The 48373-nt window shown below is 64.8% G+C and carries 48 protein-coding genes and 1 pseudogene (1 of these 49 running past the window's edge); 25 read left to right on the forward strand and 24 right to left on the reverse strand.

Annotation, left to right across the window (positions count from 1 at the left end; translation table 11 throughout):
* The 4 genes in view from topA to BM190_RS19020 are tightly spaced (at most 30 nt apart) and all read left to right on the forward strand, a layout consistent with a single transcriptional unit that may run on beyond the window.
* On the forward strand, positions 1-470 hold the end of the coding sequence (gene topA / locus BM190_RS19005) for a type I DNA topoisomerase (protein ID WP_092257632.1). The gene continues 2275 nt to the left of window position 1, outside the view; only the last 470 of its 2745 coding nucleotides appear in the window; the start codon falls outside the window, past its left edge; the stop codon is at positions 468-470.
* Between the two features lie 20 nt (positions 471-490).
* On the forward strand, positions 491-2860 hold the full coding sequence (rnr, locus tag BM190_RS19010) for a ribonuclease R (protein WP_092257635.1): 2370 nt from the start codon (positions 491-493) through the stop codon (positions 2858-2860).
* Positions 2854-3294: a DUF983 domain-containing protein gene (locus tag BM190_RS19015; RefSeq protein WP_092257638.1), complete on the forward strand. Its 441-nt coding sequence runs from the start codon at positions 2854-2856 to the stop codon at positions 3292-3294. The genes rnr and BM190_RS19015 overlap by 7 nt, the downstream gene beginning before the upstream one ends.
* A gap of 30 nt (positions 3295-3324) precedes the next feature.
* Complete coding sequence (locus BM190_RS19020; protein WP_018321117.1) at positions 3325-4077, forward strand: NUDIX hydrolase; 753 nt, start codon at positions 3325-3327, stop codon at positions 4075-4077.
* A gap of 102 nt (positions 4078-4179) precedes the next feature.
* Here BM190_RS19020 and BM190_RS19025 read toward each other — a convergent pair whose 3' ends face one another.
* Positions 4180-5481 (reverse strand): metallophosphoesterase family protein, encoded by a 1302-nt coding sequence (locus tag BM190_RS19025; RefSeq protein ID WP_092257641.1) that lies wholly within the window; start codon positions 5479-5481, stop codon positions 4180-4182.
* Positions 5482-5544: 63 nt separating this feature from the next.
* Positions 5545-6087 (reverse strand): hypothetical protein, encoded by a 543-nt coding sequence (locus BM190_RS19030; protein WP_092257644.1) that lies wholly within the window; start codon positions 6085-6087, stop codon positions 5545-5547.
* Between the two features lie 212 nt (positions 6088-6299).
* On the opposite strand from BM190_RS19030, the gene BM190_RS19035 reads away from it, so the two are divergent.
* The 3 genes from BM190_RS19035 (at position 6300) to BM190_RS19045 (ending at position 9023) form a co-directional block, all read left to right on the forward strand.
* Entirely contained in the window at positions 6300-7625 is a 1326-nt protein-coding gene (locus tag BM190_RS19035; protein ID WP_092257796.1) for an LLM class flavin-dependent oxidoreductase, read from the forward strand.
* Positions 7626-7833: 208 nt separating this feature from the next.
* Complete coding sequence (gene rpmG / locus BM190_RS19040; RefSeq protein ID WP_007603295.1) at positions 7834-8001, forward strand: 50S ribosomal protein L33; 168 nt, start codon at positions 7834-7836, stop codon at positions 7999-8001.
* A 470-nt stretch (positions 8002-8471) separates the two neighbouring features.
* Positions 8472-9023 (forward strand): hypothetical protein, encoded by a 552-nt coding sequence (locus tag BM190_RS19045; RefSeq protein WP_177237156.1) that lies wholly within the window; start codon positions 8472-8474, stop codon positions 9021-9023.
* Positions 9024-9216: 193 nt separating this feature from the next.
* On the opposite strand, the gene BM190_RS19050 is transcribed toward BM190_RS19045, so the two are convergent.
* Positions 9217-10455 carry an MFS transporter gene (locus tag BM190_RS19050; RefSeq protein ID WP_092257647.1) on the reverse strand — a complete coding sequence of 413 codons (1239 nt, stop codon included), beginning with the start codon at positions 10453-10455 and terminating at the stop codon, positions 9217-9219.
* Positions 10456-10584: 129 nt separating this feature from the next.
* Here BM190_RS19050 and BM190_RS19055 point away from each other — a divergent pair, with 129 nt between their 5' ends.
* Positions 10585-11193, forward strand: a complete 609-nt coding sequence (locus BM190_RS19055; protein ID WP_092257799.1) for a TetR/AcrR family transcriptional regulator — start codon at positions 10585-10587, stop codon at positions 11191-11193.
* A gap of 326 nt (positions 11194-11519) precedes the next feature.
* On the opposite strand, the gene BM190_RS19060 is transcribed toward BM190_RS19055, so the two are convergent.
* Together BM190_RS19060 and BM190_RS19065 are read right to left on the reverse strand one after the other, a co-directional pair.
* Positions 11520-12893: a PleD family two-component system response regulator gene (locus BM190_RS19060; protein WP_018321124.1), complete on the reverse strand. Its 1374-nt coding sequence runs from the start codon at positions 12891-12893 to the stop codon at positions 11520-11522.
* A gap of 14 nt (positions 12894-12907) precedes the next feature.
* Complete coding sequence (locus tag BM190_RS19065; RefSeq protein ID WP_008566616.1) at positions 12908-13273, reverse strand: response regulator; 366 nt, start codon at positions 13271-13273, stop codon at positions 12908-12910.
* Positions 13274-13514: 241 nt separating this feature from the next.
* Here BM190_RS19065 and BM190_RS19070 point away from each other — a divergent pair, with 241 nt between their 5' ends.
* The 3 genes and pseudogenes from BM190_RS19070 to BM190_RS19085 form a co-directional block, all read left to right on the forward strand.
* Positions 13515-13814: a DUF3572 domain-containing protein gene (locus BM190_RS19070; RefSeq protein WP_092257650.1), complete on the forward strand. Its 300-nt coding sequence runs from the start codon at positions 13515-13517 to the stop codon at positions 13812-13814.
* Entirely contained in the window at positions 13811-15100 is a 1290-nt protein-coding gene (locus BM190_RS19075) for a DNA polymerase IV (protein WP_092257653.1), read from the forward strand. Before BM190_RS19070 ends, BM190_RS19075 begins: the two co-directional genes overlap by 4 nt.
* 364 nt (positions 15101-15464) lie before the next feature.
* Positions 15465-15842: pseudogene (locus BM190_RS19085) on the forward strand (ACT domain-containing protein); the annotation flags it as partial.
* Between the two features lie 57 nt (positions 15843-15899).
* Here BM190_RS19085 and BM190_RS19090 read toward each other — a convergent pair.
* Complete coding sequence (locus tag BM190_RS19090; RefSeq protein ID WP_092257659.1) at positions 15900-16301, reverse strand: RidA family protein; 402 nt, start codon at positions 16299-16301, stop codon at positions 15900-15902.
* 258 nt (positions 16302-16559) lie between these two features.
* Complete coding sequence (locus BM190_RS19095) at positions 16560-17420, reverse strand: cell envelope integrity EipB family protein (RefSeq protein ID WP_177237157.1); 861 nt, start codon at positions 17418-17420, stop codon at positions 16560-16562.
* A gap of 246 nt (positions 17421-17666) precedes the next feature.
* Here BM190_RS19095 and BM190_RS19100 point away from each other — a divergent pair, with 246 nt between their 5' ends.
* The 4 genes from BM190_RS19100 (at position 17667) to BM190_RS19115 (ending at position 20788) form a co-directional block, all read left to right on the forward strand.
* Complete coding sequence (locus BM190_RS19100) at positions 17667-18134, forward strand: RidA family protein (RefSeq protein WP_014494672.1); 468 nt, start codon at positions 17667-17669, stop codon at positions 18132-18134.
* Between the two features lie 5 nt (positions 18135-18139).
* Entirely contained in the window at positions 18140-18886 is a 747-nt protein-coding gene (locus BM190_RS19105; RefSeq protein ID WP_092257665.1) for a glycerophosphodiester phosphodiesterase, read from the forward strand.
* A 173-nt stretch (positions 18887-19059) separates the two neighbouring features.
* Positions 19060-20298: a GNAT family N-acetyltransferase gene (locus BM190_RS19110; RefSeq protein ID WP_092257670.1), complete on the forward strand. Its 1239-nt coding sequence runs from the start codon at positions 19060-19062 to the stop codon at positions 20296-20298.
* 64 nt (positions 20299-20362) lie between these two features.
* A complete protein-coding gene (locus BM190_RS19115) occupies positions 20363-20788 on the forward strand; it encodes an HIT domain-containing protein (protein WP_092257674.1) in 426 nt (141 codons plus the stop codon).
* Positions 20789-20986: 198 nt separating this feature from the next.
* Here BM190_RS19115 and tsaA read toward each other — a convergent pair whose 3' ends face one another.
* The 4 genes from tsaA to BM190_RS19135 all read right to left on the reverse strand — a co-directional run bounded on the left by tsaA (position 20987) and on the right by BM190_RS19135 (position 23723).
* A complete protein-coding gene (gene tsaA / locus BM190_RS19120; RefSeq protein ID WP_028143963.1) occupies positions 20987-21478 on the reverse strand; it encodes a tRNA (N6-threonylcarbamoyladenosine(37)-N6)-methyltransferase TrmO in 492 nt (163 codons plus the stop codon).
* A gap of 32 nt (positions 21479-21510) precedes the next feature.
* Positions 21511-21861, reverse strand: a complete 351-nt coding sequence (locus BM190_RS19125) for an AzlD domain-containing protein (RefSeq protein WP_018321135.1) — start codon at positions 21859-21861, stop codon at positions 21511-21513.
* Positions 21858-22598 (reverse strand): AzlC family ABC transporter permease, encoded by a 741-nt coding sequence (locus tag BM190_RS19130; RefSeq protein ID WP_018321136.1) that lies wholly within the window; start codon positions 22596-22598, stop codon positions 21858-21860. Before BM190_RS19130 ends, BM190_RS19125 begins: the two co-directional genes overlap by 4 nt.
* Before the next feature lie 159 nt (positions 22599-22757).
* Positions 22758-23723, reverse strand: a complete 966-nt coding sequence (locus BM190_RS19135; protein ID WP_092257679.1) for a lytic transglycosylase domain-containing protein — start codon at positions 23721-23723, stop codon at positions 22758-22760.
* 76 nt (positions 23724-23799) lie between these two features.
* On the opposite strand from BM190_RS19135, the gene BM190_RS19140 reads away from it, so the two are divergent.
* Positions 23800-24438, forward strand: a complete 639-nt coding sequence (locus tag BM190_RS19140) for an HAD family hydrolase (protein ID WP_092257682.1) — start codon at positions 23800-23802, stop codon at positions 24436-24438.
* On the opposite strand, the gene BM190_RS19145 is transcribed toward BM190_RS19140, so the two are convergent.
* Both BM190_RS19145 and BM190_RS19150 read right to left on the reverse strand, forming a co-directional pair.
* On the reverse strand, positions 24435-25475 hold the full coding sequence (locus BM190_RS19145) for a phenylacetaldoxime dehydratase family protein (protein WP_092257685.1): 1041 nt from the start codon (positions 25473-25475) through the stop codon (positions 24435-24437). The two genes, BM190_RS19140 and BM190_RS19145, sit on opposite strands and share 4 nt — an antisense overlap.
* 28 nt (positions 25476-25503) lie before the next feature.
* Positions 25504-26520 (reverse strand): carbon-nitrogen hydrolase family protein, encoded by a 1017-nt coding sequence (locus BM190_RS19150; RefSeq protein ID WP_092257802.1) that lies wholly within the window; start codon positions 26518-26520, stop codon positions 25504-25506.
* A 196-nt stretch (positions 26521-26716) separates the two neighbouring features.
* On the opposite strand from BM190_RS19150, the gene BM190_RS19155 reads away from it, so the two are divergent.
* The 5 genes from BM190_RS19155 to BM190_RS19175 all read left to right on the forward strand — a co-directional run bounded on the left by BM190_RS19155 (position 26717) and on the right by BM190_RS19175 (position 31279).
* A complete protein-coding gene (locus BM190_RS19155) occupies positions 26717-27673 on the forward strand; it encodes an AraC-like ligand-binding domain-containing protein (protein ID WP_092257688.1) in 957 nt (318 codons plus the stop codon).
* A 92-nt stretch (positions 27674-27765) separates the two neighbouring features.
* Entirely contained in the window at positions 27766-28002 is a 237-nt protein-coding gene (locus tag BM190_RS19160) for a hypothetical protein (protein ID WP_092257691.1), read from the forward strand.
* Positions 28003-28115: 113 nt separating this feature from the next.
* Complete coding sequence (locus BM190_RS19165; RefSeq protein ID WP_177237158.1) at positions 28116-29141, forward strand: aldo/keto reductase; 1026 nt, start codon at positions 28116-28118, stop codon at positions 29139-29141.
* Between the two features lie 137 nt (positions 29142-29278).
* Positions 29279-30700 (forward strand): MFS transporter, encoded by a 1422-nt coding sequence (locus tag BM190_RS19170; protein ID WP_092257696.1) that lies wholly within the window; start codon positions 29279-29281, stop codon positions 30698-30700.
* A gap of 129 nt (positions 30701-30829) precedes the next feature.
* Positions 30830-31279 (forward strand): PEGA domain-containing protein, encoded by a 450-nt coding sequence (locus tag BM190_RS19175; RefSeq protein WP_092257699.1) that lies wholly within the window; start codon positions 30830-30832, stop codon positions 31277-31279.
* A 75-nt stretch (positions 31280-31354) separates the two neighbouring features.
* On the opposite strand, the gene clpA is transcribed toward BM190_RS19175, so the two are convergent.
* Positions 31355-33763, reverse strand: coding sequence for an ATP-dependent Clp protease ATP-binding subunit ClpA (clpA, locus tag BM190_RS19180; protein WP_092257702.1), 2409 nt, complete (start codon positions 33761-33763; stop codon positions 31355-31357).
* A 282-nt stretch (positions 33764-34045) separates the two neighbouring features.
* The gene (clpS, locus tag BM190_RS19185; RefSeq protein ID WP_026202494.1) at positions 34046-34378 is read right to left on the reverse strand and encodes an ATP-dependent Clp protease adapter ClpS; all 333 of its coding nucleotides are present in this window, start codon (positions 34376-34378) and stop codon (positions 34046-34048) included.
* Positions 34379-34861: 483 nt separating this feature from the next.
* On the opposite strand from clpS, the gene BM190_RS19190 reads away from it, so the two are divergent.
* Complete coding sequence (locus BM190_RS19190) at positions 34862-36223, forward strand: TadE/TadG family type IV pilus assembly protein (protein ID WP_092257705.1); 1362 nt, start codon at positions 34862-34864, stop codon at positions 36221-36223.
* A gap of 74 nt (positions 36224-36297) precedes the next feature.
* Here BM190_RS19190 and BM190_RS19195 read toward each other — a convergent pair whose 3' ends face one another.
* On the reverse strand, positions 36298-36636 hold the full coding sequence (locus BM190_RS19195) for a phasin family protein (protein ID WP_028143975.1): 339 nt from the start codon (positions 36634-36636) through the stop codon (positions 36298-36300).
* Positions 36637-37025: 389 nt separating this feature from the next.
* On the opposite strand from BM190_RS19195, the gene BM190_RS19200 reads away from it, so the two are divergent.
* The gene (locus tag BM190_RS19200; RefSeq protein ID WP_092257708.1) at positions 37026-38864 is read left to right on the forward strand and encodes a D-alanyl-D-alanine carboxypeptidase; all 1839 of its coding nucleotides are present in this window, start codon (positions 37026-37028) and stop codon (positions 38862-38864) included.
* A 219-nt stretch (positions 38865-39083) separates the two neighbouring features.
* Here the strand turns inward: BM190_RS19200 and BM190_RS19205 are convergent, their stop codons facing one another.
* The 4 genes from BM190_RS19205 to BM190_RS19220 form a co-directional block, all read right to left on the reverse strand.
* Positions 39084-39812 (reverse strand): DnaJ domain-containing protein, encoded by a 729-nt coding sequence (locus BM190_RS19205; protein WP_018321151.1) that lies wholly within the window; start codon positions 39810-39812, stop codon positions 39084-39086.
* A 64-nt stretch (positions 39813-39876) separates the two neighbouring features.
* Positions 39877-40626 carry a vWA domain-containing protein gene (locus BM190_RS19210; protein WP_092257711.1) on the reverse strand — a complete coding sequence of 250 codons (750 nt, stop codon included), beginning with the start codon at positions 40624-40626 and terminating at the stop codon, positions 39877-39879.
* 133 nt (positions 40627-40759) lie between these two features.
* Complete coding sequence (locus BM190_RS19215) at positions 40760-41620, reverse strand: alpha/beta fold hydrolase (RefSeq protein WP_018321153.1); 861 nt, start codon at positions 41618-41620, stop codon at positions 40760-40762.
* A gap of 353 nt (positions 41621-41973) precedes the next feature.
* A complete protein-coding gene (locus BM190_RS19220) occupies positions 41974-42897 on the reverse strand; it encodes a division plane positioning ATPase MipZ (RefSeq protein WP_018321154.1) in 924 nt (307 codons plus the stop codon).
* Positions 42898-43176: 279 nt separating this feature from the next.
* On the opposite strand from BM190_RS19220, the gene panC reads away from it, so the two are divergent.
* Positions 43177-44028, forward strand: a complete 852-nt coding sequence (gene panC / locus BM190_RS19225) for a pantoate--beta-alanine ligase (RefSeq protein WP_092257714.1) — start codon at positions 43177-43179, stop codon at positions 44026-44028.
* Here the strand turns inward: panC and BM190_RS19230 are convergent.
* The 4 genes from BM190_RS19230 to BM190_RS19245 form a co-directional block, all read right to left on the reverse strand.
* Entirely contained in the window at positions 44025-44465 is a 441-nt protein-coding gene (locus BM190_RS19230) for a DUF1489 family protein (protein ID WP_092257717.1), read from the reverse strand. The two genes, panC and BM190_RS19230, sit on opposite strands and share 4 nt — an antisense overlap.
* 42 nt (positions 44466-44507) lie before the next feature.
* Complete coding sequence (locus BM190_RS19235) at positions 44508-45497, reverse strand: hypothetical protein (protein WP_092257720.1); 990 nt, start codon at positions 45495-45497, stop codon at positions 44508-44510.
* 159 nt (positions 45498-45656) lie between these two features.
* Complete coding sequence (locus BM190_RS19240) at positions 45657-45860, reverse strand: hypothetical protein (RefSeq protein WP_018321158.1); 204 nt, start codon at positions 45858-45860, stop codon at positions 45657-45659.
* 306 nt (positions 45861-46166) lie between these two features.
* A complete protein-coding gene (locus BM190_RS19245) occupies positions 46167-46829 on the reverse strand; it encodes a glutathione S-transferase family protein (protein ID WP_092257723.1) in 663 nt (220 codons plus the stop codon).
* 122 nt (positions 46830-46951) lie between these two features.
* Here BM190_RS19245 and BM190_RS19250 point away from each other — a divergent pair, with 122 nt between their 5' ends.
* Entirely contained in the window at positions 46952-47668 is a 717-nt protein-coding gene (locus BM190_RS19250) for a DUF599 domain-containing protein (protein ID WP_018321160.1), read from the forward strand.
* Positions 47669-48373 lie beyond the last annotated feature (705 nt).

Below are 48373 nucleotides of genomic sequence, written 5' to 3' on the forward strand. Positions count from 1 at the left end.
CGCTGATCGCGGAAAAGGTCGCCAAGGGCCCGAGCCGCCGGTTCGGCGCCGATCCCGGCAAGGCGATCGGCGATCATCCCTCGCTCGGCACCGTCACCGTGAAGAGCGGCCGCTACGGCGCCTATGTCACCGCGGGCGGCGTCAACGCGACGATCCCCGCCGAGTTCGAAAAGGACACCGTCACGCTGGCCCAGGCGATTGCGCTGATCGACGAGCGCGCAGCCAAAGGCGGCGGCAAGAAGCCGAAGAAGGCGGCGAAGCCGGCCAAGGCCAAGAAGACTACGGCGAAGGCTGCGGACGGCGATGACGCCGCACCGAAACCGAAAAAGGCCGCCGCGAAGAAGGCGGCCAAAACCAAATCCGAATCCACCAGCAAGGCGCGCGCAGCCGTGTCGTCGACCGCAAAAACGTCGCCGACCAAGGCCGCCGCCCCCAAGGCTCCGGCCAAGAAGAGCGCCGGCAAGACTTGAGATCAAGAATTAGAGGTTAAGTGAAACGCAAGAATGACCGTGGCTTTCCCGACAGGCAAGCCATCGTCGCCTTCATCAAGGCAAATCCCGGAAAGGTCGGGACCCGCGAAATTGCGCGCGAGTTCGGCCTGAAGAACGCCGATCGCGTCGAGCTCAAGCGCATATTGCGCGAGCTCGCCGACGACGGAACCATCAAGAAGAAGCGCCACAAGGTGTCCGAGCCGGACGCGCTGCCGCCGACGCTGGTCGCCGACATTACCGGCCGCGACGCCGACGGCGAATTGATCGCCTCCCCCACCGAATGGGACGAGGTCGAGAGTGGCGAGCCCCCCAAAATCCGCATCCAGATGCCGCGCCGGCCGAAGCCAGGCACCGTCGCCGGCGTCCGCGATCGCGTGCTGCTGCGCGTCGAGCGCACGGACGACACCGAAGGCCCGGCCTATCGCGGCCACATCATCAAGGTCTTCGACAAGGCCAAGAGCCGCATCCTCGGCGTGTTCCGCGCGCTTCCCGAAGGCGGCGGGCGGCTCGTCCCCGTCGACAAGAAGTCCGCCGACCGCGAGCTGAACATCGCCGCGGCCGACACGCATGGCGCGCAGGACGGCGATCTCGTCAGTGTCGACATTGTCCGCACGCGCAGCTTTGGGCTGGCGTCCGGCCGCGTGAAGGAGAAGCTCGGCTCGGTCAAGTCGGAGAAGGCGATCAGCCTGATCGCGATCTACGCCCACGACATCCCGCTGCAATTCTCCTCCGCCGCGATGCGCGATGCGGAAGCGGCGGAGCCCGCGAACCTGAAGGGCCGCGAGGATTGGCGCGACGTGCCGCTTCTCACCATCGATCCGCCCGACGCCAAGGATCACGACGACGCGGTGCATGCTGAGGCCGATCCCGATCCCAACAACAAGGGCGGCTTCATCGTCAACGTCGCCATTGCCGATGTCAGCTTCTACGTACAGCCGGGCAGCGCGCTCGACCGCGACGCGCTCGATCGCGGCAATTCGGTCTATTTCCCCGACCGCGTCGTACCGATGCTGCCCGAGCGGATCTCGAACGATCTCTGCTCGCTGGTGCCGGGCGAGCCGCGTGGCGCGCTCGCGGTGCGCATGGTGCTCGGCCCCGACGGCCGCAAGCGCTCGCACAGCTTCCACCGCATCCTCATGCGCTCGGCGGCAAAGCTGAGCTACGCGCAGGCGCAGGCCGCGATCGACGGACGGCCCGACGACACCACCGGCCCCCTGCTCGATCCGATCTTGCGGCCGCTCTACGCCGCCTATGCCTGCGCCAAGCGCGCGCGAGACGAGCGCGATCCGCTCAATCTCGATCTGCCCGAGCGCAAGATCCTCTTGAAGAGCGACGGCACGGTCGACCGCGTCGTCGTCCCTGAGCGACTCGATGCGCACAAGCTGATCGAGGAGTTCATGATCCTCGCCAATGTCGCGGCGGCCGAGATGCTGGAGAAGAAATCGCTGCCGCTAATCTACCGCGTGCACGACGAGCCGACCTTGGAGAAGGTCCACGCACTCGCCGAATTTCTGGAAACGCTCGACGTTCCCTTCGCCAAATCAGGCGCGCTGCGTCCCACCACATTCAACCGCGTGCTGGCCCAGCTCGAAGGCCATGATTACTATCCGCTGGTCAGCGAGGTCGTGCTGCGTGCCCAGGCGCAGGCCGAATACTCGTCCGAGAACTATGGGCACTTCGGCCTGAATTTGCGCCGCTACGCGCATTTCACTTCGCCGATCCGCCGCTATGCCGACCTCGTCGTGCACCGCGCGCTGGTCCGCGCGCTCGGCCTCGGCGAAGGCGCCCTGCCCGACAGCGAGACGCCGGAAACCTTAAGCGAGGTCGCAGCCCACATCTCGGTGACCGAGCGACGCGCGATGAAGGCGGAACGCGAGACCGTCGACCGGCTCATTGCCCATCACCTGGCTGATCGCATCGGCGCGAGTTTCCAGGGCCGGGTCTCCGGCGTCACCCGCGCCGGCCTGTTCGTCAAGCTCGCTGAGACTGGTGCGGACGGCCTGATCCCGATCCGATCCCTCGGCACGGAATATTTCAACTATGACGAGGGCCGACACGCCCTCGTCGGCACGCGCAGCCGCACCATGTATCAGCTCGGCGACGTGGTCGACGTCCGCCTGATCGAGGCAGCGCCGATCGCGGGCGCGCTGCGCTTCGAGCTGCTGTCGTCCTCCAGTGAGACCGCGCCGCGCGAACGCAGGTCATCCGGTCCGCAGCGCCGCCCCTCATTCAAGGCGCATCCCGGACGCAGCCCGGATAGAAAACGCAAGCCGCCGAAGCCAAAATCCGGCAAACCGAAGAAGGGCCAGGGAAAGAATAAAGGAAAGAACAAGGGAAAAGGCGGCGGTAAAAAGGGCAAAGCATGGTGACGATGAGCACGGCCCCAAAAATCTGGACGCGCGAGACGGGTCTCGTCGAGAAGCGCGATCTCTGGACGGCGATGAAGCGCGGCTTTCGCGGCCGCTGCCCGCGCTGTGGCGAGGGCAAGCTGTTCCGCGCCTTCCTGAAGACCGCAGACGATTGCGCCAGCTGCGGCCTCGATTTCACGCCGCACCGCGCCGACGATCTGCCCGCCTATCTCGTCATCGTCATCGTCGGTCACATCGTGGTGCCCACGATCCTCTGGATCGAGACCAATTACACGACGCCGGTCTGGCTCAGCTTCGCGGCCTATCTGCCCTTCACCTTCGTCGCCTCGCTTGCGCTGCTGCAGCCGGTGAAGGGAGCTGTGGTCGGCCTGCAATGGGCTCTGCGCATGCACGGGTTTGACGAGAACCCTCCGGATGGTATTCCGCCTGTGTAAGCAAGAAGCAAAAAGCGTTTGGGTGAGGACATGACGGATATTGCGCAGGTCGCGGAGAAGGCCAAGGTCCACGAGGAGAAGGAAGCCGATCATCATCCCTATTTCCGTCCGAGGGATGCGGCAACCCTGATCCTGGTCGACCGCAGCGGCGCCATTCCGAAGGTGCTGGTCGGCAAGCGCCACGACAAGGTGGTGTTCATGCCCGGCAAGTTCGTCTTCCCGGGCGGACGCGTCGACAAGGCCGACTATCGCGTGCCCTGCGCTGCGCCCATCACCGCCGAGCTGGAGGCCAATCTCGCCAAGGGCAGCCCGAAGACGCCGGCCTCGCGCGCGAAGTCGCTCGCCATTGCCGCGATCCGCGAGGCCTGCGAAGAAACCGGTCTCTGCCTCGGGCGCACGGCCGAGGGCAAAGTGTCAAAGCTCGACGGGCCCTGGAAGCCGTTCGCCGATGCAGGCCTCCTGCCCGATCCCTCCAGCCTGTTCCTGATCGCGCGCGCGATCACTCCGCCCGGCCGCGTCAAACGGTTCGACACGCGCTTCTTCACGGCAGACGCCTCCGCGATCACCCACCGCGTCGACGGCGTGATCCATGCAGATGCCGAACTGGTCGAGCTGGTCTGGGTCGAGCTCGGCTCGAAGCCGCTGGCCGATTTGCATCCGATGACGCGCAATGTACTCAACGAGCTCCATACCCGCCTTGCCACCGGCCCGCTGCGCCACGACGCGCCGGTGCCGTTCTTCCATTTCTACGGCGGCAAGATGCAGAAGGATATTTTGGGCTGATCTCAACGGACATCGCGGCAGTCGCCACAAGCGGACTTCCGCGCGTCACGCGATGAGCAAACTCAGGGCATCCCCCCTGAAGGCACGGTCTTCGCTGCCGCTCTATCCGTGGCCGATCGCCCAATGCCGGGGCCACACAAGCTGCTCCAGCCCTCGCGCCGTCGCAGAGGTGAACGACGACCAGCGCGTGGAGTCCTGACGACGGTACAATAGACCGCCGGGGCCCATATTCGGGTAGATCGCGACGTGAATATCGAAACCCTCGCCCGCCGGAACATCAGGTCCAAACCAATAGGTTGGGCTTCGCCCCGGCTCACGACCAACGATGGCTGTCAGAGTTTGCCTTGGTCCCCGAAGCCCAAGCCAGAACGGCGCGATCGAACCAGGCGCGAAGGCCGTGAAAATCGTCTGGGCCGTTGCAACATCGGCCGCAGCGCTTTGCCCCACAAGCCTCAGCTCGATCCGACGCCCGCTCTCCAAACGTCCGCTAAACGGTGCCTCGACATCTCCGTGCCGCAGCACTTTCCACCCGGCGGGATCAGGATCCGGTAGCGGCCATTCCATCCTCTCCCTGACGACGCCGTCGGTATCCAGCACCTGATAACGCAAGCCTTCCTCGTCAAGCGCGGCTTGAATGCAATGCAGATACTCGACGCCTTCCGGCATCCTGTGAGCCGTTCCTGCGCCCGCAGTGCAAATCTGCAGGACACCACGATGTGCCTGGACGTCGAAGGCGAGGATGTGGCTGCACAGATAGGCAAGCACGTTTTCCTTCACCAGAAGGTCCCAGAACGGACGCGCATATTCGTGGCCGATCTCGCGCTGATACGTCCCGGTAAAGCCGTTGACAGGAAACACCGGGTGATGGCCAAGGACGAGCTTGTGTCGGGCATCACCATGTTCTCTGAGCGTGGCTTCCAGCCACGCGAGCTCAACATGGCCCTCACCTCCAAGGCCACTCCAGAGCGTGTTGACGAACACCATCAGGAGGTCGCCGCGCCGCACGAAGTAAGAGAGACCGGCTTGCCCCGGCGGCCCATTGTCCGGCAGGTCCAACACTGCGCGAAACACCGCCTCGCTCATCACGTCATAGGTAGTATGGTTGCCGGTGGTGTGCCAGATCGGAGTGGCCGCACGGTCGAGCCACGCCATTTCCGTTTCCAGCCAGTATCGCCACTGCGCACGCAGAGCGTCCGGGTCCGGCGTGAGTCCGATGATCTCATCGCCCGGAAAGAGAATGAAGTCAGGCTGCGGTATCAGGCGTTGAACGACTGCGTTGACCGAGGCGAAGGTCTTTTCGTGCAAGGCACCGGGCACGCCCGAACACGAGTCACCATACAACAGAAACTGGTGGCCCTTGCCGCGCGGCAGAAGCGCGGGAATGGAATTATTCGCAGAGGTCATGGCCTTCCATCGCGTTGTTCGGCCGCGAGGATGGCAATTTCCGGAACGGGTCGCAACTAGGCCTTAGCTCTCGTCAGGCTCGGTGCCGACATAGTCGCGCGCCGGCAGTTTCAGGAGGCGGCCGATCTCGCTCGCCAACTTGTCCGCCTCCTCGCGCCTAGTGAAGCTCACCAGCGTGATCGGCTCGGTGCCCTTGTTGCCGCAGAGATTGACGTCATAGGTCGTCAGCTCGGGATCGTAGTCGTCGGTGATGCTGATGAAGTGATAATCGGCGAGATCGCGCGATGAGCGGATATTCAGCAGGCCGAACTGCCTTGTGATGACGATCTGGCGCAGCGTCTCGTTGAGCACGACGAAATAGCGGAACGTGAGCAGGATGAGGCCAGGAATGCCGACCAGCAATCCGAGCCCCGTAAACACCAGCACCGGCATGAGGTCATCGGCGAGCCTTCCGAAGCCGAAAAAATCCTGCCGCAGCCCGAGCGCGACATTCCACAGCAGATAGCCGCTCGCCGCCAGCAGCGGCAGCGACAGCAGCCGGCCGACCCATGGCATGGGCCGGTCGATGCGAACGATGCCACCGTCCACGGTCATTGCGCGGGCCATTGAAGCGTCTCCTCACGAGGTCACGGCTTAGGTCGGAGCCAGCGGTGGATTGGTTCGATGGCTCCTGCGGGCTTGCCGCGTGCCCCCCGAAATGACGCGATTGTGCTAACCGCGTCGCGAAAAACAAAAGATTCTTCCCGCCTCCCCCGATGGCGGAGTTCCGTCGCATGCCTATGTCTTTCCCCAACGTCACCAAGAACGGACACCGGGCGATGGCACAACGGCAACTCAAGCTTGGCGCGTTCATGCGCCCGATCAGCATCCACACCGGCGCCTGGCGCTATCCCGGGGCCTGGCCGGACGCCAATTTCAACTTCTCGCACATCAAGACGCTGATCCAGAAGCTCGAGGCCGGCAAGTTCGACGCCTTCTTCATGGCCGATCACCTCGCCGTGCTGAACATGCCGGTCAATGCGCTCAAGCGCAGCCACACGGTGACCTCGTTCGAGCCGTTCACGCTGCTGTCGGCGCTCTCGGCGGTCACCGAGCGGATCGGCCTGATCGCGACGGGCTCGACCACGTTTGACGAGCCCTACCACGTCGCGCGCCGCTTCGCCTCGCTCGATCATCTCAGCGGCGGCCGCGCCGGCTGGAATATCGTCACGACATCGAACCCGGACGCGGCCCTGAATTTCGGCCTCGATGATCACATGGAGCATGCCGAGCGCTACAAACGCGCCCGCGAGTTCTACGATGTCGTCACGGGCCTGTGGGATTCCTTCGCCGACGACGCCTTCGTGCGCGATGTCGAGAGCGGGCTATTTTTCGATCCCGCGAAGATGCACACGCTCGACCACAACGGCAAATATCTGAAGGTGCGCGGCCCCCTCAACATTGGCCGTCCCGTGCAGGGCTGGCCGGTGATCGTGCAGGCCGGCGCCTCCGAAGATGGCAAGCACCTCGCGGCAGAAACGGCGGAAGCCGTGTTCACCGGCGGCGGCAGCCTCGCCGACGGACAAAAGCTCTATGCCGACATCAAGGGCCGCATGGAGAGGATCGGCCGCGATCCCGAGCATCTGAAGATCCTGCCCGGCGCATTCGTGGTGGTCGGCGACAGCGTCGATGAGGCCAAAGAGAAGCGCACGCTGCTCGACAGCCGCGTGCATTACGACAGCGCCATCGCCTCGCTCTCGGTCATCCTCGGCACCGATGCCTCGGGCTTCGACCCCGACGGCCAACTGCCTGACATCCCCGAGACCAACGCCAGCAAGAGCGGCCGGCAGCGCATGGTCGACCTTGCCAAGCGCGACAAGCTCACCGTGCGCCAGCTCGCCCAGCGCGTCGGGGGCTATGGCGGGCTGTCCTTCGTCGGCACGGCCAAAACCATCGCCGACCAGATGGAGGAATGGCTGGTCGGGCGCGGCTCCGACGGCTTCAACATCATGTTCCCGTTCCTACCCGCAGGCCTCGACGATTTCGTCGACAAGGTCGTCCCCGAGCTGCAGCAGCGCGGGATTTTCCGGAAAGAGTATGAAGGGCCCACTTTGAGGGAGAATCTGGGCCTGCCGCGGCCGAAAAACCGGTTCTTCGAGGGGTAATCGGGCCGTTTTGGGGGGCTTTTGCCGCTAGAGCCCCGTACGGGGGCTCTAGGTTGTTGTTTTTGACGCGTTTTCTTGACGCGAACCGGTGCCCACTTCGCTTGAAAACGCTTCGAAACCTTGACATCAGGCGGTTTCTGGCTAGGTTGCCGGCCAACGCGGGCCGTTTGGCCGGCTCCAGATTCCCTTCATTCCTGAGGTTCTGAACATGGCCAAAGCGGTCACCATCAAGGTCAAGCTCGTGTCCTCGGCCGACACCGGCTTCTACTACGTCGCCAAGAAGAATTCGCGCACCATGACCGACAAGCTGGTCAAGAAGAAGTACGATCCCGTGGCGCGCAAGCACGTCGAATTCCGCGAAGCCAAGATCAAGTAAGATCGCGGACAAGCTGCTGAGTTTTGCGGGGCCTTCACGGGCCCCGTTTTTCTTTACCTATCCTTCTCCGTTATCCTGAGGCGCGAGCCGTGCGATGCAGAGCATCGCGCGGAGAGCCTCGAAGGATGAACGGCCGAGATGCGGCCGGGCTGTCGCCCTTCGAGGCTCGCCCTGCGGGAAACCGCAGGACGAGCACCTCAGGGTGACGGTGAGAGAGCGCGAGCCACAGCCATATCGGCGCGCTGCGCTGCAGAGTCGTTCCCAACCGCTTCGCTTCCGCCTTCGTTCTTCGAGCTTCAGTGGACAAGCCGCCCGCATGGCGGAGCAAGCGCATTCTCTTGTTGGTTGCCATGGCGATGGCGAATTTATCGCTAAGCGATCCCTCAACCCCCGGTTGCTCAATCCTAAATGTCTGTTACCGTGCACTTACCGGCACGGAATTTCCGTCCGGATTTGGGAAGGACATGGTCATGAGATTGTCATCGAGCCTTGTCGTGCCTTCAACCATCGCTGCCTTGTCGACTGCCCTGCTGTGCGCCCCGGCCGCGTCGCAAATTCCGACCGGCTCCGCCGCTACGCTTCCCCCTGTTACGGTCGATGCGCCGAAACAGGTGGCAAAGCCGCACGTGTCGGAGCGGGGAGCAAACACAACGGCGCCGCGTCGAACTGCGTCAACCACTCGAACGGCAACCGCGCGCACGCCTTCCTATGCACCGGGTTCTGTGATGGGGAGGATAGCCAGCCTGGAGAAAGTCGCCAGCAGCTGCAACGGTGGCTGTGCATCAAGCTTCCGGCACGGCAAGGAGCCGTGGATCGGATGCAGCGAGTCGGGCGGCAATGTGAACTATGGACCCTTCTCGCCAACGTGCCGAGACACCATCACCCATTCATCCTACGAGAATTGCGTCGAGACGAAGGTGTTCCTGGGCGAGTTTCGAAACAGAGCCCACTGGTTTTGCAGCAGCCTGCAGGCCGGCAACAGGTTCAAGGTCGCCGATCTCAAGCGCTCAGGACATCGCTAGTCCATACCGCTCGCCGATTGCTGCAAGCGCTTATCCCGATCCGTCATCCTGAGGTGCGAGTGGCGCGATGCAAGAGCATCGCGCCGGGAACCTCGAAGGATGAACGGTCGAGATGCAGCCGCGCCGTCGCCCTTCGAGGCTCGCCGAAGGCGAGCACCTCAGGGTGACGGTGAGAGATACTAATCCCAGAAGCCTACGCCGCCTTCAACACTGGCGTCGGCGGCTGCGACGGCCTGACAAGCGCGAACGCCACCTGCACGATGCCCCCGGCAAGGCCGAGCGCCACGCCGATGCGCCAGGCCATGGTGTAGGAGCCGAGCGCGTCGTAGAGTACCCCGCCTCCGTAGGCGCCGAGGAAGCTGCCGATCTGGTGGCTCATGAAGGCGAGGCCCTGGATCATCGCCTGCCAGCGCAGGCCGAACATCTCGGCGACCGCGCCCGCGACCAGCGGCCCGACGCCCATCCACAGGAAGCCCATGATGGCGCCGAACAGCAGCGTCGAGAACGGCGTTGCCGGCAGCATGAAGTACCAGGCGAGCGCCAGCGAGCGCAGGATGTAGATCGCCCCCAGCAGCGCCAGCTTGTTCCAGCGCTGGCCGGCCCAGCCGAAGAACAGCGAGCCGAGGACGTTGAAGCCGCCGATCATGCCGAGCGTCTGCGCGCTCAGCATCGGATCGAGGCCGCAGATCGCGAGGTATGACGGCAGATGCGTGGTGAGGAAGACCAGTTGCATGCCGCAGACGAGATAGGCGCAGGTCATCACCACGAAGGAGGCATTGCCGAACGCGGTCCTCGCCGCGGTCGCAGCCGTGGCATCGTCGATCTCGTCGGCAGCCGGCTTCGGCAGCGGGACCTGGTCGACGCGCCCCGCGTACCACGCGGCCGGAATCATCAGCACCGACATGACGACGAAGCCGGCAAGTCCGACGCGCCAGCCAAACCCCTCATTGAGCATCTGTCCGATCGGCGCCGACAGCAGCGCGCCGAGCGAACCCGCGCCGGAGACAATGCCGAGCACAGTCGAGCGCACCGTTTCGGGCACCGCGCGCGCCGCCACCGACATCGCGATAGCGGCCGCAGTGCAGGCCAGCGACGTCCCGATCAGCACGCCCGCGCCGATCATGATGCTGACGAGGCCGTTCGCGGTCGCCATCAGAATGAGGCCCACGATGTACATCAGCGCGCCGACGATCATGATCGGGCGGAAGCCGTAGCGCACCGTCATCGCGCCGGCGAGCGGCTGGAGAAAGCCCCAGGCGAGGTTCTGCACCGCCAGCGCCAGCGTGAAATCCGAGATCGAAATGTGGATGTCGTGCGTCAGCGGCTGCATGAAGATGCCGAGGCTCTGCCGCAGCCCCATGCTCAGCGTCAGCATGATCGAGGCGCCCATCAGGATGGGCAATGTCGGACGCAGGACCTGCAGCAGGGGCATTTTCGTCTCCCTCGGGGGCACGGCGCAAATGCCGTCGTCTGAAATATCGGTTGATTTTGGTTACACAGACCTGTGTACCTAGGCTATGTTGCGCCCCAGCTGTCAAGCCAAGAGGATGCGCGTCGCTGCATGGCTCCCCCGCCCGCCCCACAGACGATGAAAGAGCGGATCCTTCAGACCGCCGACAAGCTGTTCTATCTGCAGGGCATTCGCGCCATCGGCGTTGACACCATCGCGGCCGAGATCGGCATCTCCAAGCGCACGCTCTACAACCACTTCCCGTCCAAGGACGCGCTGATCGCGGCATATCTCGAGCGCCGCTTCGTGCACGCATCCCCCTCGGACAAGCCGCCAGCCGAGCAGATTCTCGCAACCTTCGATTCGCTGGAGCGGCGGTTTGCGGCCAAGGACTTTCGCGGCTGCCCGTTCGTGAACGCGGTCGCCGAGCTCGGCCCGGCCGACCGCGCCGTGAAGAAGATCGCGGTCGCCTTCAAGGAAAGCCGCCGCCTCTGGTTTCGCGACCGCCTGGACGAGCTTGGTGTGACCGAGGCGGATGCGCTCGCAACGCAGCTGGTGCTGCTGGTCGACGGCTCGATCGCGCAGGACCTCGTGCGGGACGATCCGGCGATGGCGCGCGCGGCGAAGGAAGCGGCGAAGGTGCTGTTGCGGAATGCAGGGGTGGATGTGGGGGATGCGGGGAAGCCGGCGGAGAAGCGACGCAAGCCGACGCCACAATAACCCTCGCCGCATCGTTCGGTGTCATCACCCGCGAAAGCGGGTGATCCAGTATTCCAGAGGCAGCTGTGATTGAACCGAGAGGCCGCGGCGTACTGGATTCCCCGCTTTCGCGGGGAATGACAGCGGAGTTTGTGGAGGAAGCGTGGACGCCTGACTCCACGTCAGGCCATTTCGCGACGCTACCAACATCCTCCCTGTTTTGCCCGACGGGTCAAAGGGCGCGACGGTCCGCGCAAGCTATCTTTGCCGCGCACGTAACCCGTTGATCCGGCTAGCGCCGGCTACTGCGCATGGGGTTGTTTTCGCGAATTTTGCGCGGGCGGCCCTCACGCCGCCTGCGATACCACGCGGTTGCGCCCGTCGTGCTTGGCCCGATACAGCGCGGTATCGGCGCGCTTGAGGACGTCGGCGACCGCCTCGCCCTTCTGCTCCAGCGTGGTCAGGCCGATCGAGATCGTGACCTCGATGCGCTTGGCGCCTTTGTGGATCGCGAACGGCTCGCCCGCGATCGAGCGGCGCAGGCGCTCGGCGACCATGCCGGCGACGTGGAGATCGGTCTCCGGCATCACGATGACGAACTCCTCGCCGCCGTAGCGGCAGGCCAGGTCAATGCCGCGGATCGACTTGCGCACCCGCACCGCGAATTCACGCAGCACGTCGTCGCCGGCGTCGTGGCCGTAATTGTCGTTGATGGACTTGAAGAAGTCGATGTCCAGGATCATCAGCGCCAGCGGCTTGCCGCGGGTCGAAGCCTGCTCGGCGAGCGTCGCCAGATGGCTCTCCATGTAGCGGCGATTGTGCAGGCCGGTGAGCGCGTCCGTGATCGCCATCTCGATCGAGTTCTGCACGTTGTCGCGCAGATGATCGGTGTAGCGGCGGCGGCGGATCTGGGTGCGGGCCCGCGCCAGCAGCTCGGTCTTGTCGATGGGACGCAGCAGATAGTCGTTGACGCCGATCTCGAGGCCGCGGAGCAGCCGCGTCGAGTTCTCGGGGTCCGCAATCGCCAGGATCGGCACATGGCGCGTGCGCTCCAGCGAGCGCGCCTGGCTGCAGAGCCTCAGGCCGTCGAAATTGTTGAGGTCGAGCGAGACGATCAGCAAATCGTAATTGCCCTCGGCGGCGTGGAACAGCGCCTCCGTCGGGTTCGGCTCGACGTCGATGGTGTGCTCGGCGGCGAGGATCGTTGCCAGCCGCTCATAGGAGGACGGACGGTCGTCGACCAGCAGGATGCGGCCGCCCTTGCCGGTATCGGCCACGGCGCTGCGCTCGGGCGCCTGCATGCCGATCTCGAGCGAGGTGATGGCGCGCATGCGCAGCTCGTCGGTCATCATCTTCAGCCGCGTCAGCGAGCGCACCCGCGCGATCAGCACGACGTCGGAGACGGGTTTGGTCAGGAAGTCGTCGGCGCCCGCTTCCAGCCCCCGGTTACGGTCGGACGGACTGTCGAGCGCCGTCACCATCACGACGGGAATGTGGTGCGTGGCCGGATCGCTCTTGAGGCGGCGGCAAACTTCAAAACCGTCGATGTCGGGCATCATCACGTCGAGCAGGATGATGTCGCATTCAGCGCGATGACAGATCGCCAGCGCCTCGGTGCCGTTCGAGGCGGTCATCACGTCGAAATATTCGGCGGACAGGCGGGCTTCGAGGAGTTTGACGTTGGCAGGGACGTCATCGACAACCAGGATACGCGCGGACACTGTGAACTCACTTCCTATCCGATAAAACGCCGGACCGTCTCAATGAATTTGCCGACCGAGATCGGCTTGGACAAATAGGCCTCGCAGCCGCCCTCGCGGATGCGCTCTTCGTCGCCCTTCATCGCGAACGCCGTGACCGCGACGACGGGAATGGCGCGCAGCTCCGGATCGTCCTTGATCCAGCGTGTCACCTCTAGGCCGGAGACCTGCGGCAATTGGATATCCATCAGCACGAGGTCGGGCCGCATCTTGCGAACGAGGTCGAGCGCCTCGTAGCCGTTGCTGGTGCCGGAGGTCTGGTAGCCGTGCGCCTCCAACAGGTCGCGGAAGAGCTTCATGTTGAGCTCGTTGTCTTCCACGATCAGGACGGTCTTAGCCATCCCGCCCTCCTGATTGGTCCGCAGACCCATACATGTAACGCCTCAGGCGCCGCTCGCCGGCGCTTCGAAAACTGGATTCAAACTAGCCTCAGATTCGCTTGAGTTTCGTTAAACCCGAGGGTCGACTTTCTGCGATGTGGTTTCCAGTTGCTTGCCTGGGGTCGGAAGACTCAGGGCCGAGACTCGGGCATGATGATTCCAAATTAGAGACCGAAAGTTAACGGAAAGGCAAACCGTCCCCTTGAAAAAGCCTGTTCACAACCCCCGCGAAGTCGCTGAAATCGTTGCGATTCAGGCGCTCTCTTTCGTTGCGAGCGATCCCGAGCGGCTGGGCCTGTTTCTGGCCGAGACAGGGGTCGGTCCGGAGACCCTGCGCAATGCCGCCGCGGACCCCAATTTCCTGCTCAGCGTGCTCGATTTCGTGCTGCGCGATGACGCCACTGTGAAGGCCTTTGCCTCGACCGCGGAACTGCATCCGACCAACGTCGCGGCGGCGCGGCAGGTCCTCGGCGACCCCTCCTGGGAGCGCGACGTGCCGTGACCGTTCCCGACCCGGCCGGGCCTCGTTGCTTCTGCCGGGATTGTTCGGCCGATCTCGACATGGGCACGCGGCGCTGTTCCGCCTGCGGTTCCCCTCGCCTCGTCCGCCACCGCGCGCTCGCGGGCCTGACCATCGCCCACATCGACTGCGACGCCTTCTATGCGACGGTCGAGAAGCGCGACAATCCTGACATTGCCGACAAGCCGGTCATCATCGGCGGGGGAAAACGCGGCGTGGTGTCGGCCGCCTGCTACATCGCCCGCACCTACGGCGTGCGCTCGGCCATGCCGATGTTCAAGGCGTTGGAGGCCTGCCCGCACGCGACCGTGATCCCGCCGGATATGGCCAAATATGTCCGCGTCGGCCGCGAGGTGCGCCAGGCCATGCAGGCGCTGACGCCGCTGGTCGAGCCGCTCTCGATCGACGAGGCCTTCCTCGATCTCTCCGGCACCGAACGGGTGCACGGCATGATCCCGGCAAAGGTGCTGGCGCGCTTTGCCCGCGACGTCGAGCGCGACATCGGCATCTCCGTCTCGGTCGGCCTGTCCTGCAACAAGTTTTTGGCCAAGATCGCCTCCGACCTCGACAAGCCGCGCGGCTTCGCCGCGCTCGACCAGGAGGAAGCGCGATCGATGCTTGCCGAGAAGCCAGTCGGCTTCATCTTCGGCGTCGGACCTGCGACGCAGGAGCGCCTGGTGCAGCGCGGCTTCCGCATCATCGCCGATCTGCAAAAGGCCGACGAGATCGAGATGATGCGGCAGTTTCCGAGCGATGGCCGCCGGCTGTGGCGGCTCGCGCGCGGCATCGACGACCGCCGCGTCGAGCCTGACCGGGGCGCCAAGACGATATCGAGCGAAACCACCTTCGAGACCGACATCCGCGATTTCGCGACGCTGGAGAAGATCCTGTGGCGGCTGTGCGAGAAGACCTCGTCGCGGCTCAAGAGCAGCGAGCTCGCCGGCTTGACCGTCACGCTGAAGCTGAAGACCGCAGATTTCCGCCAGCGCACCCGCTCGCAATCGATCGCGGCCCCGACCCAGCTCGCCGCAAAGATCTTTGCGATCTGCCGCGAGATGCTGGCCAAGGAGATCGACGGCACCGCCTTCCGCCTGATGGGCGCCGGCGTCAGCGCGCTGCGCGAGGGCTCGCCCGCCGACGACACCGACATGCTCGACCGCCGCGCCGCCCACGCCGAGCGCGCGGTGGACAGCCTGCGCAAGAAATTCGGCAGCGCCGCGGTGATCCGCGGGATCGCGTATGAGGGGCCGGAGAAGGCGCAGGAGTGATCGGGACCTGCTCTGCTCAGTCGCGTTCAAAGATCCGTGCACCCGGATAGGCGCGCCTGGCATACTGGACGACCAGCTGCCGATCCTGCGTTTCCAGGAACGGAGTTCGGATCTGACAAGACCCGACAATGAGGTGCCACAAACCGTTGAGCTTTCGAATGACGACATTCATTGAGCTTCCTCGTAGTGACCCGAGTGGACTCAAATTGTAAGAATCCGCCGCCGTCACTCAATTGTACGAGCGTAAGGTCAGGGCATGAGAAGGATTCGGGGAGATATACGAACGTATGCCTGTCATGGCTTCAACAGCCGCCGGCGCCGATAGCTGCGCAAGGGCTCAAACGATCCTGCAGGAGCTGGCACCATGACGAGCGAGCATAATCTCGGCGCGCTGCTGAGACACATGAGGCCAAAGATGCTGGACGGCACCTTCGTATTTTGCACGATCCCGACCAGCGAGGCCATTCCCGAAGCACTCAAACCGCTGCTGACGTTCCGCGAACAGGAAGGCACGACGCTCGTGATCCCTCGCGAAGAGGCCGAAGCGGCGGGGCTTCGCTACGCGTTCCCCTCACGCCTGATCACCCTGACGGTTCACTCTGCGCTCGATGCGGTCGGCTTCCTGGCTGCGATCACGGCGCGCCTCGCCGACGCCGGCATCAGTGTGAACGCCGTGTCGGCCTTCCATCACGATCATCTGTTTGTGCCCGACGACAGGGCTGAGGAAGCGATGGCTGTTCTGCTTTGTCTGCAACCAAGTAGGATGGGTTTCGCTGCGCTCTACCCATCCTACGCAACCTCAATCCGCGACGGCCACCGCCTCGATCTCGATTAGCCACTCCGGGGCTGCCAGCGCGGAAACGCCAACGAGCGTGGACGCCGGCGGCTCCATGCCTTCGAAGAAGGCCGAGCGAGCCTTGCCGATGATCGGGCGCAGCTCCGGCTTGTAGTTCACGACGAAGGTCGTGATCTTCACGATGTTGGAATAGCTCGCACCGGCCGCTTTCAGCGCGTGTCCGAGATTCTGCATCACCTGTGTGGTCTGCGCGGCGATATCGCCCTCGCCGACGATCCGCCCCTCCTCGTCCACCGACACCTGGCCCGAAATGTAGATGGTGCGCGCGCCCATGGCGGTGACGACGTGCGAATAGGCGGGATTGTGATGCAGGCCGCTGGGACGGAGATGATCGAGCTTGGGCATGGGTTGCCTCCCTGAGGTTTTTGGTTAGGAGGGAGCGTAGCGGGAGATCATGACAAGAGCTAGATGCGACGCGCAACACTCGTGCACCGTCATCCTGAGGTGCGCGCCATGCGACGCGAAGCGGCGTATGGGAAGCCTCGAAGGATGCACGGCCCCGCTGATACGGCCGGGCCGTCGCCCTTCGAGGGCCGCTGAAGAAGCGGCCACCTCAGGGTGACGGTGATGGTGTGCGCGGTACGCAGCTGTAGCAACAATCCCTCAATTACAGGGCTTGCTGTCCTTGACGTCGAACTTGCCCATCGCGCCGGAAATGACAAAGTCGTTGTAATCGAGCACGAGCTGGCGCGAGACGCCGTTTTCGTAGAGCTCGAACGCCATCGCATAGACCGGCGTCTGCTCGCCCTCTTTCTGCTGGGCCTCACGGTCGAAATAGCTGACCGTAACGGGCCAGCGCTTGAGCGATTTCATGTGCTCGTCGGAGGTCGACGGATCCGGCGCGGCGGCGCGGTCGGCGGGGATCGGCTGGCCGATCACGGTCAGCGTGTTGTAGACCTTCTGGCCGTCGTCGGAGCCGTCATAGACGGAGAGCTCGAGCAGCGGCTTGCCATCCTTGGCGGCGGCGATGATGCGCTGGATCTGCTCGGTCGGGAACACGATCTTGCCGTCGAGCGTGAAGTTCTTGGGCGCCGGCAGCTTCAGCTTGACATTGATGTGGTCGCCGTCGCGCTCGGCCGAGCCGTCGACGCGGCCGGCATCGGCCTCGTTCATGCGGGTCTCGATCTTGAAGCGGTAGCTTTTCCCCCCGGCGTCTTCCCAGGAGTTGGAGCGGAGGTCGCTGAGCGTGACCTTGCCCTCGCCGCTGTCGAGCTCGGACACCTGGCGGAATTCGGACGTGTAGCCCTCGCACGAGCTTCCGGTGAAGTTGTAGAGAATGCGGCCCCGCGCGCTGCTCACCGAGTTGGAGCGCGATTTCACCAGGCTCAGGTCGTAAAGCGCCTGGTGCGCAAGGAACGGACCGTTGGCGGCCTGCGCGGCGTCGCCAAGGCCTAAATCGCCAAGGCCTAAACCGGCCGCCGCGAGCGCCATTACACCGAGCGAAGTCCGGAAAAGGTGCACCATGTCTGTTCCTTGGGGACGCGTCCTTGGGATGCGCAGATTCGACATTTTAATGACCGTTCCATTGCGTCGCAACTGAGGCCGTTTCACGTAAAGTTGCGGCCCTGCCGTTGAACCTGTGGCCTCGCCTCGGCAAAAGGCGCCACCTGCGGGTTGCTTGCATGTGGCGGCACGATGGGCGAAACAGGGCGCGGCCGGCCTCCCACGGATGCGCCGGGCGAATGGAATTTCTGGACAACGAGGTCGAACATGGCGGGCACGGTCGAGCAAAAGCTGGCGGAACAGGGCATCAAGCTGCACGAGGCCCCCACCCCCGTGGCCAATTACGTCCCGTTCGTGCGCACCGGTAATTTGCTGTTCGTCTCCGGCCAGGTCTGCTTCGATCCCGCCGGCAAACTGATCGCCAAGGGCAAGCTGGGCGCCGGCGTCTCGATCGAGGACGGCGCGGCGGCCGCCCGCGGCTGCGCGGTCAATTTGCTGGCCCAGGTCAAGGCGGCGCTCGGCGACCTCGACAAGGTGGTGCGCGTGGTGCGCCTCGGCGGCTTCATCAACTCGGCGCCGGACTTTCTGGACGGGCCGAAGGTGCTCAACGGCGCCTCCGACCTGATGGTCGCCGCCTTCGGTGACAAGGGCCGCCATGCCCGCACCACCGTCGGCGTCGCCTCATTGCCGGCCGACGCGGCAGTCGAGGTCGAAGGCGTGTTCGAGGTCGCCTGAGACTAATGCGCACTCCGGATTGGTTGACAGCCCGGCCGGTCGCCCATCGCGGCCTGCATGACATTTCCCGCGGCATTGTCGAGAATATGCCGGGCGCGGTGCAGGCTGCGATCGCAGGCAATTTCGCGATCGAGGTGGACATCCAGCTCTCGGCCGACGGCGAGGCCATGGTGCATCACGACCATGCGCTCGGCCGCCTCACCCAGGCCACCGGCGAGGTCGTGTCGAAGACCGCCGCGGAGCTGAAGGCTGTCGAATTCAAGGACACCATCGAGCGAATGATGTCGCTGTCCGACCTCTGCGCCATGGTCGCCGGCCGCGTGCCGCTGGTGATCGAGGTGAAGAGCCATTTTGGCGGCGACCGCAAGCTGGTGAAGCGGATGGCCGAGGTGCTGGCGTCCTATGACGGCCCCGCCGTCGGCATGTCGTTCGATCCCGACCAGGTGCTGGCACTGCGCGAGCTGTTGCCCTCCCGCCCGCGCGGCATCGTCGCGCAGCGGACCTATGAGGACGACTATTGGGCCAAGCTGACCCAGGAGCAGCGCGACAGCATGCTGTATCTGCGCCACGGCTTTCAGACCCAGCCCCACTTCGTTGCCTTCAGGGTCGACGACCTCCCGGCCTCCGCCCCCTGGATCGCCCGCAACGTCTTCGGCTGCGCCCTGCTCGGCTGGACCGTCCGCACCCCGGAGCAGCGGACGCGGGTCGGGCAATATGCCGACCAGATGATCTTTGAGGGGTTCGTGCCATAGGGGCGCGGCTCCTCCGCCGTCGTTGCGAGGAGCCCTTGCGACGAAGCAATCCAGAGTCTTTCCGCGGAGAGATTTTGGATTGCTTCGCTGCGCTCGCAATGACGGCGGTGAGAGCCGTGACCGCTGCCCCGCCCCCTTGAAGTCGCTGCTGCAATGCACGATCTTGGGCAACAATGGCATCATCCGAAATCACGCTCGAGGCCGTACCTTCGATTGGTGAGGTATCCCCGGAGGACTGGGACGCCTGTGCCAATCCCGGCAAATGCAGCGGGCCTGGCACGGGAACCTCATCCGGACTTCCAGGCGATTCCCTCGGCCTCTCAAAACCTGCCTATAACCCGTTCGTCTCACACGCCTTTCTCTCGGCCGTCGAGAAATCCGGTTCGGCGACAATCCGCACCGGCTGGGGACCGCGGCATCTCGTGGCCAAGGTCGACGGCCGCGTCGCCGGTGTCGTGCCCTGCTATCTGAAATCGCATTCGCAAGGCGAGTACGTGTTCGACCGCGGCTGGGCGGACGCCTATGAGCGCGCCGGCGGGCGCTACTATCCGAAGCTGCAGGTCTCGGTTCCCTTCACGCCGGCCACAGGCCCGCGCCTGCTGGTCCGTGACGGCGTCGATCACGAGCGCATCATGGACGCACTGGCGAGCGGGCTGGTGGCGCTCTGCGGCGTCAGCAAGGCCTCCTCCGTCCACGTCACCTTCGCACAGGAGGCCGAGTGGAAGCTGCTCGCCGAGCATGGATTCCTGCAGCGCACGGACCAGCAGTTCCACTGGCACAATGAGGGCTTTACTGGCTTCGACGACTTCCTGGCGACGCTGAACTCGCGCCACCGCAAGTCGATCAAGCGCGAGCGGCGCGACGCGCTTCCCGCCGGGATCACGATCCACTGGCTCACCGGCAAGGACATCACCGAGGACGCCTGGGATGCGTTCTTCATGTTCTACATGGAGACCGGGTCGCGCAAATGGGGCCGTCCCTATCTGACGCGCGAGTTCTTCTCGCTGATCGGCGAGACCATGAGCGAGGACGTGCTGCTGGTGATGGTCCGCCGCAACGATCGCTGGATCGCGGGCGCGATCAACTTCATCGGCTCGGACACGCTGTTCGGCCGCAACTGGGGCGCGGTCGAGCATCATTCGTTCCTGCATTTCGAGGTCTGCTATTACCAGGCGATCGATTTCGCGATCAAACGCGGCCTCACCCATGTCGAGGCCGGCGCGCAAGGCGAGCACAAGATCGCGCGCGGCTACCTGCCGCGCACCACCCATTCCGCGCACTTCATCGCCGATCCCGGCCTGCGCCGCGCGATCGATGATTACCTCAAGCGCGAGCGCGCGTACGTCGCAGAGGCCGGACGGGAGCTTGCCGGTCTCGGCCCGTTCCGGAAAGGCGCCGACGAGGCGCCTTGACGATTTGCCGCGGCTGGTGACAGTAAGCGCAAAATTCCAAGCGCAAAGTTCTTGGGGAGCCGCCATGACCGCCTACGACACCAACAATATCTTCGCCAAGATCCTGCGCGGCGAGCTGCCCTGCTCCAAGGTCTATGAGGACGAGCACGTCTTCGCGTTCCTCGACATCATGCCGCGCGTGCCTGGCCACACGCTGGTGATCCCGAAGGCCCCCGCCCGCAACATCCTCGACATCAAGCCTGACGATTACGCCCACGTCGCCCGCGGCGCGCACAAAATCGCGGCGGCTGCAATGAAGGCGTTCAAGGCCGACGGCATCACCATCCAGCAGTTCAACGAGCCCGCCGGCGGACAAGTGGTGTTTCACCTGCACATGCACGTGATGCCGCGCCACGACGGCGTGGCGATGCTGCCGCCCGCCAGTCGCAAGGAAGACGCCAAGGTGCTGGAAGAGCACGCGGCGAAGCTGATCGCGGCGTTGAAGAGCTGATTGTCATTCCGGGGCGTGTCCCGTAGCCCGGATGGAGCGAAGCGCAATCCGGGGACTGTCCCGTATCACGCTACGCTCCATGCGGGCTACGATCTCTCCTCGTCATTGCGAGCGGAGCGAAGCAATCCAGAATCCGTCCGCGGAGGCACTCTGGATTGCTTCGTCGCAAGGGCTCCTCGCAATGACGAAGGAGAGACTTCACTCCGTCTCGAAATCCCCCGGCTGCGGCGCCGCCAATGGCGTGAACTCGCAGCGGTCGGGCTTGATGTCGATCAGCGGCGTGTTGTCGAGGCAGTCGAGGCCGCGCACCAGGATCGCATTGCCCTCGATGCCGACCAGCTTCACGATCGACGTGCCGATCGGATTGGGCCGCACCGGCGAGCGCAGCGAGAAGGTGCCGCGGGTCTTCTCGTTGTTCTTTGGGCTTTGCAGGATGATGTCGCGGCGCGATTGGTCGAGCCAGTAAAGCACTTCGAGATTGCTGTAGAAATCGACCCCCTTGATGGCCGGCACGAACGGCTCGAAGATCTCGAGCCGGCAGATCGGACCATCCTGACGCCCCTGCCGCGGCGTCTCCAGCCGCGAGGTCCAGGGCGTACGAATACGCCCGATGAAGACGAGACCGGCATCTTGCGTCGGTGGCAGCTCGATGGCGACCTCGCCCTCGCGGAGCTCCTGTTCGCGAACCATATTTCCTGTTCCTTGACTGTTCGCCGGCGGTTTTAGCCCAACCACCACTTGCCGGCCAGCATGAAGACTTCACCGGTCACCACGCCCGCAAAGATCGAGCGGCGGGTCAGCAGGAAGACGACGAGGCCAGCGCCAACCGCGCCATAGCGTAGGGTATCGGGCACGCTCGCCAGCGCCCCCGGCGGCTCGACCACGATCTGGGCGATGACGCCGGCCAGAATCGCGGTGGCGACCGCCCGCACCCAGACCAGCAGTTCGGAGCCTTCGTCGATGCCGCCGCCGAACCACAGTCCCAGCATGCGCCATATCTGGTTGGGAATGACGCCGGCGACGAACAGCACCGCCAGCGCGTGCCAGTCGCCGATCGCTTGCGCAAAGCTCATGCGCGCACCTCGCGCCACCAATGCACGCCATAGGCGATCGTGCCGGCCACCACCCCGCTGATCAGGATATCGACGCCGGAGCTCATCTTCGCGGCGAGCGGATACAGCAAGATGCCCAGCACGAGCGCGACGACATCGGCCACTTCGCGGCTGTTGCGCGCAGTCGAGAACAGGAAGGACAGCGGCGTCAGCAGTAGGATCGCCGCGCCAAGAGTCTGCGTTAGATTAGCGGCGAGGAAATAACCGACCGTGTTGGCGACGAGGCACACCGAGACGAGGCCACAGCCGAGCCCGTGAACGAAGGCGATGCGCCGCTCACGCGGCACAAGCGGCAGGAAGCGGTGGCATTCGACCCACAACGTCACCGCGGTGAGATGCGCGGCAAAGACCAGCTCGCGCCGTTTGGTCGTCGGCGTGCGCATCAGCGGCAAGACCGAGACCACCATCGGAAACAGCCTGATAGCGCTGACGGTCACCGCGATCGCGGACTGGATGATGGTGGCGCCGGAGCCCAGTGTGGTGATCAGGATGATCTGCGCCGGCCCCGCCCAGACGAACAGCGTCGAGGCGAGCGCCCAGACCAGGCTGAAATGGGTGTCATGGGCCAGCGCACCGATGCCGAGATAGGTCACGAACAGCACGATGGTGAGGATCGTCTGCGTGATCGAGCGCAGCCCCCAGCCGAAAGCAAGCCAGGGACTATTCCATTGCGGTGAATCGAGCGGAGGGAGCGCCACGGAAGTCTTGGCCGGGTGAGGAATCGTGCTTGCATAACGGGCGATGCGGCGGCTCGCGTCAAGGAAACAGGCGGCGGGGCTGGCATGCGCGACACACCCACCGCACCGCTGTCATTCCGGGCTCGTGCCCAAGAAGGCACCCCGGAATGACGATTGGAGCTACCCGCTCACGCCCTTGTTCTTCAGCACGAAGCACGCCCCGCCGGCCTTCCGGATCCGGTTACAGAGATCATCCGCCTCGCTGCGCGTGTCGGCACCGATGCGCACCTGGTAGAACGCGCGGGTGCCGCGGCTGCGCATCACCGAGCTCAAAAGGCTCGGATCGTGGTCGCCGATTGCGGTGCCGAGCCGCGTGACGGCGCGGGAATACATCGCCAGCGCCCTGTTGCGGTCGAAACCGGCGGCGAGCTGCACGCCCCAGGCTTTTGCGGCCGCCAGCTCGACATGCTGCTCGAGCTCGGCGACGAAAGCATTCGGCGCGCGCTTGAGCAGCGCCATCAGGTCGCGACAGCTGGTCGGCGGCGCGCTCGGCGGGCCCTTGCCGGTCGCACCCGCCTTGGCCCAGGCATCGACGCTCGTCCCAGTGATCGCGTAGACGTAGTTGCGGGTCTGCTCCGGCATGCCGCCGGTGCCGGCGAGCCATTCCTGCACGCGCCGCGGACCTGCGTTGTAGGCAGCGGCCGCAAGGCCGAGATTGCCGAACTGGTTGCGCAGCTCATTCAGAAACTCTGCCGACTTCGGCAATGCCTGCACCGGATTGAACGGATTAAGCAGACCGCGCTCGCTCGCGGTGCCTGGCATGAACTGCGCGATCCCCTGTGCGTGCTCGCCGCTGCGTGTCGTCGGGCCTACCGCGTCGGCCTGGAAGCGGCTTTCCTGCCAGATCACCCGGGCGAAGAATTCCAGCGGGAGATTGGCATCGCGTGCGGCGGCCTCGATGATCAGGCAGATCGACTCCCGCGTGTCGCTCTCGCGCGCCGAATCGGGCGATGGCGACGGTTTTGCGGGGGCTTCGGGGCCGAGCTGCGTGGGAGGAACCGGTGCGTCCTCGGCCAGCGCCGGCGTGCAGACGAACGCTGCCACGAGCAACTGCCAGATCAGCTTCTGGACCCCACCAAGCTGCATTTCGCTCCAATCCCTTGAACTCGGGCCCCAAGGCAACTAGCAACGGCCGGAACAATCAACGCTGAGCTCGGCCAAAATGCGGACAATCTATTTTGATCTCGACGGCACACTCACCGATCCAAAGCCCGGGATCACCGGTTCGATCCAGTATGCCCTGAAAAAACTCGACCAGCCGGTCCCGAGCCAGGACGAGCTGACCTGGTGCATTGGGCCGCCGCTGCATGCCAGCCTGAAGAGGCTCGTCGGAACCGACGAACTTGCTGACCGGGCGCTGCTACTCTACCGCGAGCGGTTTTCCGAGGTCGGCCTGTTCGAGAATGCGCTCTACCAGGGCATCCACGACACGCTCGCCGCGGTGGCCGCCACGACGCCGCGGATGTTCGTCGCAACCAGCAAGCCCGCGGTCTACGCCACCCGCATCGTCGATCATTTCGGCCTGAAGCCGTACTTCGAGCGTGTGTTCGGCTCCGAGCTCGACGGCACCCGCGTTGACAAGCGCGATCTGCTGCGCTACGCGCTCGACGAGACCAAGGTCGACGCGAGCAGCGCCATCATGATCGGCGACCGCAGCCACGATGTGATCGGCGCCCGCACCAACGGCATGACCGCGATCGGCGTGCTCTATGGCTATGGCAGCGAGACCGAGCTCAGGGACGCCGGCGCGCATCACATCTGCGCCGCACATCCCGAGCTGCTCGGCCACTGCGTCGTCTAAGCGACGACCGTCTCGATCGCCGCCAGCATCCCGGTCTTCGGGTGACAGTCCAGATATTCGAAGAACTGCTCGTCGGCGGCCGCCACCGTGACCTCGTGATAGAGCCGCAGCTTGGCTGACGGCCCGAGCGTCGACAGATATTTCATCGCCGCGCCAAAAATCCTGACATGGGTCGGATGCGACTCCGCCCAGCGTTCGAGCGCCGCCAGGCTCTTCCACCAGCTCTGGCCGTAGGACTTTTCGCTCACGCGGCCGTCGGCCTGGAGCACCTGCATGTAGCGGTTGGCATAGCAGCCGATCGCAAGACCGTCGTCGCGCAGGAAATCCATGCCTTCGCGCAGCACCGGCTCGACATCGTCGAGATAGAGCTTTCGCTCGGATGCCTCGGTATCGCTCCAATCCTGTCCGGATCTGATCAGGCAGAGATTGTCGTGCGCCCTCACGCGTAGCCGCGCGCCGTCCCGGATCAGCTCCGGCGCGCCGCCGGGCGTCATCGCGTCGGTTTGCGACAGCGGGATACGGTCGCGCATGCCGCCCCAATAAGCGTGCTCCTGCACCTCGCCGCTCATGCCGCCAGCGATGGCCGCGACACCCTCGGTCCGGTCGGGCGAAGAGAACAGCGTCTCGTGTCGCGCCACAATGGGACGCAGCACCTCGATGAAGGTGCCGACACCCTCGCGCCGCCTCCCGGTCCATGCCGCGCGTGCCGGTTCGAACCAGGCGTCGAAGCGCGCAACGTCGTCCCAATAGGCGACCGAGACGAAGGTCTCGTGCCCGGCCTGGTCGACATAGCGCGCGCGATCCCAATGGGAGGGTCCGCCTTGCGCAGCGAACCGCCCCGCGATTTCGGCAAGCGCCTCCGTTGCGGCCGCCGGCGCCGCGCCGCGATACTGCACGCCGAAATAAGCCATCACGACGCGGCTCACGGTCGGCTTGTAGCGCGCCACGAAGGACGGATATGGCGGCTGGTAATCATCAGGCACGCGCTTGTGGCGCGTGCGCTGGGTCTCGAGATGCTGAGGAATTGCGGATTCCATGATCGTACCCTCCTCTCGATCTCGGTGATCAGCTCGCTGCCGCAGCAATGTCCGTGGGCTCGACGGTGTCCACCGGCAACGCAAATTGCTCGACGCGTTGGTACCGCCTCTTGTTCAGGAGCAGCCGCGTCACGTCGGGCCGCGAATAATGCCCGGCCGGATCTGCCGCGTTCTTGGCAACGCCGATGGCGCCGAGGTCGATCTCGGCGATCAATAGCCCCTCCTGATCCGGCGCCAGCTTGTCGCCGATCTGGCTGCCGTCGGGACCGTAGATCGCGGCAAAGCCGCCGCCGGCATGCAGCAGCGCATGCTTGTCCGGCCGATCGCAGAGCTCGTCGATCATGGCCTGCGAGACCGTCGCGCAAGGCGCCAGCACGAAGCAGGAGCCCTCCACCGCATAGACGCGCGAGGCGGCGTTGTTGACCTCGGCCCCGAGCGCCGGCGCAAAGGGATCGTAGAGCGAGAAGCTCGGCCAGGCCGCGACGTGCACCTGCTCGTTTTGGGCGTACATCGCGTATTTGGACAGCGGCTGCAGATGCTCCCAGCAGCACAGCGCGCCGAGACGGCCGATGTCGGCCCTCGCGTGGACTGCGAGATCGCTGCCGTCGCCCTCGCCATAGACGGTGCGCTCGGCATGGGTCGGCCGCAGCTTGCGGCGCTTGGCGATGGTCTCGCCGTCGGGCCCGATTAGCCATTGCGCGAGATAAAGGCTGCCGCCGTCGCGTTCGGACAGGCCGATCACGGCGGTGAGCTTGGCCTTGCGTACGGCATCGCGCAACCGCTCGGCCTGCGGGCTGTCATAGGACAGCGAGTTGTCGAAATAGCGCTGCACGAAGCCGCGGCCGATTGCCCAGGCCGGCGAGTCCATCCAGATATGCCAGGGGTAACCGGGGATGAAGGCCTCGGGAAAAGCGATCAGCCTGGCGCCCTTCTCGGCGGCGTCCCGGATCAGCGCGATCGACTTGTCGATGGAGGCGTCGAGATCGAGCCAGGCCGGCGCCGCCTGCACCACCGCCACCTTGTATTTCGGATGTTCGATGCCCATTGCCGCCTCCATTGCCGGTTGATCGGAAGCCATCTCCGATGCAGTCTATTGGGCCAAAGCGGGCAACCGGCCGCTCGACCGCGGCGGAACAAAAACTCGACCGGCCAGGATTTCGGCCCGGTACGGGTTTTGCCTCGGATCGGGCTGGATCTGCGCCAACATGCGATTTCGCTGGATGTGAAAGGGAGGCCTGCCGATGCCAATCCAGTTCACGACGGACGGCAGCCCCGGCTACCGGCGGCTCGCCCTCTGGCAGGACATCGTCTGCGACGTCTTCGTCGGGCTCGACTGCAAGTCCGATCTCGGCAGCGCCTTTCGCGGCTCGGTGACGCAAATCCCGCTCGGCAAGGCGGTGTGCTCCGAGGTCTGCTCCGACCGCCAGCATGTGTTCCGCACGCCCTCCCGCATCGCGCGCTCGGATCAGGATTTCGTCCTGGTCGCGCTCGGCCATCGCGGCGATGGCGGCGTGGTGCAGGACGGCCGTGAGACCGTGGTTCATCCCGGCGAGTTCGCGCTCTACGACACCACGCGCCCCTATGAGCTGAAGTTCAACGATGCTTTTACGCAGACCATCTTCAAGGTGCCGCGCGAGATGTTGCAGCGCCGGCTCGGCGGCACGGAGACGCTGACGGCGATGTCGTTCGGCACTGAGGCACCGCTCGAGCGGCTCGCCTATGATTTCATCTTCCGGCTTTGCCAGAGCGCCGACCGGCTCGCCCCTGGCAACGCCGCCGTTCTGTCCGAACAGGCGGTCGACCTGCTCGCGATGGCGCTGAGCGAGCGGCTCGGCAAGACGTCGCTGCCATCCTCGACCCATCGCTCCGCGCTGATCTACCGGCTCAAGGCGCATGTCCGCGCCCATCTCGCCGACCCCGACCTTTCATTGCCGGAGGCCGCCGCCGCGCTCGGCATCTCGCCGCGCTATGTGAATGATCTTCTCGCCGACGAGCAGACCTCGTTCCAACGTTACGTCCTCGCCGAGCGCCTTGCGCAGTGCCGGCGCGACCTCACCTCGCCCATGCTCGTCCATCGCCACATCAGTGAGATCGCCTTCGCCTGGGGTTTTAACGACCTCTCGCATTTCGGCCGGGTCTTCCGCGAGCACTTCGGGATGTCGCCGCGCGATTTCAGGCAGAGCCAGCTGCGGCACTGAGCAGCCATCTTCACAAGCCTTCGTCCTGGCCGAAGGCAACGCTCGCCAATTCCAGATTGTCTTGCGTTGCGGCGTGGATCAGGCTGCCACGCATGAGGACTCAGACCACGATCAGCGGAACGGACCTGTTACTGAGCGTCATCGCGATCCGTCTCGCGGTGCTGGTCGTGGTGGGATGGGGTTTGACTCTCCTGCCGCAGCAGACGCGCAATCGAGAGCTCGGCTGCGCTCTCCCATCCCAGGCAAGGGACGAGGCGAAACTTTCGGCGAAGGTTGTCGGCCCGCACATCGTTGATGCCGCGTTCGACGACATGCTTCGGCACGATTAGGGCGTCCGAGCAAGGCCGGTATGTGAGCGCGTGATAGGACAAGGCACCCGCTTGCGCTAACCTCAGCGCCAAGGCGACAACGATCAATCAGCGGCCAGCCGAGGAGCATATCGATGGAATACCGACGCTTGGGCCGGTCAGGCCTCATGGTGCCCGCTTTGAGCCTTGGCACCGGCACGTTCGGCGGCGTCGGCCGCCTTGCCGCGTGGGGCACGACCGACGCGACCGAGGCGCGGCGCCTGCTGGACATCTGCCTCGAGGCCGGCGTGTCGATGTTCGACACCGCGGACGTCTATTCGCTCGGCGAGTCCGAACGCGTTCTCGGCGAGGCCATCAAGGGCCGCCGCGACAAGGTGCTGGTCTCGACCAAGGCCACGTTTCGCTTCGGCGACGGCCCCAACGACATTGGCTCGTCACGGCAGCATCTGCTCGCAGCCATCGACGGTTCGCTGAGCCGGCTCGGCACCGACTACATCGACCTGTTCCAGCTCCACGGCTTCGACGCCTTCACCCCGCCCGAGGAGGTGCTCGCGACCCTCGATACGCTCGTGCGCGCCGGCAAGATCCGCTATGTCGGCGTTTCGAATTTTTCGGGCTGGCACCTGATGAAGTCGCTCTCCGTTGCCGACAAGCACGGCTTTCCGCGCTACGTCGCCAACCAAACCTATTATTCGCTGATCGGGCGCGATTACGAATGGGAGCTGATGCCGCTCGGCCTCGACCAGGGGCTGGGTGCCGTGGTCTGGTCGCCGCTCGGATGGGGACGCCTCACCGGCAAGATCCGCCGCGGCCAGCCGAAGCCCGAGGTGAGCCGCCTGCCCAAGACCGCCGAGTTCGGCCCGCCGGTGCCGGACGAACACGTCTATCGTGTCGTCGATGCCATCGACGAGGTCGCGAAGGAAACCGGCAAGAGCGTGTCGCAGATCGCGCTGAACTGGCTGCTGCAGCGCCCGACCGTATCGACGCTGATCATCGGCGCGCGCAACGAGACGCAGCTGCGCGAAAATCTCGGCGCGGTCGGCTGGTCGCTGACCAACGACCAGATCGCCAAGCTCGACGCCGCGAGCAACGTGACGCTGCCCTATCCCTACTGGCACCAGCGCACGACCTTTACCGACCGCAATCCGCCGGCGGTCTAGCGCAAGAATCTTTGTGTTTGCCGAGCCGCCACGAGTGCTTCCGTTGCGGGAACTGCGGAAAGCCTGACGGGTTGCCGTCAATCCGGCAATTTCCTATCCGGAGATGAAACACGGCTCGAATCAAGCGCGCCTCCATCATGTCGTCCGCCCCCATCGAGCATGCCGACGGCCTGCCGCAGCCACAGCGCAACCAGGCGGTGCTGACCATTGCGCTCGGCATCATCATGGCGGTGGTCGACAGCGCCATCGCCAATGTCGCCCTGCCGACGATCGCGGCCGACCTCGACGCCAGTCCCGCCTTCTCGATCTGGATCGTCAACGGCTACCAGCTCGCGATCACGATCTCGCTGCTGCCGCTGGCTTCGCTCGGCGAGATCGTCGGCTATCGCCGCGTCTATCTGGTCGGGCTGGTGCTGTTCACGCTGGCGTCCGCCTTCTGCGCGCTGGCGCATACGCTGCCGCTGCTCACGATCGCGCGCATCATCCAGGGCTTTGGCGCGGCCGGCATCATGAGCGTCAACGCGGCGCTGGTGCGCTTCACCTACCCGCGCAGCCAGCTCGGCCGCGGCATCGGGCTCAACGCGCTCGTCGTCGCCTTCTCGGCCGCCATCGGCCCGACGCTCGCCGCAGGCATCCTTGCGGTCGGAAGCTGGCCGTGGCTGTTCGCCATCAACGTGCCGCTCGGCGCGGTGACGCTGGTGCTGGGCCTGCGCAGCCTGCCGCACACAAAGCCCGCCAGCCATTCGTTCGACTGGCAGAGCGCGGGGCTTTCGGCGATCACCTTCGGCGTCGGGATCGCGGCCGTCGACAGCGTCGGTCATGGCGAGGCCGCCATCACCTGCCTCGTGCAGTTCGCCATCGCCATCGTCGCAGGCGCGCTGCTGATCTGGCGCGAAACCCACATGACCTCGCCGCTGCTGCCGGTCGACCTGTTGCGCATCCCGGTGTTCGCGCTGTCGATCGCAACCTCGATCGCCTCGTTCTGCGGGCAGATGCTGGCCTTCGTCGCCATCCCCTTCTACCTCCAGAGCCGCTTCGGCTATTCGGCGGTCCATATGGGCCTCCTGATCACGCCATGGCCGATCGCCGTGGCGTTCGCAGCGCCCCTCGCCGGCCGCCTGGTCGAGCGTTATCCGGCCGGCCTGCTCGGCGGCATCGGCCTCACGCTGTTCGCCTGCGGCCTTGCCGCGCTCGCCTTCCTGCCCGCAGACCCCACACCGTTCGACGTGATCTGGCGCATGGCGTTGGCGGGCGCCGGGTTCGGTCTGTTCCAGACGCCCAACAACCGCACCATGATCGCAGCCGCCCCGCGGGAGCGCGCCGGCGGCGCCAGCGGCATGCTGGGCACGGCACGCCTGCTCGGCCAGACCACTGGCGCCGCGCTGGTGGCGCTGTTGCTCGGACGGTATCTGGTTGAGGGGACCAGGCTGGCGCTGCTCGTGGGCGTCGGGTTTGCACTCTGCGGCGCGGTGCTGAGCATGCTGCGATTGTCTCCGGCCGGCGCGCGCGGCGCCGAACACGTCCGCGTGCAGGACGATCAGCGCCTGCGGGGCGACTGACGGAGCCCCACGTCCAGGTACCGGCCATTCCCGTGCACAACCCCTGCGTGGCTTAACTATCCGGACCAATGACCTATTGCCCTCGCGCTCCGGTTGCGCTTGATTGGCGCGGGGAATAAGGGGCACTTCATGCGTTCATTGGGAATTGTGGCGCTCAGCGTCATGCTGGGCGGCTGCGCGTCTGTGACGCGCGGCACGACCGAAAACATCAGTATCTCTTCGACACCGTCAGGCGTGGAAGCCGTCGTCAGCGGAATGGAAGTTCCGACCACCTGCACGACGCCCTGCTCCGTGGTCGTCAAGCGGAATGCCGACATTTCGATCACCTTCCAGAAGGAAGGCTACGAGCCGCAGATCGTGCCGCTCAGCCGGGACGTACAGACATCAGGGGCCGCGGGCTTCGCCGGCAATCTCCTGCTCGGCGGCGTGGTCGGCATGGGCGTCGATGCCGCAACGGGGGCGGCCACCGATCACAAGCCCAATCCGGTCATCGTGACGATGCAGCCGTCGGTTCGCGCACGGCCGGCCGCGCCGAAGAAGCCACGGCCGCCTGCGGCCGCACCCGAAGCCGGAACGTAGGGGCTCTCACCCCCAGCCACAGAAACAAAAAGGCCGGCTTTTCAGCCGGCCTTTTCAATTCTCATGGCGTGCCGATCAAGCCTTGACCAGCGGGCCCTTGGAGGTCGGCCCCTTCGAGCCGCCGGGGCCGCCCGGCTTGGACTTGCCCGGCGGGCGCTTGCGGGTGCCCGGGAGCTTCTCCTGCTTCGGCGTGACCGGCCCCTCGACGTATTCGAAGCCGATCTTGTCCTTGGTCTCGTCAGCCTCGTCCTTGACCAGGATGACGCGAACATGGCCGCCGCCCTTCAGCTTGCCGAACAGCACCTCGTCAGCCAACGGCTTCTTGATGTGTTCCTGGATCACGCGGGCCATGGGACGTGCGCCCATCTGCTCGTCGTAACCATGCTGGACCAGCCAGGCCTTGGCGGGCTCGGACAGCTCGATGGTGACGTCGCGGTCGCCGAGCTGGGCTTCGAGCTGAAGCACGAACTTCTCGACCACGGTGCCGATCACCTCGACGCTGAGATGGCCGAACGAGACGATGGCATCGAGACGGTTGCGGAATTCCGGCGCGAACTGCCGGTTGATCGCCTCGTGGTCGTCGCCTTCCCGCTTCGAGCGCGTGAAGCCGAACGCCTGCTTGGCGAGATCGGAAGCCCCCGCGTTCGTGGTCATGATCAGGATCACGTTGCGGAAATTGACCTGCTTGCCGTTGTGGTCGGTGAGCCGGCCGTGATCCATGATCTGGAGCAGCACGTTGTAGAGATCGGGATGCGCCTTCTCGATTTCGTCGAGCAGCACCACGCAATGCGGATGCTGGTCGACGCCGTCGGTGAGCAAGCCGCCCTGGTCGAAGCCGACATAGCCGGGAGGCGCACCAATCAGGCGCGATACGGTGTGCCGCTCCATGTATTCGGACATGTCGAAGCGCAACAGCTCGACGCCGAGGCTTGCCGCCAGCTGCTTTGCAACCTCGGTCTTGCCGACGCCGGTCGGACCCGAGAACAGGTAGCAGCCGATCGGCTTCTCCGGCTCGCGCAGGCCGGCACGCGCCAGCTTGATCGATGCCGCGAGCGACTCGATCGCCTTGTCCTGGCCGAACACGGTGCGCTTCAGCGTCTGCTCGAGATGCTTGAGCACCTCGGCATCGTCCTTCGACACGCTCTTCGGCGGAATCCGCGCCATCGAGGCGATCGTGGTCTCGATCTCCTTGATGCCGATGGTCTTCTTGCGCTTGTTCTCGGCCACCAGCATCTGCGCCGCACCGGACTCGTCGATCACGTCGATCGCCTTGTCCGGCAGCTTGCGGTCGTGGATGTAGCGCGAGGAGAGCTGAACCGCGGCCTCGATCGCCTCGTTGGTGTACTTCAGCCGGTGGTAGTCCTCGAAGTACGGCTTGAGACCCTTGAGGATCGCGATCGCGTCCTCGACCGTCGGCTCGTTGATGTCGATCTTCTGGAAGCGCCGCACCAGCGCGCGGTCCTTCTCGAAGTGCTGACGGTATTCCTTGTAGGTGGTCGAGCCCATGCAGCGGATGGTGCCCGAGGCCAGCGCCGGCTTGAGCAGGTTCGAGGCATCCATCGCCCCGCCCGACGTCGCGCCCGCACCGATCACGGTGTGGATCTCGTCGATGAACAGGATGGCGTTGGGATGCGCCTCGAGCTCCTTCAGCACTTGCTTCAGGCGCTCTTCGAAGTCGCCGCGATAGCGCGTGCCCGCGAGCAGCGTGCCCATGTCGAGCGAGAACACGGTGGCAGCCGCCAGAACTTCCGGCACCTCGCTGTCCACGATGCGCTTGGCGAGGCCCTCCGCGATCGCGGTCTTGCCGACGCCGGCTTCGCCGACGAACAGCGGGTTGTTCTTCTGCCGGCGGCACAGCACCTGGATCGCACGGTTGATCTCGGAGTTGCGTCCGATCACCGGGTCGATCTTGCCGTCGCGCGCCTTCTTGTTGAGGTTGACGCAATAGGTCTCGAGCGCCTCGCCCTTCTTCTTGGCGTCCTCGGCACCCTTGGTCTCGGTCTCCTCGTCGACGCCGCGCACCGGCCGCGCCTCGGAGACGCCAGGCCGCTTGGCAATGCCGTGGCTGATGTAGTTGACCGCGTCATAGCGCGTCATGTCCTGCTCCTGCAGGAAATACGCGGCGTGGCTCTCGCGCTCGGCGAAGATCGCGATCAGCACGTTGGCGCCGGTCACCTCTTCACGACCGGAGGATTGCACGTGAATCACGGCGCGCTGGATCACGCGCTGGAAGCCGGCGGTCGGCTTGGCGTCGTCGGCGCCATCGGTGACCAGATTCTCGAACTCGGTCTCAAGATAATTAACCAGGCTCGTGCGGAGCTTGTCGAGATCGACACTACAGGCGCGCATGACGGCGGCTGCATCGGAGTCGTCGATCAGGGAGAGCAACAGATGCTCGAGCGTCGCGTACTGGTGATGACGTTCGTTTGCGATCGCCAGTGCACGATGCAGGGATTGTTCAAGGCTTTGGGAAAAAGTCGGCATTCGCGTCCTCTATGGCCCCCACCATCATGGTCGTGATCGCCCGGTCAGGCAACAACAACCTTTGTCACATATAGTTATACAAGACCGCCGCGAAAGACCGGTTCCGCGACTCCGGCAGCGACACACCCGCGGTATTTTCGATGCAAAACCCGTTCCGATTTGGGCAGACTACCCATTTGGGCAGGGTTGACGCCGGCGCCGAAGTTCACCGGATCATGCAGCAAGTTGTGCTGCCATCACACGCCACGCGAACAGAACCACGCTAAGGAACGCGACCGGCGACTATTTCTTTTCCATCACGCATTGCAGCGGATGCTGGTGCTTGCGGGCGAAATCCATCACCTGCGTCACCTTGGTCTCCGCGATCTCGTAAGTGAACACGCCGCACTCCCCGATGCCATGATGGTGGACGTGCAGCATGATCTTGGTCGCGGCCTCGATGTCCTTGTTGAAGAACTTCTCCAGCACGTGGACGACGAACTCCATCGGCGTGTAGTCGTCGTTCAGGATCAGCACGCGGTAGAGGTTCGGCCGTTTGGTCTTGGGCTTGACCTTGGTAATGACCGAAGTGTTCGGACCCGAGGGGTTGCCCGAACGGTTCTCGTCATTGCTCATGCGAGGAGCGTAGGCAGCGGCTGGCGCGGACAGGTCGAGTCTGGAAGTCAATTGCGGCATGGCTCAGGCGTTCAAATTCCCCATGGAAGCGAATGGCAGTCGCCGCGCGACCCCGCCCTTCGGAGCCTGGCGCAGGCGCGCCGCCTTGTTGGATCGCCGCTCCCGACAATCCGGTCCAAGCCGGATCGTTCGCCAGCAATATGGGCCTGCCCCCGGCCCGCCGCAAGCGTGCAAAGGTCCGGCCGATGCGGCCACAGCAGTCCCGATTCCCGGTCCGGGCGATCGGGAGCAAGGTTAAACAATCCGGACCGATTTGACAAAAATTTCGCCCCCGCGCGTTTAGAACATGTTGACCAGGAACCCCGGCTGTTAACCCGGCTGCGGCGGTTTCACGCGGGTCGCTCCGGTTTTCTACGGTCCAATTTACCTGCCGTTCAATGGCGTGGCGCGAAATCGGGCAAAACACAGATTTCGGGGATTGTCATGTCTCGCCCGCCCCTCGTCAGCCGCCTTGGTCGACTATTCGCCCGCTTTGCAGCGGCCGAGCAAGGCAATATCGCCGTGATCTTCGCCATCGCGCTGGTCCCGGTGCTGAGCTTCGTCGGTGCCGCGATCGATTATAGCCGCGCCGCCCAGGCCCGCGCCTCCATGCAGTCGGCCCTCGACTCCACCGCGCTGATGCTCTCCAGGGACCTGTCGGCCGGCACGATCACGACGTCGCAGATCAGCAGCAAGGCGCAAACCTATTTCAATGCCCTGTTCACCAACACCACGACCCTGCCATCGGTCACCGTTGGGGCCACTTATACCGCAAGCACCAGCATCGGCTCGACTATCCAACTCACCGGAACCGGCACCTACACGACCAGCTTCATGAAGATCGCCGGCTTCCCGACACTCGGCATCGACACCACCTCCACCAGCGCCTGGGGCCTGACGCGCATGCGCGTGGCCCTGGTGCTCGACGTCACGGGATCGATGGCCGACGACGGTAAGATGCCGGCCATGCAGACGGCCGCGAAGAACCTGGTCGACCAGCTCAGCACGCTCGCCAAGACCAACGGCGACGTCTACATCTCGGTGGTTCCGTTTTCCAAGGACGTCAACGTCGGCAGCAGCAACTATGACAAATCCTGGATCGACTGGAGCGACTGGGAAGCGGTGAATGGCAGCTGCAGCGACAATTGGTACAAGCAACAGTCGGGCTGCGTCAGCGCGGGCAAGACGTGGACGCCGAAGAACCACAACAAATGGACGGGATGCGTCACCGACCGCGATCAGGACTACGACACCAAGAATACGACTCCGGTTATCAGCAACTCGTCGACGCTGTTCCCGGCGGAGCAGTATTCGTACTGCAATTCCAGCAATTCGGCCTACATCCAACCGATCATGCCGCTGAGCTACGACTGGTCCGCGCTCAAGACGTTGATCGGCAATCTGGTCCCGACCGGCAACACCAACCAGGGCATCGGCCTCGCCTGGGGCTGGATGACGCTCTCGACCGGCGATCCCATGAACGCGCCGGCCAAGGACACCAACTACACCTACAAGGACGCGATCGTCCTGCTCTCCGACGGCATGAACACGCAGAACCGCTGGTACAGCGACTCCTCGCAGATCGACGCGCGGGAGAAGAAGCTGTGCGACAATGCCAAGGCCCAGCCCAACAACATCACGATCTACACGGTGCAGGTGAACACCGGCACTGATCCGACCTCGAGCGTGCTGCAATATTGCGCCAGCAGCGCCGACAAGTTCTATCTCGTCACGTCGGCCAGCCAGACCGTTTCGGTGTTCAAGGACATCGGCACCTCGCTGTCGAAGCTGCGTGTGGCGCGCTGACGGATCGAGCGCGTGCAAACAAAAAGCCCGGCTGGTTCAGCCGGGCTTTTCGATTCCAGGACGTCCTGAAAAATTTACTGAGCCGCCGGGGTGAACTTCGACACGATGGTCTCGACCGGCTTGAACGCCTGCTTGGCGAGGTCGCTGTAGAGGCCGGCGATCTTCTGCGATTCCGCAACGAAGGTCTCGTAGGAGGAACGCGCGAAATCGGTCTGCGCTTCCATGGCCTTGTCCAGCGATTTCACGCCGGAAAGCTTCTCGACGAAGGACTTGGTGTCTTCGAACGACTTCTTCGTATAGTCGCCATAGGCGCTGGCGATCGCCTGGAGGCCGTGCTGCACCGAGGTCGCGGAGGCGACGTACTGCTCGAAGTGCTCTTTCCCGTAGTTCTGAAAGTCTTCAACCTTGAACATTTCGGAATCCTTTTCCCTGGCTCTCGTCGGGAAGCCCCGGCTCCCTGACTCTGCCCACAATTAGTGCAACGCACAAAAAAGTCAAGAATCTTTGTGCGACGCACAAATTTAGACTCACTTCGCGGAGATTCCCGGGGTTTCCCGCAAGGGTTCTTTAAGCATTTGGAAACCGCGGGCCCCTACCCTGATTCCCTGGACGTGTTCAGCTTCCGCAGACGGTCAAAAGCCGTTTGAGACCATCACCTTAGCCAGAATAGCGGTTCAGGCCCAACGTCCCCCGCGGCGAACACCAGCGGAGGGACAGCCTGAGCAGGTAATGATCCCGGGTCCAATGGGCACAATTTCGCCTCACGAGCCGGTGATCAGTTGAGAAACGGGGACGGGGTTCCATGCTTCGTAAAAACTTGTCTTCCTCGCGCTTGGCGCGGGTTGGCGTTTTCGGGCTTCTTACGGTCACCACCGCGGTCATCTTCACCACCGATGCCGCCGAGGCGCGGCGTCATCGCCGCCATTACGCGCACCACCGGGTGCAGCGCGATGTGTCCGAGAGCTCCAGCCCGAAATTCGCGTCCATCATCGTCGACGGCAATTCCGGCGCGGTGCTTCAGTCGAACGCCCCGGACGGCATCCGTCACCCCGCCTCGCTCACCAAGATCATGACGCTCTATCTGCTGTTCGAGCGTCTCGAGTCCGGCAAGATGAAGCTCGACACCGAGATGCCGGTGTCCCAGCACGCCGCCGATCAGGATCCGACCAAGCTGAATTTGCGTGCCGGCCAGACCATCCGCGTCGAGGACGCGATCAAGGGTCTCGTCACCCGCTCCGCCAACGACGCCGCGGTGGTGATCGCGGAAGCGATCGCCGGCGACGAGGACGACTTCGCCCAGATGATGACGCGCAAGGCGCGCTCGCTCGGCATGTCCAAGACGGTGTACCGCAACGCCAACGGCCTTCCCAACGACGAGCAGGTCACGACCGCGCGCGACCAGGCTACGCTCGGCCGCGCCATCCAGGAGCGCTTCCCGCGCTACTATCGCTATTTCGCGACCGCGACCTTCAACTGGCGCGGACAGTCGATCCGCAACCACAATCACCTGCTCGGCAATGTCGAGGGCGTTGACGGCATCAAGACCGGCTACACCCGCGCCTCCGGCTTCAATCTCGTGACCTCGATGCGCCGCGGCAACCGTCATTTGATCGGTGTCGTGCTCGGCGGCCGCAGCGGCGGCTCGCGCGATGCGATCATGCGCAACCTGCTCGCGGAGAATCTTGAGAAGGGCGCGACCACCCACACCGTCGCCGCGGTCACGGAGCGCAACGGCGCTGACGCCAGCACCGAGGTCGCCGATGCGTCGCCTATCCCGGCCCGCGCTGTTCCGCAAGTTCAGGCCGCTTCTGCCCCTGCTCCTGAAGCCGCTCCGTCGCGTCTGGCCGCACGCCTGTCGACGCTCGCGGCTGCGACTGCCGCGGTGCCGCCGACGCAGCCCAGGTCCGAAGCCAAGCCTGAAGTTCGGCCGACGGAATCCAAGATCGAGCCGGCGCCGCTCACCAATGGCGTGATCTCGAGCCAGCCGCTCTCGATCATCCCCGGCTCGTCCGAGCCGATGAAGCCGGTTCGGGTCAAGACGGTTCAGGTCAAGGCCGGCGCCGTGAAAGTCGCCTCCGCTGCCCCTGCTCAGGTCGCACCGCCGGTCACCAACGCCATTTCGTCCCGTTCCGACGTCGCGGAAACCTCCACCGCCGTCGTCGCCCGGGCCGATCTCATCAACAAGCCCGAGGTCGTCAGCCAGCCGGAAGCGCCGAAGGCCGAGGTGGCGCGCACCGAGCTGCCGCGGCAGCCGGCGGGCTTCGGCACCGGCAACGGCATCCTCGGGGTGCTGCCGGCCGCAACGGCTGCCGCGCCCACCCCGGCCGCTCCGAAGCTCGCCTCCGCCGATCCGATGCCGGTCCAGATGAGCGCCACCACCAAGCCGGTCGTCACCCACAGCGGCTGGATCGTCCAGGTCGGCGCGCTCGAGAGCGAGAACGAAGCCCAGCAGCGCATCGACGCCGCGCGCAGCTCGGCCCGCGGCCTGCTCAGCAAGGCCGATCCGTTCACCGAGGTCGTCGCCAAGGACAATCGCAAGCTCTATCGCGCCCGCTTCGCCGGGCTCGAGCGCGACCAGGCCGAAGCCGTCTGCCGTACCCTGAAGCGTGCCGACATCTCCTGCATCACCGTCCGCAACTGATCTTTCGCAACGCTCCGATCAAAATGCCCGCGCTGTGCCGCGGGCATTTTTGTTTTTGGCGGGTCTCGATGCCAGTTCCGCGACAACTTCTCGTCAAGGATTTACGGTTAAAACTTTACTCAAGAGATCAACCACGCCGACAATGGCGGGTGTCAGGGCGACGGCAGACAGAGCAAGCGGAGCTCACGCGGTACGGGCGTTTGTAGCGTGGTGCCGGAGTTAGCCGTTATGCGTACGAAGCAGAGTATCCTTGGCCTCGTTTACACGGGCAGCGAGGTAGTTCGACCCCCCCTGGTCGGGATGGAGTTTCTTCATCAGGGTCTTGTGGGCCCGGCTGATGTCGTCACGCCCCGCCCCCGGCTGCAAGCCAAGGATCTGATAGGCCTCCTCCGCCGTCATTTTGCCGCTCGCCGCCGTTCGGCGCTGCCCCCCTGCCGCATCGCTCTGCGCGTTCTGACGCCAGGCGGGAAACCGGCGGTCCAGATAGCTTTCAAGTAAGGCCACGCTCTCGGCGTCGAATGTCGGGACCATGGCCAGCAGGCTAGCGAGATCGAACTCGCCGAGATCGCGCCCGGCGTGAGGCCCGGCGACGATCTGCCCGCCGAGCTGGCCAGAGCCGTGGTCGAGCCGCATATCCAGGAATTGCGAGCGCACGCGTGAGGACTGCCCTGACGCCGGCGCAGCACCACCGCCGCCGAACAGCCCGCCGACATTGCCGAAGCCGGCGTTTGCCAGCGGTGTCCAGCCCAGCAGGCCAGCGCCAAAAATCCCGAGCGGGATCGCCACCACCAGTTCGCCCCGCAAGCCCGTGAAGGCTGCGACCGCCAGCGCCACCACGCCGCCACCGAACCTGATGGCCCTCGCCAGCACCGCTGGGTTGGCGGCTCGGAACATCTGGAGCAGCAGATAAAGCGTGATAACAGCGACAGCGCCGGCGATCAGGGTCATGACCGGAATATAGTCGCCCTCGCGGCAAAATGCATGGCATACGCCTCGCCGCGATGCTTGAGCGCTATTTCATCTGGCCGATCAGCCTGGCCGCGCCGCTCGCGGTCTGCGCCAGTTTCAACAGGGCCTCGCGACCGCCGGCGGCATAGGCCGCAGCGGCCCGCAGCAGTTCGCGCAGTTGCGCCGCCGCGCCCGGATCGAAGCGGCACCAGGCACCGCCGGTCAACCGCGCGATCTCGCGAAAGGCCTGCTCGGCGACGGCATCATGACCTTCCTGAAACACGAACACGGGCACTTTGAGCATGCCGAGCTCGCCGGCCTTGGCGCAGAGCTCGTCGACCTTCTCCTCCATGGCATCGCCGACGAAGACGACGGCGCGCACGCCCGATGCGACCGCTTCGCGCCGCGCCTCGGTCAGCACCTTGCCGATCTGGGTGTCGCCGCCGCGGCAATCGATCTTGCTCATCAACGCCGCAAGCCTGGTGCTGTCGGAGATCCACCCCGTGGCGCGGCACTCGTTGAAGCCGCGATAATAGACCAGGCGGATGTCGAGACTGCCGAGCGCGGCGGTCTCGCGAAACATGTCGGCCTGCAGCGCGCAGGCCATGTCCCAGGTCGGCTGCCGGCTCATGGTCGCATCCAGCGCGAAGATCAGCCGCCCCTTCGCGCCCGGCCCATGCGGTGACATCGCCTGCGCCTTGGCAACGAAGGCGGCGATGTCTTCCGCAGTCGACGTTCCGGCCTGCGGCACCGCGCGGCCTGCCTGCGCCGAGACGGCATCGCCGCTGCGCGGTTTGATGGGTTCGCCCGACATGCCTTGACCCTGCGTGGGCAGCTAATGTGGTTAGCGCAAGCTGCCCGGTCAATGTGCAAAGCCCCCGCCGGCAGAGGCTGGCGGGGGCTTTGCAGATCGTGACTGACGATGAGGGACCGTCAGGGAGAAGACGTCAGCTCTTGGCAGGCCCCATCAAGGCGACCGGACCGGGCTCGAGGATGTTGGGAGGCGAGGATTGCGTGTCGACCGGCGCGATCTCGCTGTCGGTCGCGCTCAGGAATTTGTCGAGCATGCCCTGGATCGAGTTCTTGGCGACGTCCGGACCGGTGTCGCGCATGTCGTTGTGCTGGAATTCCGTCTTCACGACCTGGATACCCGCCTTCTCGCATTCCTCGTCCGTCGGGATCACGCCCGCATCGGCCTTGAACTGCGGATCGGTGGAGCGGAACGACAGGATCTTGAACTTGCCGGCGGTGACGAAGGGCACGCGCAGATTGTCGAGCGTGACGACCTTCTTGACTTCATCCGGATACTGCTTGGCGAAATACATGGTGATGTCGCCGCCCATGGAATGGCCGACCATGGTGACCTTGTCGTAGTCGGCGTTGGGCTGAAGCTTCCTCATTTCCTGCACGGCGAGATGGATGTTGGCGACACCGCGCAGGATCTGCGGCAGCCGGCCGACATAGAGCTCGCCGGGCTTGGTCACCATCGGAGGATCGGTCGGCAAGTCGTGCTGCGGGCTCAGGACCATGTAGCCGCGCGCAGCGAAGATGTTGGCGAGGAAGCCGTACTCGGTGTTCTTGACGGTGTTGCCGTGATTGATCACCGCGACCGGCAGCGTGATCATGCCGGCATTGGCCTGCATTTCCTTGTCGCGACGCACCGCGATGTCGACGGGCACCGGGCGATTGTCGCGCGAGGCGTCGTAGAAGGTAATGGTCTCGTGCTTGATCGCCCACTTGCTCGCCGTGAAATAGGCGATGCCGCAGAGAGCACTGACCGAAACCAGAACGGCAATTCCACGCTTCATTTTCGTCCTCAGCCTCAGGCTCTTGCGGCCTGAATCCCTGTTGAAAATCGTGTTCTTCCGGGGCTCTTCGGCCCCTTGTCGCCTATTCGCTAATATATGTCACAGGCGCGTGACAGGAAGGCCAAATATTGTGAACCGACAGCCCTTTCATTGTGCGCCGCACACGTTTTATGGGCATCCCGTCCTCGCCAGGCTACGTCAAGGTGTACTTCACCATCCGACGCAACCGGTCTCAATTGGGTTCAATTTCACGGTCAACGTAAGGTGAAAACGGCGAAACGCGGCCGCAGTTCCCTGGAGAGCCCGGCCCTCAGATCGATCGGATCGATCGGAAGTAGTGGCATACCGCCGGCTCAGGCGCCGAGGATGTCGTGGACCTCGAGCGGCTTGTCGACCTGGTTGAACCACTCGGCCCGGTTGGCGGCGCGGCGGCGGCCGCGCTCGTCCAGCGGCAGCTTGAGCTGGCGGAGCAGGCTCGTCACCTCCTCCCGTGCGGTGAGATGGCCGAGATTGGGGCGCATGCCGAGCGTGGCCTCGTCGATCTCGTCGAGCGCGGTCAGGCCGCGCGGGAAAAATTCGCGATAGACGACGCGTTCGGCGAAGCCGTCGACGTAGCGGAAGCCGAGCCGCAGCGACAGATCCTTCAACCCCTCGGCGACGAGCTGCTTGTTGCGCGAGCCGAGCATCGACAGGCGGTTGCGCACGACGATCCAGTCGGTGGTCGAGCCGTCGAGCTGGCGGCGCTTGCGCCTGACGTCGCGCACCATCTCGGCGTAATGGCTCTCGCCCGTCACCGCGTAGTTGGCGGGATCGACGGTGCCGAGCACGTCGAAATCGAGGAAGCTGTCGTTGATCGGCGTGACAAGGGTGTCGGCCATCGAGTGCGCCAGCCGCATCAGATAGCTGTCGGTGCCCGGCGTATCGATGACGATGAAGTCGAAGCTGCTCTCGACTGCCGAGACCGCCTCCATGAACTGCTGGAACTCGGAATTCTCGTTCTCGGCGATCTGCATGGTCTCGCCGAGCTTGATACAGCGATGCACCGGCAGTTCGAGGTCGAGCTTGGTGCGGCGCGCCCAGGCAGAGCGGTTGCCGATGTAGCGGGTGAAGCTCTGCTGACGGCAGTCGAGGTCGATGGTAGCGACGCGCTGGCCCGCCTTCAGGAGCGCAACCGCGATGTGCAAGGCGGTGGTCGACTTGCCGGAACCGCCCTTCTCGTTGCCGAGCACGACTACATGCGCCGAGCCGGATTGGCCTTGGCTAGCCTGCACAAGCATGGCGATCCTCAACACCCCTGATGAATATCTTCGAGTTGGCCGCGTCTGCGGTCAAGTGAAATGCGTGACAGGTAATGCAAATCGTATTGCGCCGTTCTTCATGAATCGCGGCGTCGTCTTTCGTCTGTGATCCAGCCATAATGTCGCGACATCGCGCGCGCCTTGCGCGGGATGCTGTGCCGCATCCGGATGCATGGCGTCCACGATCGCCGCTTGTTAAGGTTAGTCGCCCCTGGCGCCAGGTCATGCCGGGCCGATTCCCAACCCTGTCGAGTCCTGATGTCAGCAAGCCCCTTGATCGCCCGCACGGTCCCAACCTTGCGCCGCGCCGTCGACAATCTCCGCAAGCGAAAAGCCACGATCGCGCTGGTCCCGACCATGGGGGCCCTCCATGACGGGCATGTGTCTCTCGTCCGCCTCGCCAAGCGGCGCGCCAGCCGCGTCATGGTTTCGATCTTCGTCAACCCGACCCAGTTCGCCCCGACCGAGGATTTCGGTGCCTATCCGCGCACCTGGAAGGCCGACATCGCCAAGCTCGCGGCCGAGGATGTCGATATCGTCTGGCACCCCGGCGTCGCGGCGATGTATCCGGAGGGCTTTGCCACCCGCATCATGCCGGAGGGACCGGCGCTCGCCGGCCTCGAGGACCGCTTCCGCCCGCATTTCTTCGGCGGCGTCGCCACCGTGGTCGGCAAACTGTTCACGCAGTGCCGGCCGGACTTTGCGATCTTCGGCGAAAAGGACTTTCAGCAGTTGCGGGTGGTGACGCAGATGGCGCGCGACCTCGACCTCGGCGTCAAGGTCGTCGGCTCCCGCACCGTGCGCGAGCGCGACGGGCTCGCGATGTCCTCGCGCAACGTCTATCTGTCGCCCGAGGAGCGGCAGACCGCCCCCATCCTCTACCGTGCCATGAAGGACAGCGCCGGCCGCATCCGTGCCGGCGAAGCCGTTGCGTCGGCCATGAAGCGTGGCGCCGCGACGATCGAGGCGGCCGGCTTTGCGCTCGACTATTACGAAGCGCGCCATGCCGAGACGCTGGCGCCCCTCACCTCGCGCAAGGACGGCCCGTTGCGAATCCTGGTCGCCGCCAAGCTCGGCAACACCCGGCTGATCGACAATGTCGCGGTTTAGAGCAGCCCGAGATCGCGCAACTCGCGCCGCATCGGCTCCGGCATCGCCGCGATCGAGCCGGCGGCGGACTTGCCGAGATCGGGCGGCACGGAATCGTCGGTGAGATAGCGCCAGCCCTGGAACGGGCGCATCGGCCGCGGCGACACCGAGACCACCTTCGGCTGCATCACGATCCGGCAGCGGCCGATGCCGTCCTTGTCGCGGAACGGCTCGATGCCGATGATCTTTTCCCGCGCGGCGATCTCGCCCTTGATCACCCAATAGAGCGACCCGCCCGAGAGGATCTCGGCATCGCGCTTGGGGACCATGCGGGTGATGTGGATGTGACGTTGCGGCAGACCCTTCTTCTTGGCGGTCTGCATCCGTTCGGCGATCCACTCCTTCAATTCCTTGACGGAGTCGCAACCGACGGCGAGCTTGATCAGATGTAGCGGCATGCCCAAGCATTAGCCGGGCAGCACCGCATTTGGAATGCCGATCTACTCGTTATCCGCAGCCGCGGGCGCGGCCGCCGAGGCTGGCGGCGGAGCGAGCGGAACCGGTGCTGCCGCGGGAGCACGCGCAGCCTTCGGGGCCGGCGGCTTCTTCGCGGCCGGTGGTGCGGCGGCCTGTGCCGACGTCGCGGCGGGCGCGCGCGGTGCCGGCGCTGCGTTCGCGGCGGCGGGCGCCGCCTGGCGCGTCGTCGCCGTGGGCTCCGGATTCATGATGCTGACTGGCGGCGTCGACGAGGCGCTCGGGAACTCAGCGCTGGTCGGCTTGCCCGTCGGCATCGCGGGCGGCAGCCCGGCAAGCGCGGCCGTGGCCGGCATCCCCTGCGCCGTTGCAGGCGCGTTCCAGGTTGGCGCGTAGCGCGCGACCAGCATGTCGTAGAGATGGGCGTCCATGTTGGCGGCAACCCGCTGCTGGTCGGTCAGCGAGCGGAACGCGGCGCAGTCGAACTGCGTGCAGCCGTCGCGCACGACCAGCACCTGCGCGACGAGGCCGTAGCGATCGTGCTCCAGCGCCTTGCGCAGCACCTTCATGTCCGTCGTGAGGCTCTTCTCGGCGGTCGCGGCATCACCGAGCGCGGTCAGCCGGTCGATTCGGGCCGCGGTGTAGGAGACGGCGGCAGCCGCGGCATCCGGCGAGCCGAACAGCGCCTTCTCGCAGCCAATGGCGACCGCATCGCCGGCGAGATCGTCGAGACAGGACAGCGCCGGCAGGCTCGCGATGACGGCACCTTGCGCGCGCACTTCGGTCGGAGCGTCCTGCCCCGCCGGTCCATAGACGCGCACGGTGGCAGCTCCGGCGATCGCGATGGACAGCAGCGTGATCACGGTCAGCGCGCCGTTGGCGACCGACCTATCGGCGCGCAGCAGCGTGATCAGCAGGATCAATCCGAAGAATCCGGCAGCCGCCAGCGTCATCCACATCGGAAAGGCCGGCGAGCGCCAGATTTGGTCGAGCGAAGTGGCCCATGCCCAGTTCATGCGCGACGTCCCCTCACGCGAGCAGAGAACGAATGGTCAAGCGAGCACCGCGAGTCGGCAACTGCCCCCCAGGCCCACCTTGCGAAGGTGAAGCGGGCCTTTTGACGGCGGCAGGACACAATTCCGCAGAGGGCGCGAATGCGCGGGGAGCGTCGGTCTTCAGGAGAGCGCGAGCTGGCTTTCCTTGGCGACACGTTCGAAAGCTTCGGTCGAGCTCTTGATCCGGTACTGGCAGTCGTCGCCGTCGGTCGGCAGCAGGCGGATGACCTCGTACGAGCCGCTGGCAGCAGGGCGCGCGACGTTGCTGGCCGTGAACAATACGCGCGTTCCAATCGGGAATTTGTGCTTCAACACCCTCTCCATCACTCAAACAACGCCTGCCTCGCCCATGGTCCCACTGCGACGGCCGGCCAGAAACCCAGGCGCTGTATAGCACGCGACCTGCCGTTTTGGCCAGCGCCATGCCACCATGGCAAGCGCGTAAATCCTGCAGTCTTTTCAGAATGATAGGGATGGAACCGGCCGGTCGATGATACCGCCGGGGCCGCATGTTCAGGCGGCATGTCGCAGGGCCGGTCGCAGCCCGAATGGCATATGGCGCCAGTCAATGTCCGGAAAGTGAGCGCCGCCGGCCGGCACACAGCCAGCGGCCTCGTTCGGACCGACCGGTCAGGCGTCCTCGAACTTCGCGATGACAAGGGTTTCGGCCAGCCCGTCGCGGGTCCATTCCTGGAACGCCGGCAGCGCCATCATCGTCTCCATGTAGGCCTTGGTGTCCGGCGCGACGTCGATCGCGTAGGTGCGCAGGCGATGCACCACCGGCGCGTACATCGCATCGGCCGCGCCGAAGCGGCCGAACAGGAACGGACCCTTGGCACCATAGCGCGTGCGGCATTCGCGCCAGATCTCCTCGATGCGCGCGACGTTGGCCTTGGCGTCGGCCGACAGCGTCACGGGGCGGATCGGCCGATGCAGGTTCATGCCGCATTCGTTGCGCAGCGCCACGAAGCCGGAATGCATCTCGGCGCACACCGATCGGGCATGCGCGCGCGCGGCGACGTCGTCGGGCCACAGCTTCACTTCCGGATACCGCTCGGCGATGTATTCGATGATGGCGAGCGAATCCCACACCGTGACGTCGCCGTCGACCAGCACCGGCACCTTGCCGGCGCGACTGAAGGACAGGATCTGCTCCTTGTCCGCGGGATTGTCGGTGTAGAGCGGGATCAGCGTCTCCACGAACGGAATGTCGTTGGCGCGAAGCGCGAGCCAAGGCCGCATCGACCATGACGAGTAGTTCTTGTTGCCGATCGCGAGTTTCAGCGCAGCCATGTCATCAGTCCTTCCCGAGACGCGTTGAAGCGAGCCGCTTTTAACGCCATCGCGTGCCGCCAATCAATCGTTGCCGCATCCTACCATGCGTGGCAATCGTGGCGGCTTGCGAGGAGAGAGAGATGAGCAGGCATTGGGTCGACATCACCGCGGTCGGCTTCTTCATCATCGAATGGCTGGTCTATGCCCTGACGCTGGAGCATTCGGCCTACGGCCGCGACAGCTTGTCGGCACGCATGAACCGCTATCGCGAGGTCTGGGTGCGCCGGCTGCTCGACCGCGAGACGCGTATGGTCGACATGCAGATCATGGCCTCGCTGCAGAACGGAACCGCTTTCTTCGCCTCCACCAGCCTGATCGCGCTCGGCGGCGCACTGGCGCTGCTGCATGCCACCAACGACGCCATCACGATTCTGAGCAAGCTGCCGATCGACCTCAGCACGTCGCCGGCGATGTGGGAGCTGAAATGCGTCGGCCTCGTGCTGATCTGCGTCTACGCCTTCTTCAAATTCGCCTGGTCCTATCGCCTGTTCAACTATGTCGCGATCCTGTTCGGCGGCATGCCCCCGGCCGAGCGGCGCGACACGCCGGAGGCGGAAGCCCATGTCATCCGTACCACGCGCCTGTTCGAATCCGCCGGCCGCCATTTCAACCGCGGCCAGCGCGCCTTCTTCTTCGCGCTCGGCTATCTCGGCTGGTTCGTCAGCCCCTGGCTGCTGTTCGTGACCACGGCTGCGGTGGTGGTCGTGACCTGGCGCCGGCAATTCGCATCGAGCGCATGGGCGGCGATGGCACCGGAGGTGGTGGATGGCGCGGAGAGGATGAAGCGCGGTCATTGAGGCACGTGTCCCGGACAAGCTGCAACGCGCAAGCGTTGCGGCGCAGAGCCGGGACCCAGGGCAACACGGCGCGATGCGGATGGACGGCCCGGCTCTGCAGTGCACCGTCGAACCGGACGATGCTTCGCATCGCCGGGGACGCTGCGCTGCGTCCGGGGCACAAGAGCGGATTGTGGCGCATGCTCTTTCCACGTCTTCATTGCGATGCTCCAGTGCATATCCCAGCGGCGGTGCCGTAGGGTGGGCAAAGGCGCACTTGCGCCGTGCCCACGATCTCCGTCCATAAGCGACAAGGCGTGGGCACGCTGCGCTTTGCCCACCCTACGAGATCTGGTTTGTGGCACGTAGCTCAGCTCGCAGACACGCCTCTTCGGCCTCGCGGCGCAATTCGCCCGAGCTTTGCTTGGTCTCGCAACCCTCTCATCCAAGAGGGCGCAGGGAAGGCCGGGTGCTGGCTCGCACCCGCGGTCCGCTGCGCGAAAAGCACGCGCAGAAAGAACCGCACAGCAGCATACAGGTGGTGCCGATCACTCGGCCTTCCCTGCGCGATGGCTGGACGGCTTATGCCGTGATCTCCCGGGAGCCGACCATTCCTTCTGGCCTCCCTCGCCCCGCGAATTTGGATGATGCAGTCTGCCCGGTTGGGCTCGCTCGCACCTTCGCAAGGACTTGACCGTGGCAACGACGGCCAGGACCACACGGTTT

Origin of the sequence: Bradyrhizobium sp. Rc3b (genome assembly GCF_900114915.1) — a bacterium.
Classification (GTDB): domain Bacteria; phylum Pseudomonadota; class Alphaproteobacteria; order Rhizobiales; family Xanthobacteraceae; genus Bradyrhizobium.

Bases quoted from the DNA above. Each gene is read 5' to 3' on its own strand.
- BM190_RS19015 (WP_092257638.1), top strand. From the start codon at position 2,854: ATGGTGACGATGAGCACGGCCCCAAAAATCTGGACGCGCGAGACGGGT.
- BM190_RS19020 (WP_018321117.1), top strand. From the start codon at position 3,325: ATGACGGATATTGCGCAGGTCGCGGAGAAGGCCAAGGTCCACGAGGAG.
- BM190_RS19025 (WP_092257641.1), bottom strand. From the start codon at position 5,481: ATGACCTCTGCGAATAATTCCATTCCCGCGCTTCTGCCGCGCGGCAAG.
- BM190_RS19030 (WP_092257644.1), bottom strand. From the start codon at position 6,087: ATGGCCCGCGCAATGACCGTGGACGGTGGCATCGTTCGCATCGACCGG.
- BM190_RS19035 (WP_092257796.1), top strand. From the start codon at position 6,300: ATGGCACAACGGCAACTCAAGCTTGGCGCGTTCATGCGCCCGATCAGC.
- rpmG (WP_007603295.1), top strand. From the start codon at position 7,834: ATGGCCAAAGCGGTCACCATCAAGGTCAAGCTCGTGTCCTCGGCCGAC.
- BM190_RS19045 (WP_177237156.1), top strand. From the start codon at position 8,472: ATGAGATTGTCATCGAGCCTTGTCGTGCCTTCAACCATCGCTGCCTTG.
- BM190_RS19050 (WP_092257647.1), bottom strand. From the start codon at position 10,455: ATGCCCCTGCTGCAGGTCCTGCGTCCGACATTGCCCATCCTGATGGGC.
- BM190_RS19055 (WP_092257799.1), top strand. From the start codon at position 10,585: ATGGCTCCCCCGCCCGCCCCACAGACGATGAAAGAGCGGATCCTTCAG.
- BM190_RS19065 (WP_008566616.1), bottom strand. From the start codon at position 13,273: ATGGCTAAGACCGTCCTGATCGTGGAAGACAACGAGCTCAACATGAAG.
- BM190_RS19090 (WP_092257659.1), bottom strand. From the start codon at position 16,301: ATGCCCAAGCTCGATCATCTCCGTCCCAGCGGCCTGCATCACAATCCC.
- BM190_RS19095 (WP_177237157.1), bottom strand. From the start codon at position 17,420: ATGGTGCACCTTTTCCGGACTTCGCTCGGTGTAATGGCGCTCGCGGCG.
- BM190_RS19100 (WP_014494672.1), top strand. From the start codon at position 17,667: ATGGCGGGCACGGTCGAGCAAAAGCTGGCGGAACAGGGCATCAAGCTG.
- BM190_RS19105 (WP_092257665.1), top strand. From the start codon at position 18,140: ATGCGCACTCCGGATTGGTTGACAGCCCGGCCGGTCGCCCATCGCGGC.
- BM190_RS19110 (WP_092257670.1), top strand. From the start codon at position 19,060: ATGGCATCATCCGAAATCACGCTCGAGGCCGTACCTTCGATTGGTGAG.
- BM190_RS19115 (WP_092257674.1), top strand. From the start codon at position 20,363: ATGACCGCCTACGACACCAACAATATCTTCGCCAAGATCCTGCGCGGC.
- tsaA (WP_028143963.1), bottom strand. From the start codon at position 21,478: ATGGTTCGCGAACAGGAGCTCCGCGAGGGCGAGGTCGCCATCGAGCTG.
- BM190_RS19125 (WP_018321135.1), bottom strand. From the start codon at position 21,861: ATGAGCTTTGCGCAAGCGATCGGCGACTGGCACGCGCTGGCGGTGCTG.
- BM190_RS19135 (WP_092257679.1), bottom strand. From the start codon at position 23,723: ATGCAGCTTGGTGGGGTCCAGAAGCTGATCTGGCAGTTGCTCGTGGCA.
- BM190_RS19140 (WP_092257682.1), top strand. From the start codon at position 23,800: ATGCGGACAATCTATTTTGATCTCGACGGCACACTCACCGATCCAAAG.
- BM190_RS19145 (WP_092257685.1), bottom strand. From the start codon at position 25,475: ATGGAATCCGCAATTCCTCAGCATCTCGAGACCCAGCGCACGCGCCAC.
- BM190_RS19150 (WP_092257802.1), bottom strand. From the start codon at position 26,520: ATGGGCATCGAACATCCGAAATACAAGGTGGCGGTGGTGCAGGCGGCG.
- BM190_RS19155 (WP_092257688.1), top strand. From the start codon at position 26,717: ATGCCAATCCAGTTCACGACGGACGGCAGCCCCGGCTACCGGCGGCTC.
- BM190_RS19160 (WP_092257691.1), top strand. From the start codon at position 27,766: ATGAGGACTCAGACCACGATCAGCGGAACGGACCTGTTACTGAGCGTC.
- BM190_RS19165 (WP_177237158.1), top strand. From the start codon at position 28,116: ATGGAATACCGACGCTTGGGCCGGTCAGGCCTCATGGTGCCCGCTTTG.
- BM190_RS19170 (WP_092257696.1), top strand. From the start codon at position 29,279: ATGTCGTCCGCCCCCATCGAGCATGCCGACGGCCTGCCGCAGCCACAG.
- BM190_RS19175 (WP_092257699.1), top strand. From the start codon at position 30,830: ATGCGTTCATTGGGAATTGTGGCGCTCAGCGTCATGCTGGGCGGCTGC.
- clpA (WP_092257702.1), bottom strand. From the start codon at position 33,763: ATGCCGACTTTTTCCCAAAGCCTTGAACAATCCCTGCATCGTGCACTG.
- clpS (WP_026202494.1), bottom strand. From the start codon at position 34,378: ATGAGCAATGACGAGAACCGTTCGGGCAACCCCTCGGGTCCGAACACT.
- BM190_RS19190 (WP_092257705.1), top strand. From the start codon at position 34,862: ATGTCTCGCCCGCCCCTCGTCAGCCGCCTTGGTCGACTATTCGCCCGC.
- BM190_RS19195 (WP_028143975.1), bottom strand. From the start codon at position 36,636: ATGTTCAAGGTTGAAGACTTTCAGAACTACGGGAAAGAGCACTTCGAG.
- BM190_RS19200 (WP_092257708.1), top strand. From the start codon at position 37,026: ATGCTTCGTAAAAACTTGTCTTCCTCGCGCTTGGCGCGGGTTGGCGTT.
- BM190_RS19205 (WP_018321151.1), bottom strand. From the start codon at position 39,812: ATGACCCTGATCGCCGGCGCTGTCGCTGTTATCACGCTTTATCTGCTG.
- BM190_RS19210 (WP_092257711.1), bottom strand. From the start codon at position 40,626: ATGTCGGGCGAACCCATCAAACCGCGCAGCGGCGATGCCGTCTCGGCG.
- BM190_RS19215 (WP_018321153.1), bottom strand. From the start codon at position 41,620: ATGAAGCGTGGAATTGCCGTTCTGGTTTCGGTCAGTGCTCTCTGCGGC.
- BM190_RS19220 (WP_018321154.1), bottom strand. From the start codon at position 42,897: ATGCTTGTGCAGGCTAGCCAAGGCCAATCCGGCTCGGCGCATGTAGTC.
- panC (WP_092257714.1), top strand. From the start codon at position 43,177: ATGTCAGCAAGCCCCTTGATCGCCCGCACGGTCCCAACCTTGCGCCGC.
- BM190_RS19230 (WP_092257717.1), bottom strand. From the start codon at position 44,465: ATGCCGCTACATCTGATCAAGCTCGCCGTCGGTTGCGACTCCGTCAAG.
- BM190_RS19235 (WP_092257720.1), bottom strand. From the start codon at position 45,497: ATGAACTGGGCATGGGCCACTTCGCTCGACCAAATCTGGCGCTCGCCG.
- BM190_RS19240 (WP_018321158.1), bottom strand. From the start codon at position 45,860: ATGGAGAGGGTGTTGAAGCACAAATTCCCGATTGGAACGCGCGTATTG.
- BM190_RS19245 (WP_092257723.1), bottom strand. From the start codon at position 46,829: ATGGCTGCGCTGAAACTCGCGATCGGCAACAAGAACTACTCGTCATGG.
- BM190_RS19250 (WP_018321160.1), top strand. From the start codon at position 46,952: ATGAGCAGGCATTGGGTCGACATCACCGCGGTCGGCTTCTTCATCATC.